Here is a 55,291-nt window from a genome sequence, read left to right as displayed (position 1 = left end):
TTTCTTGTGTTTTTGCTTCCGGCTGGCGTCATAATGCCAGGCCCGCCCTCGCGGCACCGACCAAGGACAGACCATGATTTCCGTACACCGCGCCGCCATGCGTGCGTTCATCCTCGCGGGCAGCTTGCTGAGCGCCGCCGCACACGCGGACACACCGCCAGCGCAGGTCGACGCGAACTGGGCCACCGCGCCCGCGCCTGCCGCAGAGCCAAGGTGGCAAGACAGCCTGCCGCCCGCGCCGCCCGTGGAACCACGCGAAGAAAAGATACTGCCCAAGAGCGAATGGCTGACCGTCGAACCGATGAAGGCGCCTGACCATCGCTGCGATCCCGGCCTCGATGCCCTGTTCCTGCCCAAGGAATGCGGCAAGGAACCCAGCTGGCTGGGCTCGCGCAAGAAGTAAGCGGGCTTGGGCTGAATTAAATGTCCAGGGTGCTGGCACCCTGCGCTTCCACTACCCTGTTGCGGCCCGCCTGCTTGGCCGCCTGCAGCGCCTCGTCGGCGCGCTTGAACAGGCTGACGGTGCTGTCCTCGGCGCGGATGGTCGTCACGCCCAGGCTGGCCGTCAGCTGCAGCACGGCGCGCTCCGTCTTGACGGGCAGCGCTTCGACGGCGGCGCGGATGCGCTCGGCCACCATCAGCGCATCGGCCAGGGTCGTGCGCGGCAGCTGGATGGCGAATTCGGCGCCGCCCAGGCGGCCCATCAGGTCGCTGTCGCGCAACTGCTGGCGGCACGTGTCGACGATGGTTTTCAGCACCGCATCGCCCACCGGATGGCCATAGCTGTCGTTGACTCTTTTAAAGTGGTCGATATTGAGCACCACCAGCGCCGTCGGCAAGCCAGGCCGGCGCGCCAGTGCCATCCATGGCGCCAGCGCCTGGTAAAAGCCGCGCCGGTTCGGCACGCCCGTGGCCGCATCGAGCACTTCCAGGCGCGCCAGCTCGCCGCCCAGTTTTTCACGCGACAGCAGCAGGTAGCCGAAAGCATTCGTCAGCATCATCAGGTACAGGGCGCCAAAACCGGCCAGCTGCAGCAGCTCCGCGTCAAAATCGGGGACGGCGGCGGCCAGCACGCCGCGCGCGGCGATCAGCAGCGACAGCAAGCCCATGCTGACGACGAGGAAACGGCGCAGCATGCTCGCCTCGCGCCACTTGAGGCACAGGGCGGCCACGCCGGCGAGGAAGAAACCGGCCACGATCAGCGAACCGCCGGCGCTGCGCAGCAGCGGCGCCACATCTAACAGGTAACAGGCGGCAAACAGGGTCACCGACAGCCCCAGCGTCGGCAAGACATAACGGCGCCAGCCGCTGCGCCCGGCCGCCTGCCACAGCGCGCCCGCATCGAGCGCCATGCCGGCAAACAGCAGGCTGTTACCGAGCAAGATGGAGAGGAAATCGGGCAGCACGCCGCGGAAGTACAGCAGGCACCAGGCCACGGCCTGGCATTGCTTGGCCACCGCCCAGGTGGACATGCTGAGCGACTTCTTGCGCTCGTACTCGAAGAAGAACAGGGCCGCGCACAGGCTCAGGTTGCCGAGCGCCAGGGCCAGTACCAGGGTCTTGATATCCATGGGCTAGGCTATCGATGCGCAGGCGCGGCGCGCCAGGTCAGATTTCGTGCTCGACATTGGTGCTGCCGTCGCCGACCTTGCTGGCCCACGCCTGCACGAAATACTGCTTCTCCACGTCGCTGGGTGCCTCGTGCCAGAACACGATGAGGGTGCCCTTGTGATCGTGGATCTGCGCCACTTTTTCAATGAAACCGACATTGTCGGCCTGGTCGGCCAGCGCCGCCGCGTAGCCATACACGCGCGTCAGCCGCTCGATGCGGTCAGGCTCCGTAAAACTGTTCGTCGCCGTAATAATGGGGTGATCCAAAAACATGCTTGTCTCCATGGTGCCCGACTGCGCGGCCGTGCCGCCGCGCGCCATATACATCTACATATTGCATCTACATATACGCATGCTCGGCGCGGATTAATCGGGTATGCTCACGGGAGCTTATCAGATTTCTCTGAATGCAACAAAGCATCTCCCCCAGTCCACTCAGCGAAGTCGTCCCATGCCGGAAAACAGAAGCACCACCCCACTTGCCCCGCAGGTGCATACCTGTGGCGACCGGCGCCGCCTGGAATTCCAGCCCGGCATGATCCAGAGCGAAATGCTGCTGTCGCGCCCCGACCATCTGCTGCTGCGCTATGCGCGCGCCATGATGTGCTTTACCCTGTTCGTGCCGCGCCCGCGGCATATCCTGATGGTGGGACTGGGTGGCGGCTCGCTGCTGAAATTCTGCCACCGCCACCTGCCCGACACCCGCATCACCGTGCTGGAATTGCGCGCCGACGTGATCGCCCTGCGCGAGCAGTTCATGCTGCCGCCCGACGACGCGCGCCTGCGCATCATCGAGACGGATGCCGTCAGCTATATCCGCCAGCATCCGGGCTGCGCCGACGTGCTGCTGCTCGACGGCTATGACGAGACGGGCTTGCCGCCGGCACTGGGCAGCGCGCGCTTCTATGCGGACTGCCTGCGCGCGCTGCTGCCCGGCGGCGTGCTGGTGGCCAATCTGTTCAGTTATGACGAGCACTACCCTGCCATGCTGGCGCGCCTGATGCTCACCTTCCGCGGTGCCGTGTGCCACTTCGACGGCATCGCGGGCAATAACCGCATCATCTTCGCCGCCAAGCCGGAGCAAGGCCAAGGCGCCGACGGCCGCGCCGTGCGCGTGGTGCGCCTGGTGCGCTGGCGGCGGATGGCCGGCCTGGCTTTCCTGAACCGCTGGCTGCCGGCCTGGCAGTTGTGGCGTGTGCGCCGCCAGTCAGGCGCGGGCAGCGACTGAAAGTCATCCTCCCCGGCCATAGATATTGTTGCTTATTAGCAGTGATTTGGTGCAAAATCAGCATGATGGATGTGGTTTATGACAAACTACGGCCTGCGTGGGGCCGGCAGGCGCCGCCGAACCCATGTATCCATGAAGTGAGATAGGAAAAACCATGCTGCGTGGCCGCCTGCCATTGTCGATTTCTGCCGCGGCCGCGCTGACCTTTGCCTGCGGCGTCAGCGTGACGGCCGTGCTGTTCGCCGCCATCAGCCAGCTCGAATACGACAAGATGAGCCTGAGCCTGCAGCAGCGCGCCAGCGCCAGGGTGGCCGCCATCGAGCAGGGACTCGACGATGCCGTCGAGGTGCTGACGACGACGAACCAGCTGTTTGCAGCCGTCGTGCCCGTCACACGGGAACAGTTCCACGACTTCACCACGCCGCTGCTGCAGCGCCACCCGTTCATCCAGGCCTTCAATTTCCACCGCATCGTGCCGCATGCGCAGCGCGCGGCATTCGAGGCCGAGCTGCGGCGCATCGTGCCCGACTACGCCATGACGGAAATGCGCGATGGCGTCGTCGTGCCCGCCACGACGCGCGCCAGCTACCTGGTGGTGGACTACCTCGAACCGTTGCAGGGCAACCGCCCCGCCTTCGGCCTGAACGTCAGCCCGAACGGCGTGCTGGCGCGCGCGCTGGAACAGGCGATCGTCAGCGGCCAGACCACCGCCACCGGCCTGCTGGCCCTGGCGCAGGGACCGCAGCAGGGCTTCGTCATCGTGCGCCCCGTGTACCGCCACGGCGTGCCCCTGCAGACGGTACAGCAGCGGCGCGCGGCATTGATCGGCGATACGGCGGTCATCGTGCGCGCCGGGGAACTGGTGCAGAAAATCCTCGCCGGCGCAGACCTGCTGGGCGACTCGCAGCTTGAACTGAGCGTCTACGCCGATGCCGGCGCCGACCCGCGCCAATTGATCTTCCGGCATGGTCAGGCGCCGGACGACGAACCGGGCGGCGCCTGGGAGTCGCTGCCCCGCTGGCTGCACTTTGCCTACCACAGCCATTATGACCGGGCCTTCGCTTCCGCCGGCCGGCCCTGGCACGTGCGCGTGGTGGCTCATCCCCGCCCCTTCCTGGCCGACCATCTGGGCTCCCTGTTTACCCTGATCACGGGTTTGCTGTTCAGCGTATTGACGGCCGCCTTCGTGCAGTCGCTGACGCAGCGTTCGCGCCGCGTGCAACTGCTGGTGGAGCAGCGCACGGCCGACCTCAAACGCAGCAACGAGCTGCTCAGCGCCGACGTGCGGGCGCGCCAGCGCACGGAGCGCGCCTTGCAGGAGAGCGAAAAGCGCTTCCGCCGCCTGCTGGCCCTGTCCTCGGACTGGTACTGGGAACAGGATGCCAACTTCTGCTTCACCCACATCACCAGCGGTTTCACGGACAAGTCGAACATGCCGCTGGAACGCTTCATCGGCCTGACCCGCTGGGACAACAATGCAGAGATGCGCAATTCGCGCTGGGGCAAGCAGCATATCGCCAACCTGGAAGCGCACCTGCCCTTTTCCAACCTCGAATATGCGATGCAGGACCGCGATGGCCAGCTGCGCTGGTTCAGCATCAATGGCGAACCGCTGTTCAACGAGCTGGGCGAATTTCGCGGCTACCGGGGTACGGGTTCGGAAATCACGGAACGCAAGCTGGCCGAGCAGCAAATCCAGCACATCGCCCACCACGACGTGCTGACAGGCTTGCCCAACCGCGCCCTGCTGCGCGACCGCCTGGCGCAGGCGATGGCCCTGTCGCGCCGCAAGAACCGCGCATTATGGGTGCTGTTGATTGACCTCGACCGGTTCAAGTTCGTCAACGACAGCCTGGGTCACAAGGCTGGCGACCTGCTGCTGAAAACCATCGCCACGCGATTGCAGGCCAGCCTGCGCGAAAGCGATACGGTGGCGCGCCTGTCGGGCGACGAATTCGTCGCCATCCTGTGCGAACAGGCCGACGAAGTGCTCAGCGGCGCCATCGTGCAGCGCGTGATGGATGCCGTGGCGCAGCCGGTACTCTTGGATGGCAAGGAATTCTTCGTCACCTGCAGCATCGGCGTGGCCGTCTATGACATGTCGCGCTACGACGCCCCCGGCGACGTGACCCTGAATGGCGAGACGCAGAACCTGATCGAGCAGGCCGACATCGCCATGTACTGCGCCAAGAAACAGGGCCGCAACAACATCAAGTTCTACACGACGGCCATGAACCAGGCCACCCTGGAGCGCCTGCGCATCGAGACGGCGCTGCGCAACGCCCTGGAACGCGAGCAGTTCGTGCTGCATTACCAGCCGCAGGTGGACCTGGCCAGCGGCCGCATCGTCGGCGTGGAAGCGCTGCTGCGCTGGCAGCACCCCGACCTGGGCATGGTGGCGCCGCAGCGCTTCATCGCGCTGGCGGAAGACACGGGCCTGATCGTGCCGATCGGCGCCTGGGTCATGCGCGAAGCGTGCGCGCAGGTAAAACGCTGGCATGCGGCGGGACTGGACACCTTGCGCCTGGCCGTGAATCTGTCGGCGCGCCAGTTCAACGAGCCGAACCTGGTGGCGTCGATCGCCGACGTGCTGCTGGAAACGGGCTTGCCGCCGGCCTGCCTGGAGCTGGAACTGACGGAAAGCCTGTTCATGCACGACGTGGCGCTGGCCGTCAGCCAGCTGCACGACATGAAGGCGCTGGGGGTGAAGCTGTCGATCGACGACTTCGGCACCGGCTATTCCAGCTTCGCCTACCTGCGCACCTTCCCCATCGACGTGCTGAAGATCGACCGCAGCTTCGTCGGCGACGTGGCGCGCGACGCGGACGACGCGGCCATCGTCGTTTCCATCATCGCCCTGGCGCACAATTTAAAACTGCGCGTGGTGGCCGAGGGCGTGGAAACGGCCGAGCAGCTCGACTACCTGCGCCGCCATGGCTGCGACGAGGCGCAAGGTTTTTACTTCAGCCGGCCGCTGCCCGCACACGAAGTGGAAGCGCTGCTGCGGGCGGAAGAAACGCACGTCATGCTGTAGCCGGCGGCGGCACCCTGGCACCAAATTGCAGTTCCTGCCAATCGGGCTCAATGCCCGCTTGCTCGAGAAACGACGCCACGTCGAGCGCGCGGGCCGGATCGATGTCCTGTTGCGGATGCATCCACAGCAAGTCGCATTCCGTGCAAACGATCACCGCCTGCCCCGTCTTCTTGACCGTTGCGTGCAGCAGGTCGCCATATTCGCCGCAGGTGGGACACTCCATGCTCTTCGTCTTCATGCCCTGCCTTACAGCTTCTGTTGCAGGAACTCCAGGAAGCAGCTGATGCGCTGCGCCAGCTGCGTGTTGCGGTAGTAGACGGCGTGGATCTGCTGGCGGTAGCCCGTATAGAACGGCTGCAGCACCTGCACCAGGCGGCCGGCCGCGATGTCGTCCTTCGTCATGAAGTCGGACAGGCAGACGATGCCCTGGTCGTGCAGGGCCAGCTGGCGCAGGGTTTCGCCGCTGGACGCGGCCAGCGCGGGCACGATCTGCAGGCTGTTGCCGGCTTCGTGGCGCAGCGGCCAGCTATTGCCCAGTTCATATTGCGCAAAGCCCAGCAGCGCATGGCCGGACAGCGCTTCCGGCGTGGCCGGTGTGCCGTGGCGCGCCAGGTAGGCGGGCGTGGCCAGCACGTGCAGCGGGCTGGCACTGAGGGGGCGCGCATGCAGGGTCGAATCGACCAGGGCGCCGATGCGGATGGCGATGTCGGTGCGGTGCTCGAGCAGGTCGGCGATCTGGTCGTTGCTGGTCAGCTCCAGGCGGATGTCCGGGTACATGGCGCGAAATTCCGCCACGTGGGGCACCACGCAATGGAGCATGAAGGGCGAGGCCGCATCGACGGACAGGCGCCCGGCCGGCTTCTGGCGGCGGATGCGGATCGATTCTTCCACGTCTTCCATCGACGCGAGGATGGCGCGCGCCTTGTCCAGGAACAGCTGCCCCTCTTCCGTCAGCTCCATGCGCCGCGTGGTGCGCGTCAGCAGCGACGTGGCCAGCTTGTCTTCCAGGCGCGACAGGGCGCGGCTGACGCCCGAGGTGGTTTGTCCCAGGTGCACGGCGGCCGCGCTCAGGGTGCCGCTGTCGATGACGGTGACGAAGATTTTCAGGTCGTCCGAATTGATATCCATTGTTGCCTTATTATTGCCGCATTGTTGCGCTATTTTCACATATCGCGCCATTATAATGGAATCATGGCAACAGTGAAGGCAGCAGCCAACGTCAGGCAACGTAGAACAAAATGGCGATAAAATGACAGCTACTGCCGGCCAGCACGAACAAATGCCAGATGCCATGGCCATGGCGCAGCTTGTGGTCGGTGGCATAGAAAGCGATGCCGCCCGTGTAGCACAGGCCGCCTGCCACCAGCCACAGGAAGCCATTCCACTCGAGCGCCGCCAGCAGCGGCTTGATGCCGATGACGATGAGCCAGCCCATGGCCACGTAAATCACCAGTGACAGGATGCGCGCGCCTTTCGCGTACACATATTCCTGCACGATGCCAAGCAGGGCCAGGCCCCACACGACGCCGAACAGCGACCAGCCCCAGGGCCCGCGCAGGGTCACCAGCATGAATGGCGTGTAGGTCCCCGCGATGAGCAGGTAGATGGCGCAGTGGTCGAGCCGCTGCAGCACGGCCTTGGCCTTGCCGCGCACGCTGTGGTACAGGGTGGAAGTGAGGTACAGGGTGAGCAGCATGGCAGCATACACGCTGCAGCTGACGATTTTCCAGGCATCGCCCGTGCGGGCCGCCACGACGATCAGGATGACGCCGCCGATGGCCGCCAGCGCGGCGCCCACCGTATGGGAAATGCTGTTGAAGCGTTCACCGTAATACATGCATCACCGCCTGCCGCGTTAAAGACAGGCTCATCGTACACGCTTGGGGGCCAGGTGAAGCAACTTCCCCCCAATAGAAAGACCGGGGTCGGACCCTGAGGGTCCGCCCCCGGTACCTGCTTTGGGGGTGTCAATCAAGCTTCTTCCGCCTTCTTGCGCGCAGGACGGCGCGCCGGCGTCTTGCGCGGCGCCTTGGCTGGCTTGTCTTCGGCCACAACGGCCACTTCCACCGGCGCCACTTCAACGACAGGTGCGGCTTCCACCACGACGTCAGCCGCCTTCTTGGCCGGTTTCTTCGCCGCTGCCGCCTTGCGGGCCGGCGTGCGCGGCTTGGCCTTCGGCTTCGCTTCCACTACCGGCTCAGGTACAGGCTCAGGTACAGGCTCCGGCATGGTTTCCACCACCGGCGCCACCTCGACGGCGACAACTTCGGCACGCGCTTCACGCCCGCCATCGCCATTCTTGCGGCCACCGCGGCCATTGCGGCGCGAACCGCGCTTGGCGTTGCCTTCTTCCGTCGCCAGCTCGGTCACCGTTGCGGCGGCGGCTTCGGCCACTTCGTGCTGCACTTCCGGCTGCGGCGCCGGCGCATATTGATCGACGACGACTGTTTCCGCGTCGGCCACCGGCACGAAAGCCTGTGGTGCGGACTCGCCGCGGCGTTGCTCGTTCTGCTTGCGGCCGCCACGGCCATTGCGGCGCGAATCGCGGCGGCTGCCGCCTTCGCGCTGATTGCCCTCTTCCGCCGTCACGCCCGTCTCGCCGGCAACGATGGCCTCGCCGGCGGCGTCCCCGTTCACGGCAACGGGCACGGCCACCAGGCCGCTGCTGCGGTAGACATAGGCGCCCGATTTTTCATCGCGGCCAAATTCCAGCAAGCCGCGCGTCTGCGCTTCTTCCAGCAGGTTGCCGAAAGTACGGAAACCGTAATACGACTCGCTGAAATCGGGCTTGCGGCGCTTGATCGCTTCCTTCAGCATCGAGGCCCAGATCTTGCCGCTGTCGCCCCGTTCGGACACCAGCGCGTCGAAGGTTTCGACAGCCATCTCGATCGCTTCCGTCTTGCGCGACTCGTACTTTTCCTTGCGGCGCACTTCCTCGTCCGGCGAACGCTTGGCGGCAGCAGCCGGGCTTTCGCGCGCGTCGCGCTTGGCGGCCGTGCGGCGGCTCTCGCGCACCAGGTCATCGTAGAAAATAAATTCGTCGCAGTTCGCCACCAGCAGGTCGGAGGTCGACTGCTTGACGCCCACGCCGATCACCTGCTTGGCGTTTTCGCGCAGTTTCGACACGAGCGGCGAAAAATCGGAGTCGCCGCTGATGATGACGAAGGTGTTGACGTGGGCCTTGGTGTAGCACAGGTCCAGCGCATCGACCACCAGGCGGATGTCGGCCGAATTCTTGCCGGACTGGCGCACATGGGGAATTTCGATCAGTTCGAAGTTCGCCTCATGCATGGTGCCCTTGAAACTTTTATAACGGTCCCAGTCGCAATATGCCTTCTTGACAACGATGCTGCCCTTCAGCAGCAAGCGTTCAAGGATGGGCTTGATATCGAATTTTTCGTAATTTGCATCTCGCACGCCAAGCGCGACGTTTTCAAAGTCGCAAAACACGGCCATGCTGAGGTTTTCTGGGGATGACGCCATAAGGGTGAATTCTCGCTGATGATAAGGGCGGACGGGAAGCGCAACGCCTCCCTTTTCGTCTAGTATATTCGCCCATCCCCCGTTTCGGCGACAACTATCGTGCGCAGCCCGCCTATTGCGCGCCGCCGGCGGCGCTCGCGCTGGCGCCGGCGACCGGCCAAACGACGCTTTCATCGACGGAATACAGCTGGCACGGCAGGCTGCTCCGGCGCTGGCACGAGGCCAGCGCGCGCACATCGGGGCTTTCGCCCTCCTCGGCCCAGCCCCAGGCGCCGCTGGCCGACAGGGCAAAGGCGCGCGGCGCGGTTTTCTCCAGGAAGATGCGGTAGGCGGCGCGCCCCTGCTCTTCCAGGTAGGGCACCGCGGCGATATCGTCCTGCGGCGCGAAATGCGTGGCGGGCGGCGACGGCGCCTCGGCCACGCGGTAGACCTGGCGCACCGGCATGCCGATCTTCCGCAGGAAGCGCTCGGTGGCGGGCAACCACACGGCCACGCCGTCGCGGCTGCCCAGGGTCAGGTGCGCGTCGCGCTTGAACGGACCATAGGCGAGCAATTGCGCCCGGCCGCCCGATCCGGTAAAGGAATTGAACAACCGCCGCGCCAGGGCCGGCGAAAAATACGAGTCATTCGCGCCATACAGCCACAGGCTGGGAATGTGGTTGTAAGCGCCCATGGTGGCGAAGGACTTGGCCAGCGCCCCTTGCCAGTCGCAGCCGGGCATGTCGACGCGCAAGCCGCCGGAAAAATTGAGCACGCCGCGCACGCCGGGCAGCACCCGGGTGGCCAGCGCCAGTGCCGCCATGCCGCCATACGACTGCCCCGCGACGACGATGCGTTCCGGGTCGACCCAGCTCTGGCGGCGCGCATACGCGAGCGCGGCCAGCATGTCGCGCGCCTGGCCCTGGGCATTGCCCAGCATGTCGCAGCCGAAATCGCGGTAGGCGCCCGTGGAACGGGCAAAGCCGGCGCGCATGGGCAGCATCACCGCATAGCCGCGGCGCACGAATTCGGTCGCCATATAGATGAAGCGCTCGCGCGCCTGCAGCCGGGCCGGGCCGGCCTGCTTGCCATGATTCATCAGCAGCAGGGGAAACGGGCCGGGGCCGGCTGGACGGAACACCGTCGTTTCCAGCATCTCGCGCAAGCCATCGCCGGCCGGTACCATAATGACCTGCTCGTTCAGGCGCACATCGAGCGGCAGTGACGAATGGGCAAGCTGGGCTTTCAGGGGCAGGTAAGGCAGGCTGAGCAGAAAACCCAGGAAAATAGGACGAAACAGGTGAAAAATGGCGGACTCCGTGGATGACTTCCCTGCCAGTCTAGGCAGCGAAATGCCACAGAACAATATAAAAAAATTACGTGATGCACCTATTTTTTGCGGCAGGCACCCGCGTGAAAAAATGTTGCCTTGCACCAACCACTTTTCCCGCTGGCGGGAGTAAACTGGGCGCATTCTGAAGGAGTTGCCATGTCCATATCCGCCCTCACCACCGGTACCTCGGGGCTGACCGCCAACCAGCGCGCGCTGGATGTGGCCGCCAACAATATCGCCAATGCGAACACGCCGGGCTTCCAGCCGCAACAAGCCGAGTTCCAGGAAGCCAGCCCGGCTGGCACTGGCGTTACCCTGTCTGTCGAAGGACGCAAGCTGGCCGCCAGCGAAAGCGTCAGCGGTGCCAACGCGAATGCGGCCAAGGCGGCGGAAAGCCGGCCGAACGGCGTGGGCCTCGCGTCCGAGCTGACGGATAACCTCGTCTACAAGGCCGGCTTTAATTTATCGGCGAATGTCGTCAAGGCGGCCGACCAGGCCTTGGGCAGCCTGATCGACGTCAAGACCTGAGGCAGCAAACATCCACGGCGACTATCGACACGCTAGTCTGGTTTTTGCATTTCCAGCACCAAAGGCGCCATCGCCGGCGCAATCAGCGCCAGCAGCCGTTCGGCGGGAATGCCGTCGCGCGCCTGCACCGACAGGCCATGCAGCAAGGCCGCATAGTAGTCGCCCAAGGCCTGCACGTCCGCCTCCCCTTTTAATTCTCCCGCCTGCTGCGCCGCGCGCAGGCGTTCGATGACAGCTTGCGTGCGTGCGCGGCGGTGCTGCGCCAGCCAGTCGGCGATGCCCGCGTTTTCCGCGCTCGTATTCGTGGCGGCCGTGACCACCATGCAGCCTTGCGGCTGGCCGCTGCGCGTGTACAGCAGCACCGCTTCTTCCAGCATGCGCGCCACCGCGTCGCGCACATTCAGGCTGGCCGCCAGCGCATGCACGGCAAAAGCGCCTTCTCCCGTTTCATACAATTCCACGGCTTCGCGGAACAACTGCTCCTTCGAGCCGAACGCCGCATAGATGCGCGCCGAGGCGATGCCCAGCGCCGCCACCAGGTCGGCCATCGATACACCCTCGTAGCCGCGCGTCCAGAACGCGTCGCGCGCTTTTGCCAGCGCCAGCGCGCGGTCAAATTCCCTCGGTCTTCCTGCCATCTTGATCCTCTGCTTGCGAAGTGGCGGCCAGTATAACGCCTGGCGCCCACGGCGCGTTCCCGATTTATTTTGCATCACGGGCTTGACCGAAGGGAAAATTTCGCCTATTCTTTGTCGATCGACAAACAATAGGAGCCGATATGAAAACCATCCAAGGACCAAGCCTGCACCTGGCACAATTCGCCGCCGATACGGCGCCCTTCAACACCCTGCCCGCCATCGCCGAGTGGGCGGCCGGCATGGGCTTCAAGGCCCTGCAGATCCCCGCCTGGGATGCGCGCCTGTTCGACGTGGCGCAAGCGGCGCACAGCCAGCAATACTGCGACGACCTGGTCGCCATGCTGGCCAGCCATGGCCTCGTCATCAGCGAACTGACGACGCATATCCTCGGCCAGCTGGTGGCCGTGCACCCGGCCTACGACGCGCTGTGCGACAGCTTTGCGCCGGCACACCTGCACGGCCAGCCGGCGGCGCGCACCGAGTGGGCCATCGAGCAAGTGAAACTGGCGGCCATGGCATCGAAGCGCCTGGGCCTGACCGACATGGGCACGTTCTCCGGTTCGTTCGCCTGGCCATATTTATTCCCGTTCCCGCAGCGCCCGCCCGGCCTGATCGAGGCGGCCTTCGACGAACTGGCGCGCCGCTGGCTGCCCATCCTCGACGTGTGCGAAGAACAGGGCATCAACCTGTGCTACGAAATCCACCCGAGCGAAGACCTGCATGACGGCATCAGCTTCGAGATGTTTTATGAACGCGTGGGCCGCCACCCGCGCTGCAAGATGCTGTTCGATCCGAGCCACTTCGTGCTGCAGCAGCTGAACTACCTGGAATTCATCGACATTTATAAAGACCACATCCGCATGTTCCATGTGAAGGATGCGGAATTCAATCCGACAGGACGGCAAGGCATCTACGGCGGCTACCAGTCGTGGGAAAACCGCGCCGGACGCTTCCGCTCGCTGGGCGATGGCCAGGTCGACTTCAAGGCGATTTTCTCGAAGATGGCGCAAAACGATTACGCGGGCTGGGCCACGCTGGAATGGGAATGCTGCCTGAAGGACCAGGAAGTGGGTGCGCGTGAAGGCGTGGCCTTCATCAATGCCCACATCATTCCCGTGACCGACAAGATCTTCGACGACTTCGCCGGCGCCCCCGTCAGCGCGCAGCAGATCAATACCCTGCTCGGCATCGAGCACAACTAACAAGGAAACACCATGCATCAGAATCAAGACAGCTACACCCACGACTATGTGCGCATCGACGGCCAGCGCCTGCATTGCGTCATCGCCGGCGAAGGCAAACCCGTGCTGCTGATCCCCGGCTGGCCGCAAACCTGGTATGCCTGGCGCCATGTGATGGCGGCCCTGGCCGCCCAGGGCTACCAGGCGATCGCCATCGATCCGCCCGGCAGCGGCCACTCGGAACGCCCGGCCGGCGGCTACGACACGGGCGCCGTTGCCGCGACCCTGCACCGCGCCATGCTGGCCCTGGGCCATGCGCAGTACGATGTCGTCGGCCACGATATCGGCATGTGGGTCGGCTATGCGCTGGCCAGCGATTTCCCGCAGGCCGTGACGAAACTGGCGCTGACGGAAGCCGTCATTCCAGGCCTGGCGCCGGCGCCGCCGATTTTTGTCGCGCCGTCCGACAACATCTTCCTGTGGCACTTCATGTTCAACCAGGTGCTCGATTTGCCGGAGATGCTCACGGCAGGCAAGGAACGCGAATACATCCGCTTCATCCTGGACCGCTGGTCGTACCGCCGCGACAAGGTGGCCGTCGATGTGTATGCGGACGCCTATGCCACGCCGGGCGCCCTGCGCGCCGGTTTCGCCTACTACCGCGCCATTCCGGAAACCATCCGGCAAAACCTGGAGCGGGCGAAAAAGAGCCTGGCCATGCCCGTGCTGGCCATCGGCGCCGACCATGCGACGAATGACGCGCCCCTGCTGACCATGCAGGGCAAGGCCGATATTTTGCAGGGCGCCATCGTCGCCGAATGCGGCCACTTCATCATGGAAGAACAGCCGGAAGCGTTCATCGCCCACCTGCTGCCCTTCCTGGCCGGAGCACCCGCATGAGCCTCGACCCGCTGATCGCCGTCTGGCTGGACGAGGGCAAGGATGCGCCGCAGCCCGCCTCGCTGGCGGACCTGCGCGCCGCCACGGAAACGGGCTTGCGCCAGCTGCACGGACCATTGGAAGACGTCGCGTCGATCAAGGATTACGTGCTGCCAGGCGAGCATGCGCTGACCGTGCGCGCCTATGTGCCGGCCGGCGCGGACACGGGCCAGCCCTTGCCCGCCATCGTCTTCGCGCATGGGGGAGGATGGTGTCTGTGCTCGCTGGACCTGTACGACAATCCGTGCCGCGCGCTGGCCAACGCCACCGGCTGCGTGGTCTTTTCCGTCGACTACCGGCTGGCGCCCGAGCACAAGTTCCCCGTGCCGCTGGAGGACTTTTACTCGGCGCTCTGCTGGGTCGCGGACCATGCCGAAGCGCTGGGCATCGACGTGAAACGGCTGGCCGTGGGCGGCGACAGCGCCGGCGGCAACCTGGCGGCAGCGGCGGCCCTGATGGCGCGCGACCAGGCCGGTCCCGCGCTGGCGCACCAGCTGCTGTTGTACCCGGCGCTCGATTTCGCCTTCGACACGCCGTCCTACCAACGCTATGCGGAAGGCCATTCGCTGACGCGGGAAGCCATGCGCTTTTGCTGGTCGGCGTACCTGAACGAGCCGGCTGACGGCGCGCAGCCCTACGCGGCGCCCCTGCGGGCCGCCTCGCTGAAGGACTTGCCGCCGGCGACCGTGCTGGTGTGCGAGTACGACCCGCTGCATGACGAAGGCGAAGCCTATGCGCGGTATTTGCGCGACGACGGCGTGGCGGCCGAGTGCGTGCAGCTCGACGGCATGATCCATGCGTCGATGCACATGCTGGGCTTGACGCCAGCGGCGCGGGGATTGTTCGACGTGGCGGGCCAAGCCATGCGGCAAGCGCTGGGGGCATAAAAAAACGCGCCGGGGATGGCTCCACGGCGCGTTTTTTCCATCAGTTGCGCGTCATTCCACCAGCTTGCGCACTTCGATACCGTTCAACCACTTCACGTGGCGCGGACCCGTGCGGATATCCCTGGCCGAGATCAGGGATATCTCGCCATCGCTCTCGTCAAGCGCCTTGCCGTTCTTCTCGTAGTAGACGATCACGCCCTCGCCGGCCGGCGCGTTATACAGCTCGCCCCAGGAAAACACCACCGCATAACCATCGGTGGCCGTGGCGATGATGGCAAGTTTCTTGACATCGTTATGGCCCGGCGCATCGAGCGCCGCCTTGTCGAGGATATCGCGCAGGCGCACGCCCTTGTAACTGGTAATGGTCTCGGCCTTGTCGCCGTTGTGGCGCGTGACGGCAAGCTCGCCGCCATTCGCCGGCGGCAGCTGGCGCAGGTCGGCCACTGTCAGGGTCAACGGCGTTGCCACCTTGCCCGTCACGGTCAGCGCATGGCTCATATGCTCGCTCGCCGGCGCCGGGCCGGCCCATGCGGGCGCCGTCGCCAGCAGGGCGGCCGAAGCAAAACCAAGGAATATTTTCTTCAACATGCTGTGTCCTTTCATGGAACAATCAAAAAATCAGAACTGGTATTGCGCATTGGTCAGCCAGGTGCGCCCCGCGCTGGGGAAACCGTCTGCCAGTGCATAGTTGCGGTCAGCCAGGTTGCTCACGCCCGCTTCCAGGGTCAAGGCCGGCAAGGGCCGGTACACGGCCTTCAGGTTGACGGTGGCAAAGCCGCCCAGTTCCAGGGTGTTCGAGACCCAGCGCCCGCTGTTCGCTTCCGCGATGGCCACGACATCGAGCTGGCGCGCCGCGTGCAGCACGGCGTGCGCCGTCAGCTTGTGGCGCGGCACGTCCGTCAGGCGGATGGCGCGGTCGCTGACGTTCTTCATTTCCGTGTACGTGTAGTTGCCGCCGAAGTCCAGCCACGCGCCGGCGCTGCCGCGCAAGCCCAGTTCCACGCCGCTGATGTGCGCCCTGCCCGCGTTGCGCATCTGCGCGCGCACGCCCGCCACATTCGCCACGCTCTGTATCTTGTCCTTCACGTCGCTGTAGAACAGGGCGGCATCGAGCGCCAGCCCGCGCACGCTTGCCTGGTAGCCCACTTCATAATTGAGCGCCTCCTCGGCGCGCAGGTTCGGGTTTTCAATATAGGTGCCCAGGCGCTGCGAATAGCGGTCCTTCAGGGTCGGCAGGCGCGATTTGCGCGCCACCGTGGCGTACACCCTCGCATCAGTACCGATCTTGTGGAACAGGCCCGCCTGCAGGTCGGTGGCCGATTGATTCTCCGGCAAGGTATACGCATTGCCGGCGCTGTAGACGGTATCCGGGCGCAGTGCATTGCGCGAGGCGCCCAGCGACAGTTCCGTCGCCGCATTGAGGGCAATGCTGTCTTCCGCGCCCAGGGTCCACAGGGCATCCTTGTACCAGGTGGTGCGCACGCCCTTGGCATCGAGTTCCTGATGCTCGTCGGCCTTGTAGCTGGCGACAAAGCGCAGGCTGTGCGCGGCAAGGCGGAACGATTCGAGCTCCACCGCGCCGCCGTTCGTGCGGTCGTTATAGATGCTGCGCCCGCCGCTGACGCTGCCCTGGCCGCTGGTTTTCAGGGCCGCGTAGCTGCCGTTCGTGTAGGAGGTGATTTCATTGTCGTAGCTGTCGTGGTACAGGCGCAGTTTCAGGCGCTCGGCGTCGCCCAGGCGCGTCTGCGAGACGAAGTACACGCTTTCCTTGTTCCAGTACGGCCATTGCCAGTAGCGCGCGCCGACGGGATTCGTCGATGGCGGCTGGCCCTTCTCGCCATGCTGCTTGTAGTAGCTGAGTGCATATTCGTCGCCGCCCACGGGCGTGTAGCCCACCTTGAACGACAGTTTATGATCCTTGCGGTAGGCGTTGTTGCGCGTGCCGCCGTCTTCCGTGGCCGTCGGGCGGAAATCGGACGACAGGGGAAAGCCGTCGCTGTCGATGTACGACACGCCCGCCTGCAGATACCACAGGCCCTGGTTCGTGCCCACGTTGGCCGACACCTGGCGCTCGCTGCCCGAGCCGAAACCGATGGACGTATCGCCTTCCATCCGCGCGGACGGCTTGCGCGACACCAGGTTGATGGCGCCGCCCAGAGTATTGGCCCCATAGGCCACGGAACTGTAGCCCTTGGCCACCTGGATGGCGGCCAGGTCGGCCGTCGTGAAGCGGTTGAAATCGACATAGCCGTCATACGGCACGTAGACGGGAATGCCGTCGATGTACAGCGGCACTTGGCGAGAGTCGAAGCCGCGGATCGCGACGGTTTTCTCGTTGCGCGCATTGGTCGACAGCGACACGCCGGACAGCAAATTCAGAGCATCGCCCACGTTGTCGCGGTTAAAGCGGCGCATCTCGGCGCGGCTCACTTGCGACCCCACCTGCTGTTCCATCTGCCCTGCCTGCTCGCGCTGGCCGATCACCGTCACCGTGCCCAGCACGAACGGCGCCGCCTCGTCCTTGTCGGCGGTTTGCTGCGCCCGCGCCGTCTGTGCCATGTGCGCCAGCGCCAGCATCACGGCACCTGCCAATACCTGTTTCAACATCGTTTCGATCTTTCCACTGTCGTTATATAGAGTCTCATATAGCGATACTCAAAAAAGCGGCCACTCTTGCGGCGGCCGTCACCCAACAGCGCAATATACAGACGTATATAACGAGGCTCAAGCGACAAGCGCCAAAACGCCTGCGCAGGTCAATTTTCCGAGAAAAATTCATGCAGCGCAGCATTTCGCTGTGCGAACGAATGTTTCACAAAATGGTTGACACGTCGATTTTGGCTAGGCAAACTGATTTCCAGGGAGCCTGAAAATGAATGCAAATATGACAAATATTCAGACCACAGCAGATCCGGAAATCATCGTCTTCAGCGATGACGAGGAAGGCAAGGACCGCCAGTTCGTCAACGCGCTGGCGCGCGGGCTGGAAGTACTGCGCTGCTTTCGCCCCGGCGAAGTATTCCTGTCGAATGCGGACATGGCCAGGCGCACGGGCATTCCGAAACCGACGATTTCGCGCCTCACCTATACCCTCACCAAACTCGGCTACCTGAATTATTCGGACAGCCTGGGCAAGTACCAGCTGGGCGCCGGCGTGCTGGCTCTCGGTTACCGCATGCTGTCGAACCTCGATGTACGCAAGATGGCGCGCCCGCTGATGGAAGAACTGGCCGAGCATGCGCAGGCCTCCGTTTCGCTGGGCACGCGCGACCGCCTCAGCATGGTGTACGTGGAAACGTGCCGCAGCAGCGCCAACGTCACCCTGCGCCTCGACGTCGGTTCGCGCATCCCCCTGATGACGACCGCCATGGGCAAGGCCCTGCTGTGCATCCTGCCGCAGGCCGAACGCGACTACCTGATGGACCATGCGCGCGTGCACGAGACGGAACGCTGGCCGCGCATCAAGGCCGGTATCGAACAAGGCTTCAAGGATTACCAGGACCGGGGCTTTTGCATCTCGGCCGGCGAATGGCAGAACGACGTGCATGCCGTGGGCGTGCCCATGCTGGGTGCCGATGGTGAACAGGTGATGGCCTTCAATTGCGGCGGTCCCGCCTTCCTGCTGTCGCGCGAAAAACTCGAATCGGACCTGGGACCGCGCCTGGTCGCCCTGGTCAAGACAGTGGAAAAAAACCTGGGCCGCGGTTAGACTGCGCGCCCCCTCTCAACGACAGTTCAAATCAAAGCGCCGAGGAAACCGATGATACGCGACGAAGAAACCCTGAACATCCTGCTCGACAGCATCGCCCGTTTCGTGCGCGAAGTACTGGTGCCGAACGAGGCGCTGGTAGCCGAAACGGACACCATCCCGCCCGCCATCGTGGCGCAGATGCGCGAACTGGGCCTGTTCGGCCTGTCGATCCCGGAAGCCTACGGCGGCCTGGAACTGAGCATGGAAGAGGAAGTCAGAGTCGCTTTCGAAATCGCCCGCACCTCGCCCGCCTTCCGCTCGCTGATCGGCACGAACAACGGCATCGGTTCGCAAGGCATCGTTATCGACGGTACGGAAGCGCAAAAACAATACTATCTGCCCAAGCTGGCGGCGGGCGAGATCATCGGCTCGTTCGCCCTGACGGAAGCGGGATCGGGCTCCGACGCGGCGTCCCTGCGCACGACGGCCGTGCGCGACGGCGACTTCTATATCCTCAACGGCAGCAAACGCTATATCACCAACGCGCCCGAAGCGAGCATTTTTACCGTCATGGCCCGCACGGATCCCGTCAAGCGGGGCGCCTCGGCGATTTCCGCCTTCATCGTGGAAAAGGACACGCCCGGCCTCTCGCTGGGCAAGATTGATAAGAAAATGGGCCAGCAAGGCGCACATACCTGCGACGTCATCTTTGAAAATTGCCGTGTGCCGGCCGCGAACATCATCGGCGGCAAGGAAGGCGTGGGCTTCAAGACGGCCATGAAGGTGCTCGACAAGGGCCGCCTGCACATCGCCGCCGTCTGCGTGGGCGCGGCCGAGCGCATGCTGGCCGACGCCCTCGCGTATGCGATGGAGCGCCAGCAGTTCGGCCAGCCCATCGCGGAATTCCAGCTGATCCAGGCCATGCTGGCCGACAGCAAGGCGGAGATTTACGCGGCGCGCAGCATGGTGCTCGACGCGGCGCGCCGGCGCGACAACAAGGAAGACATTTCGACGGAAGCATCGTGCTGCAAACTGTTCGCCTCCGAAATGTGCGGCAGGGTCGCTGACCGCTCCGTGCAGATCCACGGCGGCGCCGGCTACATCAGCGAATACGCGGCCGAGCGTTTCTACCGCGATGTGCGCCTGTTCCGCATCTATGAAGGCACGACGCAGATCCAGCAGATCGTCATCGCCCGCAACATGATCAAGGCAGCGCAAAAGTGAAGGAGGCCGCGATGGACATCCCAACCCTGCTGGCCGGCTTGCCGGCGCGCCTGTCGGCCATCCCTGTCTACTGGGCGGCGCGCGCGCCGGACGCGCCGGCGCTGCATGAAGGTGGCCGCAGCTGGACCTACGCGCAGCTGCAGCACAGTGTGGAAAGTGCAGCGCAGCTGCTGCGCAACCTCGACGTGCGCGCCGGCGACCGCCTGATGGTGGTGGGAGAAAATGGCGCGCTGCAGGTGGCGCTGATCTTCGCGGCCGCCGGCATCGATGCGTGGATCGTCAACGTCAATGCCCGCCTGTCGGCGCGCGAGATCGATACCATCGCCGCGCACAGTTCCGCGCGGCGTGTGCTGTTCCTGGCAGGCGCCTCGCCGGAAGCGGCCGTGCATGCGGCGCGGCGCGGCGCCCGCCCTGTCACCGTCGATGGCATGGGCGAGCTGCTGGCCGGCGAATTGAACGACGCCGCCATCGCGGAAGACACGCTCCCCGGCAACGAACAGGTGGCCGCGCTGATCTACACGACGGGGACGACAGGCCAGTCAAAAGGCGTGATGCTCACGCACCGCAACCTGCTGTTCATCGCCGCAGTCTCCAGCACATTGCGGGGCCTGACGCGCAGCGACCGCGCGTATGGCGTGCTGCCGATTTCGCACGTGTACGGCCTGGCCTCGGTAGCACTGGGCACCCTGTATGCGGGCGCCGCGCTGTATCTGGTGCCGCGCTTTTCCGTCGATGGCCTCCTCTCGGCCCTGAAGGACGACGGCTTGACTATCGTGCAGGGCGTGCCCGCCATGTACGCCAAGCTGCTGCAAACCCTGGGTGGCGCCGATACGCCGCTGCCCACGCGGCTGCGCTTTGCGTATGCGGGCGGCTCGCCGCTGGCGCCATCGCTCAAGCGCGACGTGGAAAAGCTGCTGGGTACCGCGCTGCACAATGGCTACGGCATGACGGAAAGCGCGCCCACCATCAGCCAGACGCGCCTGGAAGCGCCGCGCTGCGACGATTCCGTCGGCATGCCGATCCCGGGCGTGGAAGTGCGCGTGGTGGACCTGGCCGGTACGGATGTGACGCCGGGCGAGCCGGGAGAATTGTGGATACGCGGACCGAACATCATGGCCGGCTATTACCGCGAACCGGCCATGACGGCGGCCACCATGCGCGACGGCGGCTGGCTCAATACGGGCGACATGGCGCGCCAGGAAGCGGACGGCGCGCTGTTCATTGTCGGACGCACCAAGGAATTGATCATCCGCTCCGGCTTCAATGTGTATCCGCTGGAAGTGGAAACGGCGCTGAACGCCCACCCTTCCGTGGTGCAGTCGGCCGTAGTGGGACGCACTGTGGCCGATGGCAACGAGGACGTCATCGCCTACGTGGAACTGGACCCGCGCCAGCCCGCCAGCGTGGCAGAATTGCAGGCATGGCTGGCACAGACCCTGTCGCCGTACAAGTGCCCATCCGCCATCATCGTCATGGAAGCGCTGCCAGCGGCCGCCACGGGCAAGATTTTAAAGGGGCAGCTGCGGCAAATGGCGCAGAATGCACGATAAGTTGACCATGCTGTACCAGACCCGACAATAAAACCAAGCCACATCACAGGAGGAGACACGATGAAACGCACCTATACACGCATCGCCATGGCAGCGCTGCTTGCCAGCGCCTGGATGGCACAGGCCAGCGCCGACGAATTTCTGGTCGGCGCGGAAATCCCGCTGACGGGCAATCTGGCGCGGGTCGGCGCCGGCATGCAGGAAGGGATCATGGTCGCGGCCGAAGTCTTCAACAAGACCAACGGCAAGCACACCATCAAGATCATCACCGTCGACGACGAATCGGCGCCCGCCAAGGCCATCGCCGCCGTGGAAAAGCTGGCCAGCCAGGGCGTGGTGGCCATCACGGGCGGCTATGGCTCGAACAATATCTCGCCCGCCTCGGACACGGCGAATAAACTGGGCCTCGTCTACATCACCTCGGGCGGCGTGGACGACAGCCTGGTGTCCAGCGGGCGCAAGAATTTTTTCCGCATCAATAACACGGCCGGCTACGAAAAAGCCATGCTGGGCCTGCTGCAGGATGTGGGCGCCAAGTCCGTCTCCATCGTGTATTCGACCAAGGACGCCACCACGGGCCTGGCGAAAGACGTGGAAAAGGCCCTGGCCGCCAAAGGCGTGAAAGTGACGACGCACTCGTTCGACCCGGCCATTACCGACTTCAAGCCCATCATCAACAAGATCAAGCTGCAGGATAAATCGGAAGTGGTGGCCATGGTCGGCTACGAAAACGATTACGTGGGCATCATCCGCGCCGCCCGCGTCCTGAAGCCGAAGATCAAGGCCATGGTGGGCGTGTGGTCGCTGGCCACGCCGAAAATGGCGGCCGACTTCCCCGACCTGATGCCGAACGTGTTCGGCACGGCCCTGCTGCCCTTCCCCACGGAATTCAAGACGGCCGACGGCAAGGCCTTCAGCGACGCCTACAAGCAGCTGTACAAGAAGGAGCCCGACTACCTGGGCCAGTTCGGCTATGTGCAATCGATGCTGCTGTTCGAAGCCATCGCGCGCGCGGCCGACAAGGGCACGCTCAAGAAAGGCGGCGTGGCCGAGGAAATGCGCAAGACGGACCGTGAAACCCTGATCGGCCGGGTGCAGTTCGCCGCCAATGGCGACAACCAGAATTTCGTGCACCGCATGGCGCAGCACCAGGACAAGAAAGTGGTGATCGTCTGGCCGAAGGAACACGCCACGGGCAAGCTGGCCTATCCAGCCCTGCCCTGGTAGGCAGCCTCCCGCTGCACACGCGCACGCCTGCCGGGCGTGCACCGATGAACGGCGGTCCTGGTGCATCTTCGCGATGCGCCAGGAAAGCCTGACGGGATGACGACATGACAGAATTAATCTTGCAAGCCTTGTATTCTGGCTTGCTGCAGGGCGGCTCCTACGCCCTGATCGCACTGGGACTGGCGCTGGTCTTCGGCACCATGAAAGTGATCAACCTGGCGCACGGCGAGCTGGTGCTGCTGGCCGCCTACATCGCCTACAGCGTGGAATCCGGCCTGGGCCTGGGACCCATGTTCGCCATTCCCATCGCGCTGGTGATCGTCAGCCTCACATCCGTGGGCGTGTACCTGATCGTCAGCCGCATCAAGAAAGACCGCGAAATCAATTCGCTGATCCTCACCTATGGCATCGGCGTCATCCTCACCAATTTCATCCTGCTCGTATGGAAGGCGGACATCCGCTCGACCTCGTCGAGCTGGCTGCAGGAAGGCATCGAGATCGGTCCGTTTTTCAGCATGCGCAGCGAAGTGATCTTCTTTGGCGTCAGCCTGGTGCTGATGGCGGCCCTGTGGCGCTGGCTGTCCACCAGCTGGTATGGCCGCGCCGTGCGCGCCGTCTCCAGCAACCGCGACGCGGCCAAGCTGATGGGCATCGACCCGGGCCGCACGGAACTGGTTTCCTTTTTAGTCGCCGGCATCCTGGCCGCGTTTGCCGGCGTCGCCCTGTTCAGCTATGGCGTGATCCAGCCCGCCTACGGCGGCGCGCTGACGGTGAAAGCCTTCATCATTACGGTCCTCGCCGGCATCGGCTCGATACCCGGCGTGCTGATCGCCGCCGTGCTGCTGGGCGTGGCCGAAGCGCTGACCGTCACCCTGGCCAGCTCCGCGTTGCAGGAATTGTCCGGCATGGTGCTGTTCCTGCTAGTGCTGTTCATCATGCCGAACGGCCTGTTCGGCGCACAACGGAGGCGCGGATGAGCCGTACTTCACTGATGTCCACGGCGGGCCTGCTGCTGGCCGCCTATATCGCCGTGCCGCTGGCCCTGGGCGGCAACCAGTATGTGATGAGCATGGTGGTGGCGGCCCTGATCATCGGCGGCGTGGCCATGTCCTGGGCCCTGCTGGGTAACCTGGGCGGCATGGTCAGCTTCGGCCATGCGGCCTTCTTCGGCGTGGGCGCGTATGTCTCCGCCCTCGCTACCGTGAAACTGGGCGTGCCCGTGTTTGCCGCCATGCTGCTGGGCGGCGCGGGGGCGGCCATCGCCGCCGTCATCATGCTGCCCGTGCTGCGCCTGCGCGGGCCGTATTTTGCGCTGGCCATCCTCGCCTACGCCCACATCTTCCGCATCCTGGCCACGGAATGGAGTTCCGTGACGGGCGGCGCCGGCGGCATCAACAACATCCCGACCTTGCCCACCGTCTTCGGCTTCGATTTGGCCAGCAAGACGGGCGCCTACCTGGTGGTACTGACCCTGGTGGTGTGCTGCGCGTTTGCCTACAGCCGCATCCGCGCCAGCCACTACGGCATCGCCCTGCGCGCCATGCACGACAGCGAAGACGCCACGCGCGTCGTCGGCGTCAACAGCACCTTGCTGAAAGGCGCCATGCTGCTCGTGTCGGCCTTCATGGCAGGCCTGTTCGGCGCCTTCAACGCCCACTACATCAACTTCCTGGAGCCGGACTACGCCTTCAACAGCCTGTGGGTGACGTTGCCGATCGTGGCGGCCATCTTCGGCGGCTACCGCACCATCCTCGGCCCCGTGCTGGGCGCCGTGGTGGTCTACCTGGTCGACCAGCTGATTTTCAAATCGCTGATTCCCACGGGCCACCAGCTGGTGCTGGGCGTGCTGCTGGTGGCGATGATCGTCTTCAGTCCGAACGGCCTGCTGCCGCTGCTACGCAAGGCGTTCAAAGCGAAGGAGAAAGCACATGCTTGAACTCGATAATGTCTGCGTGCGCTTCGGCGGCCTGACGGCCGTCGATTCCGTCACCCTGAACGTGGGCAGCCACGACGTGATCGGCCTGGTGGGCGCGAATGGCGCCGGCAAGACCACCCTGTTCAACGCGATCTCCGGCCTGGTACGCCCCACCAGCGGCAGCATCCGCTTCGAGGGGCGCGACATCATGGCCACGCCCATGTACCAGCGCGCCCGCCTGGGACTGGGCCGCACCTTCCAGATTCCGCAACCGATGCATGAATTGACGGTGCGCGAAAACCTCATCGTGGCGCAGCGCTTCGGCACCGGCAAGGTGGACATGCGCAAGATCGATGAAATCCTCGACTTCACCAGCCTGGCGGACAAGGCCGGGCGCGACGCGGCCAGCGAACTGGCGCTGACGGAACTCAAGGCGCTGGAAGTGGCCAAGGCGCTGGCCACCAATCCAAAGCTGCTGCTGCTCGACGAAGTGCTGGCCGGCCTGGAAACGAACGGCAAGCGCCGCTTCATGGGCATGCTGAAGGACTTGCACGCGGCCTTTGGCGTGGGCATCGTCATGATCGAGCACGACATCGAAACCATCAGCAATCTGTGCCAGCGCGTGGCCGTGCTCAATTTTGGCCAGCTGATCGCCGACGGCACGCCCGATGCCGTGTTCCGCGATCCGGCCGTCATCGAAAGCTACACGGGAGCCGCGCATGCTTAACATAGAGAATCTGCGCGCCGGCTATGGCGCCATCAATGTGCTGTGGGATGTGTCGCTGTCGATCCAGAAGGGCAAGCTGACCACCATCATCGGCCCGAATGGGGCCGGCAAGACCACCCTGCTGCGCGCCATCATGGGTTTGCTGCCCGTGGGCGCGGGAAGCATCGCGCTCGATGGCGTGGCCATCAACGGCACGCCCACGTGGAAGATGAGCGACGCGAGGGTCACCATGATCCCCGAGGGGCGCATGACATTTCGCGACATGAGCGTGGAAGAAAACCTGATCATGGGCGCGTTTCCGAAAGAGCACCGCAGCCACATGCCGGCGCGCCTGGCCGAAGCCTACGCCATGTTCCCGCGCCTGCACGAGCGGCGCAAGCAGCTGGCCGGTTCATTATCCGGCGGCGAGGCGCAGATGCTGGCGATGGCGCGGGGCTTGATGTCGGATCCGTCGCTATTGATCATCGACGAACCGTCGCTGGGCCTGGCGCCGCTGGTGGTCAACGAGCTGTTCGAGATCCTCGCGCGCCTGAACGACGGCCGGCGCACCATCATCCTCGTCGAGCAGAACACGGCGCGCGCCGTGGGCGTGGCCGATCACGTCTACCTGATGCAAAGCGGCAAAGTAGCGCTGTCGCAGGCGGCTTCCGAGGTCGACCTCGATCACCTGCACGAACTCTATTTTGCGCGCTGAGCGATATCCGCCGCATGCCCATCGTGACGGCCTGCGGCCGTCACTCCTCGTCGTCCTCGTCGGCCAGCTTGTCGAACACCTGCAGCTCGGCCTTGCTCAATCCCGTCATCACGAAGGGATCGTCGGCAGGAAAGCGGCCAGTATCGACCAGCATGCGCAGCTTGCTCAAGCGATCTCCCAGCGCCAGCGCTCGCGCCTGCGGATCGGCATCGGCATCGACGCCGGCATGCCCGATCGCGCGGGTCACGGACTCGGGAAACTCCCATAACTCGGCGATCCGTACCGACAGGATGCGCGCTTGCGCAAACACCTGGGCAATGAAGGCATCCGATTGCGGAAAGGCATCGGGCGCATGCATCTGGTCGATCAGCCGGAACGCCACCACCAGGCCGACATTGGCCATCAGTCCCGCCAGATAGGCGTCGAAGGCGTTGGCCTGCATGGCGGGCGCGACCAGGTTGGCCGCCAGCGCGCATTTCTCGGACTGGCGCCAGATCAGCGGCGCCGTGCGTATGGTCAGGCCGCCGCTCTGCATGCTGACGATGGGACGGAAGGCGACGCGGGCGAGCAGCATGCGCATGCCGTTTTGCCCCAGCAGCATGATGGCGCCTTCCATGTTGTTGATCGACGGGCTGGCGTTGTAGCGCGAATGGTAGCGGGGCCGGTTCGCTTCGCGGTAGACCTCGGCGACCAGCAGCACGTCCTGGGCCAGTTGGCGCGACAGCTCGGCCGCGCTCATGTTTTCATTTTGCAAGGTACGCATCAACTGCGGAATGATGGCCGGAATGCGCGGCACCAGCGCGGCGCCGGCGACCGGTTCACTGGCCAGGCGCGTCAATTCATCCAGCATCTGCTGTTCGGCCTGCTTTGTCGCCTGCGTCGCACCCGCGGCCGCCAGCCAGCGGTAGTAGATGGCATCGATTTCGGTGATGGTGGCTGGCTGCCGTGCCATCTCGGGTGCCGCCCCTGCCGTGGCTGGCGCGAGCTTGTTTTTTCCGTCGCCGCCGTTCAGTAATTTTCCTATCCAACCCATTGCTATTCCAGCCTTATATGCATCACTATCGCGACATCCGCTGCGCGATTTTACTTGATGACAGCCGTGCCAGTGCGGCGGGCGTGGCCGGCTTGGTCCACCTGCCGCAAAGTGCTACAGTGGCGCTCGCGCAGGTCCCCCTCTTTGCAAGGTACATCATGAACAATCTGCTGGCCCAGTACGTCACCAGCCAGGCGTACAACAACGCCTGGGCCAACCACCGCCTGCTGAAAGCCTGCGGCGAACTGAGCCAGGCCGAATTCCAGGCCACGCGCGTCAGCTTTTTCCCCACCATCCAGTCCACCCTGAACCACATTCTCACGTGCGACTGGTTTTACCTCGATGCGCTCGAACGCGAGCTGCGCGGCGAAGCGCCCCATCCCGACTGCTATGTCTTCTTTGAAAAGGATGAGCCATTTACCGACTGCGCCACGCTGCAGGCGGCACAGCATGCATCCGACGCGCGCCTGATCGCCCATTGCCGCAGGCTGTGCGACGCGGACCTGGCGCGGCCCGTGACAATCCTGCGCGACACGCCGCAAGTCGACACGCGCCAGCGCATGCTGGCGCATCTGTTCCAGCACCAGATCCACCACCGCGGGCAAGTGCACGCCATGCTGGCCGGCACGCGCATCGCGCCGCCGCAGCTCGACGAATTCTATTGCGCCGGCGAAGCGGACGAGCGGGCGCAGGATTTTGCGGAGCTGGGCTGGACAGAGGAAGATATCTGGGGCCAGCGCTGAACTATTCCTCGGTGTGGCAGCAGACGCACAGCTTGTTGCCGTCGAGGTCGAGGAAGTAGGCGCCATAGTAATGGGCGTGGTAATGGGGCCGCAAGCCGGGCGGCCCTTCGCACGCGGCGCCCAGCGCCAGCACGGCCTGGTGGCAGCGGTCCACCTGGGCGCGGCTGGCCGCCAGAAGGGCCGTCATCTGTCCATTGCCGGGCGCGGCCGGCAAGCCGTCATGCGGCGCCGTCAGCACGAACAAGGGACGCGGCGCATCGTGCGCCATCCAGCCTGCCCATGGCTTGACCGGGTCATGAAATTTCTCGATCAAACCGAGTTCTCCCAGCAGCGCCGTGTAGAAGGCGTAGGCGCGGGGAAAGTCGTTGGTTCCCAGGCAGATATGGGACAGCATGCTGCTCCTTCATGAATTCAGATGTGCGGCGAAATGCGCCAGCTGATTATAATGGCGCATCGCTTTCCGACACGCTCCCATGCCAGACCTCGACCGCCTTCAGCTACACCCGCCGGCCAGCAGCGACCTTCCCGCTTTGCTGGCCTTCGAACTGGAAAACCGCGCGTATTTTGAAAACTGGGTCACGGCGCGCGCGCCATCCTACTACCACCCGGAAGCCATCGCCGCCGCCATCGAGCAGGCGCAGCGCGAGCGCCAGCAAGACCTCGCTTACCAGTACCTGGCAAAACTGGACGGGCAAATCATCGGCCGGGTCAACCTGACGGCCGTCACGCGCCCCTATTTCAACAAGGCAACGCTCGGCTACCGCATCGGCGAACGGTTCGGCGGACGCGGCTACGCCACGCGCGTGGTCGCCCTGCTGCTGGAGGAAGCGTTCGGCACACTGGAACTGTGGCGCCTGGAAGCGACGGCGCGGCCGCAAAACCTGGGCTCGGTCGCCGTCATGCAGCGTAACGGCTTTCACCAGTATGGCCGCTCGGAAAAAGCCATGCGCTTCCAGGGTGTCTGGTCGGACCTGCTGTATTTTGAACGGCGCAACACGCAAACCATGGATGACGGCGCTCGGTGAGCTGTGGGATGGCATGCACGACAAGTGCCGGCATCGCGGAAGCCGGCGTAGTGATGCGTGCACGCAACAGCGGTACGCCATCCCCGCCATTCACCTGCGCATTGGTGCCCGCATTGGCGCCATTTAAGACTGGCTTCAGCCTCGCCGTGCATCGTGAATAGGTCGCCAGCAGCAATGGCGCCTCCCTTCACCATCACGGGCACAGCCCAGCGAAAGAGCCGACATGAGCACATGGATGCGCGCAAACAAAGGTTTTTTGATGTTCCTCCTGCTGTTCGGCGTGTTCCGCACGGCCGTGGCGGACTGGAATCCGATACCGTCGGCGTCCATGCGCCCCAACCTGCTCGAAGGCGACGTGGTCTTCGTCAACCGCCTGGCCTTCAACCTGAAAGTGCCGCTCACCGATATCGTGCTGCAGCGCCTGGGCGAACCGCAGCGGGGCGACATCGTCACCTTTTCTTCGCCGAAAGACGGCACGCGCCTGATCAAGCGCATCATCGCCCTGCCCGGCGACACGGTGGAAATGCGCAATGAGCAGCTGGTCATCAATGGCCTGCCTGCCCAGTACACGGCGCTCGACACGGCGCCTGAAACCATCGCCCACGTGGGCCAGCTGACGGCCCAGCGCATCAGCGAACGCAACCAAACCGAGCAGCACCGCATCCAGGTCTTGCCGCAAATCGCTGGCGCGCGGCGCAGCTTTGCCCCCGTGACGGTGCCGGCCGACCATTTCCTCATGCTGGGCGATAACCGCGACAACAGCGCCGACTCGCGCTATTTCGGCTTCGTGCCCCGTGCATTGCTGATCGGCAAGGCCGAGCGCATCCTCGTCTCGGCCAATATCGAGGAACATTGGCAGCCGCGGCTGCAGCGTTTCGGCATGAAACTGGAGTAAGTATCGCCCTTGCAACGGCATCCTGCTTTTCGGTTAGCATGGCGCATCATGCAAAATTTTTCCTTCGCCAGCCGGCAGCCAGCCAGCAGCCGCCACGCCCTCGATCAGCTGGCGCAGTTCCTGCAACGCCATCCCGACGTGCTGCTGCTGACGGGCGCCGGCATCAGCACGGCGTCCGGCATTCCCGACTACCGCGACACGGAGGGCGTGCGGCGCGGCAACGCGCCCGTGCAAGGTCCCGATTTTCGCCGCCAGGAAGCCGTGCGCCGCCGCTACTGGGCGCGCAGCATGGTGGGCTGGCCAACCCTGGCGCGGGCCGTGCCGAATCCCGGTCACCTGGCCATCGCGCAACTGGCGCAGCGCCGGAGAATAGGCGGCCTGGTCACGCAAAACGTGGATGGCCTGCATCAGCAAGCGGGCAGCGCGGCCGTCACGGAGTTGCACGGCAGCATACATGGCGTCGTGTGCCTCGATTGCCATACCCGCCACACGCGCCGCCTGATCCAGGATCAGCTCGAACGCGACAATCCGCACCTGCTGGGCGCCACGGCCACGCCGGCGCCCGATGGCGATGCCTTGCTGGAACCAATGCAGCTGGCCACCTTCCACGTGCCCGCCTGCCCCCGCTGCGGCGGCACCCTGCAGCCTGACGTGGTGTTTTTCGGCGATGGCGTGCCTGCCGCCTGCGCGGCCGAAGCCGAGCGCAAGATGATGGAAGCTGGCGCCCTGCTGGTGGTAGGTTCATCCGTCATGGTGTATTCGAGCTTTCGCCTGTGCCGCATGGCGGCCGAAACGGGCAAGCCCGTGGCCGCCATCAACCTGGGCAAGACGCGCGCCGACCATTTACTGGCATTCAAGACCGAAGCGCCGGCACAGGACATCCTGCCGCTGGTCGCGGCCATGCTCGATTGATGCCGCCCCCGCCGCAGCCACGGGAATCGGTACGCATGCTGGCCGGTGCCGGCATCGCCGTGCTGCTGCATGTGCTGCTATGGCAAGTGCTGCGTTCAAACCACCTGCCGGCACCACCGTTGCGGCCACAGCGCAGCACCCAACTGCTGTTGCTGGCCCCCGTATCGCCGCCTGCGCAGCCCCTATTGCCAGCAATCTCAAAAAACCAGGCGCGGCCTCCGCATACGGTAGCCATCACGCCCGTGCCGGTGCCCGCAGCAATGCCTGCACCTGCTGCCGCTGCCGACGTGGCAGCCGCATTGGCGCCTCCCGCTGCGCTCGACCTTGACGCCTTGAAACGCCAGGCCAGGGAAGCGGCGCGTCAGACTGGCCCATCCATCGCCGGGCCAGCACTGACGTCCAGCGACAGGACGGCGCAAGCCATCGCCAGCGCCGCGCGGCCCAAGTGCGACAACGATTACAAGCCGCGGCTAGGCAATGTGGAATTCGCCGGCCTGGCCAAGCTGCCCTTCCTGCTGAAAGGCGCGACGGGCGACAGCAGCTGCAAGTGGTGACGCGTGCTTGCCGCTCTGCTATTCCAGCCGCCTGCCACTCTGGCTATACTGTGAGATTAACGAGGAGAATTCATGCTGGAACTGTTGAGTGAACACGCCTGTTTTGGCGGCGTACAACGCTTTTATCGCCACGACGCGCAAGCCATCGGCTTGCCCATGCGTTTCTCGGCCTTCATTCCCGACACGGCGCCAGGCGCCACGGTCAGCACCAAGCGCCCCGCCCTGTTTTACCTGGCCGGCCTGACCTGCACGGAAGAAACCTTCATGATCAAGGGCGGCGCGCAGCGCGTGGCGGCAGAAGAAGGACTGATCCTGATCGCGCCCGATACCAGCCCCCGTGGCGCGAACATCGCGGGCGAGAACGCATCCTGGGATTTCGGCGTGGGCGCGGGCTTTTACGTGGACGCCACCGAGGCGCCGTGGAGCAGCCACTACCGCATGTACAGCTACATCCTGGAATTGCGCGCCCTGCTGGAGCAGGAACTGGCGATCGATGCGCAACGCACGGGCATCTTCGGCCATTCGATGGGCGGCCATGGCGCGCTGGTGCTGGCCTTGCGCAACCCGGAACTGTTCCGCTCCGTCTCCGCCTTCGCCCCCATCGCCGCACCGAGTCAATGTCCGTGGGGCAAGAAAGCGTTTACGGGCTACCTGGGCAGCGATGCAGCCAGCTGGCAGCAGTACGACGCCAGCGCGCTGATGCGCGGCCGGCAGGGCCAGCCAGCATCATTTCCCGAAGGCATCTTGATCGACCAGGGCCTGGCCGACAAATTCCTGCCCGAGCAACTGTACCCCGACGTCTTCGAAGCGGCGTGCCGCGACGCCGGCCAGCCTGTGCAGCTGCGCCGCCATGCCGGCTATGACCACGGCTATTACTTCATCGCCAGCTTCATGGAAGAGCATGTGCGCTTCCATGCGAAGAACTTGCGCGCCGCCTGATCTGCCGCGCTACTGCGACGTGCTGGTATGCCCGTTGAAATGGCGCGTGTACCAGTCCGTGGCCAGCAAGGCCGCCTGGTGGCGCGTGTCGGGGCCGCCGGGTGCGGCAATCTGTTCCAGTTGTTTGTCGCAGCGCAAAGTGGCGAACGCCATGCGGTTCAGGCCAGCCACGTCGGGATCGCGCCCGCCCACGATCAGCAGCGATGGCACGCGCACATTTTCCAGCGCCGCCTTGCCCGCCATTTCCACCTGGCCATCGCACACGGCCAGCGCGGCGATTTCCGGGCTGCGCCAGGCCGCCAGTTGCATCACGACGGCCGCGCTGGTGCCATAGCCATACAAGCCGCAGGGCAAGCGCCGCGTGGACGCGTCCATCTGCAGCCAGCCCAGGGCTTTTTCCAGCTGGCGCGCCAGCAGCACGATATCGCTGCGCACGAAATAGGCGTGGCCATTGCTGCCGCCGCCAGGCCCGACGCCGCCCTGGTCGAAGCGCAGGGTGGCGATGCCCGCTCGCAAGAAATCCTGGGAAGTGGCGTGGCTGGAGGCGCCCAGATAGTCGCTGTCGGCGCCTGCGCCGTGGGCAAACAGGACGATGCCGACCGGCCGCTCGGGCATTTCAAGCACGCCATCCAGTTGAAGTTCATCGGCCGTAATGCTGACAAATTGTTCTTGCATGGTTGCCTCCGCAATCGAGCTGGGATCAAGCTAAAGCTGAAGTCGAGCTGTGCGCTGATTTTACGCTGATCTTGCCGGGACGGGCACAGCCTGCATACCCGGGGCGGCTAACCTCAGTGTAGCAGCCCGCAGCCATTCCTGCGCAGCCGTTCGCGCACCGCCGCCAGGAAAGCAGGATGGCAGGACTACACGGCGCCGTGCCGGTCCAGCCCCTTCAGCACGGCTTCCGGGCGGATCGGCAAATGCCGCACGCGCGAGGCCACGGCGGCAAAGATGGCGTTGCCAATGGCGGGCGCCACGGCCGTCGTGGGCGGTTCGCCCATGCCCGTCGAAGTTGCCGTGCTGGCAACAAATTCAATGTCGAGCTCGGGCACGTCGGCCATGCGCAGGGGCGTATAGGTATTCAGGTTGGTGTCCTTCACTTCGCCATTCAGGAAGGCCGTGCCTTCATGCAAGGCCATGCTCACGCCCCACAGGGCGCCCCCTTCCGCCTGCGCCAGCGCGCCATCGGGGTCGACGATGCTGCCCGCGTCAATCACCATGAACAATTTTTCGACTTTCACCATGCAAGTGCTGCGGTCCACCTTGACCCGCGCGACGCAGGCCGTCCAGGTGGGCATGTCGCGTTCCTGGCCGAACGTGGCGGCGATGCCCAGGCCCGTGTCGGGAGGCATGGCCTTGCCCCAGCCGGCCTTGTCCGCCACCCGCTGCAGCACGTGGGCCAGGCGCGCGGCGCCGCCGACGGCGTTCGGCGCGCTGCCCGCGTTGCGCCCCGTGCCCTGCAGCAAGGACAAACGGAATGCCAGCGGATCGACCTTGGCCGCCTGCGCGGCCTCATCCATGAAACTTTCCACGGCCCAATTCGTCCAGCCGGGCCCCACGGAGCGCAGCCAGCCGGGGCGGAAACTGCTGTTGGCCAGATCGTTCGACACAGCCCGCACGCGCTGCGCACCGACCGTGTACCAGTGGTCGGCGCCGGCGATGGCGAACGGGTCATACGGATGGCCCTGCTTATCCTTGGCCAGGAAGGCGGGAATCATGGCTTGCGTGGGCCAGCCCGCGCTCGCTTCGTGCACCATCGCCGACACCTTGCCGGCGTCGTCGAAGGCCATGCGTACATGCTGCACGGATGGTGAACGGGGCGAATCGAAACGGGCATCGTCGGCCCGCGTGCAAATCATCTTGACAGGGCGCCCCACGGCCTGCGCGGCCAGCGCGGCCGGCACGCAATAATCGCCATTCAGGCGCCGCCCGAAGCCGCCACCAAGCAGATAGGTGTGCAGCATGACATTGCTCTCGGGCACCTTCAACGCTTGCGCCAGCACGGGCAGGATCAGGGATTGCCACTGGTTGCCCGCATGAATGTGCCAGACGCCGTCGATTTCCTGCGCCACGGCATTCACGGGTTCCAGCTGAAAATGCAGCACGGTGCTGGTCGTGTAGTGGCGTTCCAGCTGCAGGCTGGCATCGTTGAACGCTTGCTCCACGCCATCATCATCGACCACGCGGGCGCCCAGACTGGCATCGGCCAGCTGCTTGGTCCCATAGTTGAGGATATCCTGCTCCGCCACGTGGGCTGCCGCGCCGGCCCGCCATTTCACTTGCACGAGCTCGGCCGCGCGCATGGCGGCCGCATACGTTTCAGCCACCACCATGACCCAGCCGGGCACCGTGCCGCTGGGATCCTGCAAGGCAAACGAACGCAGGTAGCCCTTGACCTTTTTCGCGGCCGTATCATCGATGGACACCACTTTCGAGCCATAGCGCGTGGGCGGGATCTTCGGGCGCGCAAACAGCATGCCCTCGACTTCCGCATCGATGCCGTACACGGCCGTGCCATTGATCTTCGCGGGGATGTCCAGCGCCTGCACCTGCTGGCCGATCAGGCTGCGCTGCGGCGGCGTTTTCAGCACGATGGCCTTCAGTTGCTCGGGCGTATACTGGCGCGCCAGCTTGCCACGGCGCACGATGTCGCCATAGCTGATCGAGCGCCCCCGGCCATGCACGACGCCCAGTCTGGCGTGGCAGGCGGACACGGGCACGCGCAGCAGGCGCGCGCCTTCCTCGACGAGCGCGAGGCGCCCGGCCGCGCCGGCACGGCTGAGCGGGTCGAAATTCTGCCAGACGGACCAGCTGCCGCCCGTCACCATCAAACCCCACTTCGGGTCCGTATCCACGTAATGCAGGCGCACCTTGCTCCAATCCGCTTCCAGCTCCTCGGCCACGATGCGCGCCAGGGCCGTGCCGATGTGCTGGCCCATTTCCGCCTTGGCGATGTTGACGGTGACGATGCCGTCGCGGCCGATCTGGAACCAGATGCTGGGATCGAACGCGGGCGCGGCGGTTTGTTTTGGCAGCACGGGTGCCGCCTTGCCGGCGGCCAAGGAGCTGTCGGCGCGCAAGAAGGCCAGGGTAAAACCCGTGCCGGCGGCGGCGATCAGGAAACCGCGCCGGCTCAGCGGGCTGGGACGGGCACTGGTAGTTTCTTTTGGCAACTTAAACACCGGGCGCCTCCTGCATGCCGGCCGCCAGCTTGATGGCCTTGCGGATGCGCACATATGCCATGCAGCGGCACAGGTTACCGCTCATGACGGCATCGATATTCGCATCCGTCGGCTGCGGATAGTCTTTCAACAGGGTGGCTGCCTGCATGATCTGGCCCGACTGGCAATAGCCGCACTGGGGCGCCTGCGTGGCGAGCCACGCCCGCTGGAGCGGGTGCGTGCCGTCTGGCGAGAGGCCTTCGATGGTGGTGATGGCGCAGCCGGCCACGGCGGCAATCGGCGTGATGCAGGAGCGCATGGCGCGGCCATCCACGTGCACGGTGCAGGCGCCGCACATGCCGATGCCGCAGCCAAACTTCGTGCCTTTTAAGCGGGCTTCGTCGCGCAGCACCCACAGCAGGGGCGTCTCGGCGTCGGCCTCGGTGCCGAAGGGTTGGCCATTCACGGTAATGTTATACATAAATATTTAAGAAACTTTCAAGAATTACTTGCCGGCGCGCGCGCCCCCCACGGCCGCTTCCAGGTTCGTCCAGGCCGGCTGATGGCTGCGGCTGCGGCGCAGATAGGCGGCCAGCTGGGCCACGTCGTTGTCCGTCAGCGAGGCGGCAAAACCGGGCATCAGCACGCCGGGCATGGCGTCATCCTTGCTGATGCCGTGCAAAATCACCTGGATCAGGTTGGCGGGATCGGGCGCGCTGACGGCGCTGTTCAGGCTCAGTTCCGGGCGCAAGGCTGCGGGCTGTCCATCGCTGTTCGAGTGGCACGACGCGCAGGCGGCCACGTACAGGCTGGCGCCACGGTCATTGTCGACCAGGCTGACCCTCTGCGAGCGGGCGATGCCGGCCTTTACCACGGTATCGGTATCCACCTGGCGTTGCTCTGCCCCGGCCACGCCGGCAAAATACGTTGCCAGCGCGCGGATATCGCTGTCGGGCGAGGCGCCCATGCCTTCATGCACGACGGCCGACATGGGCCCTGCCGCCACGCCGTGCAGGGCCGTCGCCCCCGTGCGCAGGAAGGCGTACAGCTCGTCCTGCGTCCATGGCAAGGGGGCCGTGTTGGCGCTGGTCAAGGCCGGCGCATACCAGTGGTCGATGGGCGCGCCCAGATAGGACGAACCGGCAAGCTCCGCGCCCAGCGCATTGCGCGGCGTGTGGCAGGCGGCGCAATGGGCCAGGCCTTCGGCCAGATAGCGGCCCCGGTTCCAGTCCAGTCCTTGTGCAGGATCAAGCTGGAAAGTCGCTGGCTTGAAAAACAGCAGCTTCCAGCCCGCCTGCAAGGGGCGCAGGTTCAGGGGAAACGGCACGCTGTTGGCGGGCGCCACCGCATACACGGGCGGGCGCGTCATGACATACGCGTACAAGGCCGTCAGGTCCGTATCCGAGACGAGGTTGAAATGGGTGTACGGAAAGACAGGATACAAATGCGCGCCATCGCGGCCCACGCCTTCGCGCATGGCCCGCTGGAAGGCGGCCAGCGACCAGCGGCCGATGCCCGTTTGCCTGTCGGGCGTGATATTCGTCGCGTAGATCGTGCCGAACGGCGTGGCCAGGCCGTGGCCGCCCGCGTAATCGGCGCCGCCCTTGGCCGTATGGCAGGCGGCGCAATTGCCCATGCCGGCCAGGATGCGGCCCCGTTCCACCACTTGCGGGGAAAATGCCGTGGCGGCAGGCGGATCGATGGGCGCCAGCGCAGGGCGCCAGTAATACAGATACGCGGCCAGGGCCGCCACGATGAGCAATGCCAGCGACAGCAGCAGTCCGGTGAAGATTTTCTTGAGCAAAACAGGAACCAGTGAAAAGTAAAGGCCAGGGTAAAAGCAAAGATATCAAGCAAGGCGGCCAGCCGCCGGCCAACGGCGGCGGCAGCAGGGCCACAGTGACAATCTTACCGCGATTGTGACTTGTTGTATGTACGCAATGACACGCAGGCGGTGCCTACAGACGGGCCGCGCCTTATAATCAGCGTTTCAGCACGCCGCCGCTCCTTCATGCATACCGTTACCATCATCCTCATCCTCGTTCTGACCGTCGTCCTGTGCGGCTTTCTCGCCCGCTCGCGCTGGGTCAAGCTGCCGCTGCCCTTGATCCAGATCGCCGGCGGCACGGGATTGGCCGTGTTTGGCGTGCAAGTGCCGCTCGATCCCGACATTTTCTTCCTGCTCTTCATCCCGCCACTGCTGTTTCTCGATGGCTGGCGCATCCCCAAGGGCGCCTTCTTTTCCGACGCCCGTTCGATCCTGATGCTGGCCATCGGCCTGGTGCTGTTTACCGTGCTGGGCATGGGCTTTTTCATCGACTGGCTGATCCCCAGCGTGCCGCTGGCCGTCGCCTTCGCGCTGGGCGCCATCCTCTCGCCGACGGACCCCGTGGCCGTGTCGGCGATCGCCGCCGGCAACCCGATCCCGCCGCGCCTGATGCACATCCTGGAAGGCGAATCCCTGCTCAACGACGCGTCGGGCCTCGTCTGCTTCACGTTTGCCGTAGGCGCCATGATGACGGGCGGCTTTTCCATCGGTGCCGCCTCGCTGAGTTTCCTGCAGGAAGCGGGCGGCGGCATCATCATCGGCCTGGCCATCTCGTGGGGCGTGGGACTGGCGAATAAATGGCTGGTGAGCAAGGTCGGCGAAGAGCCGGGCCTGCAAATCCTCATCAGCATCCTGATCCCGTTCGCCGCCTACCTGGGCGCCGAGCAAATCCACGGTTCCGGCATCCTGGCCGCCGCCACGGCGGGCGTGTCCATGCATTACGCCGACCTGATCGGCCGCCCACTGGCCGCCACGCGCACCCAACGCAAGGCCGTGTGGGATACCGTGCAACTGGTCTTGAATGGCGTGATCTTCGTCATGCTGGGCGCGCAGCTGCCCACCACCGTTGCCGGCTTGCCGGCCGCCTCCGCCGAAATCGGCGCCGGCAGCGCCTGGAAGCTGCCCCTGTTCGTCATCGCCATCACGGTGGGACTGACCTTCATGCGCTTCCTCTGGGTCTTCATTTCCATGAAACTGACCCTGTTCAAGCACCACAAGAAAATGGCAGGCGAACCGAAGGACGCGGCGCTGCTGGCGCGCCCCAGCCTGCGCCTGCTGCTGGTGGCGTCGTTCGCGGGCGTGCGCGGCGCGCTGACCCTGGCCGGCATTCTGACCCTGCCCTTGTTCTTGCCCGACGGCACGCGCTTTCCCGCGCGCGACCTCGTCATCTTCCTGGCCATGGGCGTGATTTTATTGTCGCTGCTGCTGGCCAGCGTCACCTTGCCCCTGCTGACCAAGGGCCTCGTGTTCGCGCCGCCCGCGCGCCGTTCGACGGAAGAGCGCAATGCGCGCGCCGCTGCCGCCGAAGCGGCCATCGCGCGGCTGGAAAAAGTGTGCGAAGGCATCGACAAAAATGACAAGCAGCAAGTCGTCACGGAAGCGGCCAACCGCCTGATCGAAGCCTACCGGCGCCGCCTCGCATATGGCGAAAGCAGCAACGACGAAGCGATGCGGTTGCAGGAACTGGCCAAGGCCGAACGGGCGCTGCGCCTGGAAGCGCTGAATGCGGAGCGGGATGAACTGTTCCGCCGCCGCATCTCGGGCGAACTGGACGACACCATCCATTTGCGCCTGCTGCGCGAAATCGACTTGCTGGAAGCGACACTGGAAGAATAGCAACACTTTGGCACGCCACGGCAGTGTTGACAAGTAATTCTCATGGTAAAGAATGCAAGTTTTCACATTCGTGTTTATAATGCAAGGTTTATGGCGTAGCGCCGTGATTTACTTTCAACAGGGACTTCCGTAGAGTCTGTGTTGCTGAGTAACTAGTTGAATAGCAACCCGACCTGCATAAAGACACCGACGCCGTGCCCTCCTTCCCTCGCCACCGGCAGCGCTCCGCGCCGCCCGCCCTGCTCGTCGTGCTGCTGGCCGCGCTGCTGGCATCATTGCTGGCCTGCACGGCGCTGGCCCCGTGCGCTTGGGCGCAAACGGGCGCGGCGGCGGACGCCAGGCGTCCCGCCGAGGTGGCCCAGGTCCTGTTTGGCATCATCAGTTATGTGCGCTGGCCCGTGGCGCGCCAGGAAGTGCGCGTCTGCATGCTCGGTGCGCCCCGTTACGGCGCGGCCATCGTCGACACGCCCGCTTCCAGCCTGGGCCAGCGCATCCGCGTGAAAATTCCGGCGGCAGCCGCCGCTGTCAGCGAATGCGACGTCGTCTACCTGGGCAGCCTGCCCGAGGGCGAACGCGAGCATCTGCTGGCGCAGATCATCGGCAAGCCGATTTTATCGGTGGCCGAACCCGGCACGTCCTGCGCCGTGGGCACCATGTTCTGCCTGCGCCTCGCCGAGGCGCAGATCGGTTTTGACGTCAACCTCGACGCCATCGCCCGCAGCGGCCTGCGCGTGCATCCGAACGCCTTGCAAATTGCACGTCGCAAGGGACCGCCGCCATGAGCGCCCGGATGAGCAACAAGCCTGCCCGCCGGCCCCGCCCGACGCTCGACAGCGTGCTGCGGCGCGCCCACCTGAGCGTGTCGCTGATCGCCGTGCTGGCGGCTGGCCTGACCCTGACAGCCGTGGCGCTGCTGGCCCTGCGCGTGTATTCGGACCAGAACCTGCGCCTGGTGGCCCGCTCGATGAGCTACACGGTGGAAGGGGCCGTTGTCTTTGGCGATTCCATGGCCGCCAAGGAAGCGCTGGCCTTGATCGGCGTCAATGAAGACATCGACCAGGCGCAGGTGAGCGACACGGCCGGCAACGTGCTGGCCCGCTGGGAACGGGGCGAACACGGCACGCGCTACTACATCGAACGCGCGCTGACGGGCTGGATGCTGCCCGATTCGCTGACCTTCCCCATCACGCGCAACGAACAGGCCATCGGCAGCATCAAGCTGGTGCCGCACAGCCGCAGCCTGCTGCCCTTCCTGCTCAGCGGCCTGACCTGCCTGCTCGCCTGCCTGGTGCTCAGCCTCGTCGTCGCCGTGCGCCTGTCGCGCAGCATGGAAACGGAGATCACGTCGCCCCTGCGCCACCTGGCGGAAACGGCCCACCGCGTGCGGCGCGACCGCTCGTTCGAACTGCGCGTGCCGCCGGCCAATATTGCCGAGTTGAACCAGATCAATGACGACTTCAACGCCCTGCTCGACGAACTGGAAGCATGGCAAAGCCATCTGCAAAAGGAAAACGCCTCGCTGTCGCACCGCGCCAATCACGACAGCCTGACGGGCCTGTCTAACCGCGCCTTCATGGAAGCGGAGCTGGAACGCGCCATCCTCGAAGCGCGGGTCGGCAATGGCAAGGTGGCCGTGCTGTTCCTCGACAGCGACCGTTTCAAATATATCAACGACACCTTCGGCCATGCCTCGGGCGACCGCGTGCTGGTGACGATCGCCGCGCGCATCAAGCAGCAATTGCGCGAGGGCGATCTGGTGGCGCGCCTGGGCGGCGACGAATTCGCCATCCTGCTCAAGCCGCTGCGCAACAGCAGCGACGCCATGCACATCGCCGACAACATCATCGCCGCCATGGCGCAAGCCATTGAGCTGCCCACCGGCAATAGCATCGTCAGCTCGCTGACCATCGGCGTGGCCGTCTTCCCCGATCACGCCATCGACGCCGTTTCGCTGGTCGGCGCGGCGGACGAAGCCATGTACCGCGCCAAGCAGGCGCAGCGCGGCACGCGCCAGGTGGCGCGCCTGCCGCAACCCCATACCCACCCCTGAATCAAGGAGCAATACCATGCAATCCATCTACAAACAATTACGCCGCGTCTTCCTCGGCTTGTTCATGCTGGGCCTGCTGGCCGCCTGCCAGAGCACACCAGAGAAAAAACCGCTGTTCAATGCCGAGCAAGTGGCCACCTTGAAGGAGCAAGGCTTCAACCAAACCGAAGAAGGCTGGGAGCTGAGCTTTACCGACAAGCTGCTGTTCGATTTCGGCGCTTCCAGCCTGACGGCGCCGAGCCGGGCCGCCATCCAGAAAATCAGCGCCGCCCTGCTGAAAGTGGGCATCACGCACATGCGCGTGGAAGGCCATACGGACAACGAAGGTGCCGAAGTGCTGAACAACAAACTGTCGCTGGCGCGCGCCAACGTGGTGGCCGATGCGATGGGCGTGGCCGGCATTCCACGCGGCAATATCACCGTCAAGGGCCTGGGCATGAGCAAACCGGTCGCCTCGAACGCCAGCAAGGCCGGCAAGGCGGAAAACCGCCGCGTCACCGTTATCGTCTCGGCCCCATGAGGACAGGCGCGCCCGCCCGCTGGGTCGTGATGGGCGTGTCCGGCTGCGGCAAGAGCGCCGTCGGCAGCCTGCTGGCCAGCGCACTGGGCGTGCCGTATGTGGAAGGCGACGACGTGCATTCCCCGGAAAACGTGGCCAAGATGGCGGCCGGTATCCCGCTCGACGACGCCGACCGTGCCGGCTGGCTGGCCGCCCTGCGCGAGCGCATCGCCACGGCCAGCGCGCAAGGCGACGGCCTCGTCGTTTCCTGCTCGGCCCTGAAGCGCGCCTACCGCGACGTGCTGCGCGAGGGCGACCCAGCCCTGCGCTTTGTCCACCTGGACGGCCCGCGCGCCGTGCTGGAAAGCCGTTTGCAGCGCCCCGGCCATTTCATGCCGGCCAGCCTGCTCGACAGCCAGCTGGCCACGCTGCAACCGCTGCAAGCGGACGAGGCCGGCATCGTGCTCGACATCCGCCAGCCGCTGGCCGTGCTGGTCGGACAGATCCTGCAAACGCCCTGACTGGCGGCCGCGCGGCTGGACAGTCCGCGGCCCCCTGTGTAGACTGGCGCGCACTTTCATGAGGGATTTTTATGAGCACACCAACCACCAAACCAGCACCGGGCCCAGAATTCTGGGAACGCGCCGACCAGGTCATCGCCCTGGCCAATGAACAATGCATGCACAGCGGCGGCAATGAAGTCGCCACCTCGCTGCTGTACGCGGCCGCCCGCTTCAACGCCTTCCTCGTCGCCAGCAAGAGCAACGACGTGGCCAAGATGCAGGAAGAGAAGGAAGGCGCCGTGGCATTCTTCACGGAACAGTACAAGCGCATGCTGACCGACAACTTCAACGACTACATCACCAACTTCGACAAGTACACGCAACCGTCGTCAGCCCCCAAGGGTTGATGTCCGCAGCCAGCCTGGCCAGCCACCGCGCCCGCGCCACCTACGCCGACAGCGTGCTGAAAGGTTCAGTACGCTTTGCGCCTTTGCAAGTGCTGTGGCTGATAGCCATGCTGGCCGGCGCCGTGACGGGCGCCCTGCTCTGCTTCAGCTGGACCGGCTTGCTGCTGTTTGTGAGCGGCACGGCCATCGTCCTGCTGTTCGGCCATTCGCTGGGCAGCCACCGCAAGCTGATCCACGACAGCTTTGAATGCCCGCAATGGCTGGCATATGTACTCGTGTATCTGGGCGTGCTGGTGGGCCTCAGCGGCCCGCTGGGCCTGCTGCGCCAGCACGAACTGCGCGACTATGCGCAGCGCCTGCACGATTGCCACCCGTATCTGCGCCACGGCGCCGGCTTCTGGAACGATGCCTGGTGGCAATTATTCTGCCGCCTTGACCTCGACCAGCCGCCGCACATCGCCATCGAGCCGCGCATCGCGCACGACCGCTTCTATCGTTTTCTGGAAAGAACCTGGATGCTGCAGCAACTGCCGTGGGCCGTGCTGTTCTACGCCTGGGGCGGCTGGGGCCTGGTCTGCTGGGGCGTCTGCGCGCGGGTCAGCGCCGGCGTGCTCGGTCACTGGCTGATCGGCTACTTCGCCCACAACCATGGCCAGATGCACTTTCATGTCGACGGCGCCGCCGTGCAGGGCCGGAATATCCGCCTGACATCGCTGCTGACCATGGGCGAATGCTGGCACAACAACCATCACGCGTACCCGGGCTCGGCCAGGCTTGGACTGCTGCCGGGCGAATGGGACCCGGGCTGGTGGGTACTGCTGCTCTTGCGGCGCCTGGGCCTCGTGTCCAGCTTGCGCCTGCCGCAAGACCTGGCGCCGCGGCCGGAACTGCGCCGCATTGATACCGCTAGCGCTCAGGCGCCGTCGCCACCGGCCAGGTAATTGTTTTTGACGCGCACGTAATGCTCGGCCGAATAGCGCAGGTAGGCGATCTCGGCTTCGGTGAGCGCGCGCACCTTGGCAGCGGGCCGGCCCACGTACAGATGGCCGCTTTCCAGCACCTTGCCCGGCGATACCAGGCTGCCCGCACCCAGCATCACGTGCTTTTCCACCACCACGTCATCCATGACGATGCTGCCCATGCCGATCAGGCACTCGTCGCCGATGGTGCAGCCGTGCAAGATCACGGAGTGGCCGATGGTCACGTAGTTGCCGATGGTCAGCGGTGAACCATCGGGCTTGGCCGCATTCCTGTGCGACACGTGGCCCATGGAAAAGTCCTGGATATTGCTGCCTTCGCCGATGACGATGCGGTTGACGTCGCCGCGCAGCACGCTGTTGCACCAGATGGAGCAGTCGTCGCCGATCTGCACATCGCCGATCACTTGCGCCGTGTCATGCAGGTAGACGCGCTCGCCCACGACGGGGCGGGTATTCAGGTAGGAACTGACAGGCATCGCTTTCTCACTCTTCATAAATAGTAAACATTCACACCCAGCCGGCGGCCAGCGCAAAAATCGCCAGCCCATGCGCCAGGGACGCGCCCAGCAGGCCGGCACGGCAATATACCAGCCCCGCCACCACGCCTTCGATCACGGTAAACACGAGGATGGGCGCGCCCACCTGCGTGACGGTGGTGGCGAGGAAGGCGTGGCACAGGCCGAACAGCAGGCCCGACACCAGCGCCGCGCGCCAGGCCGGCAGCCAGGCGCGCAATTGCTGCTGCAGCAAGCCGCGAAACAGCAATTCCTCATAACAATTGGCCGCCAGCGCAAAACCCAGCAGCAAGGGCAGCGCGGATGGCGCGACGGGCGCCAGCGAGGGCAAGTTAAACACGGCTTTCAAGCCCGTCGCCAGCGCGATGATCAGGGCGGCGCCCGCCACGCCCAGCAGCACGGACAGGGCTGGCCGCATGCCGAACCAGTGGATCTGGCGGCGCGCCTCGCTTTCCAGCCAGCATGTGCTGGCCACCAGCCCCAGCGACATGGCGCCCAGCGCCAGCAAGCCCAGCGGCGGCGCCGTGAAACGCAAGCCGCCCGCCGCCACCTGCCAATAGCCGTGTGCCGTCATCGCATCGCGCGCCAGCACGAAAAATAAAATGTGCACGAGCACGCGCAGCAGCGGCACCGAGCGTGGCACAGTACGTGGCAACACCAGCAGCAAGGCGCCGCAAACGAGGAAGGCGGGCGTGATCGCCAGCAGATACTGCGCCAGGGAAATGATCTCGGGCATCGTTCGGGTCAAGTCGGATTACGGTGCCAACGGGCACGGGCGCAGCAATTGTATGCGCCGGCTGGCAAAACGGGCAACCTATCTTGCTATGCCGCCTTGCGCCATCCATGCATCAGGCCATGCGCCGCCAGTCCGGCAGCCAGCCCCCACAGGGCGCCGCCCACGCCCAGCAGTGTCACATTCGCGGCCGTCGCCAGGAAAGTAATCAAGGCCGTTTCGCGCATGCGCACGTCCGCCATCGCCTGCGCCAGGCTGTTGCCGATGGCGCCCAGCAGGGCCAGGCCCGCCAGCGCCGTGATGAAGCTGCGCGGCAAGACCATGAACAGGCTGGCCAGGGTGACGCCGAAGATGCCCACCAGAATGTACAGCACGCCGCAAGCGAGCCCCGCGACATAGCGCTTCGACGGATCCGCATGCGCATCCTTGCCCGTGCAGATGGCGGCCGTGATGGCGGCCACGTTGAAGGCGTGCGCGCCGAATGGCGCCATGAGCAGCGAACCGAACCCCGTCACCGTCAGGATGGGATTGGCGCTGACCTGGTAGCCGTCATTGCGCAGCACCAGCATGCCGGGCATGTACTGCCCCGTCAGGGTGATCAGGAACAGGGGTAGCGCCACGCCCAGCAGGGACGCCACGGAAAAACGCGGCATCTCGAACACGGGCGCGGCCAGGGCCAGTGCTATGCCTTGCGCATCGATGCGTCCCTGTGCCAGCAGCAGGACCAGGCCGATCAGCATGATGCCGACGACGGCAAAGCGTGCCGTGAAACGGCGCAGCACGGCATACGACAGCAGCAATACCACCACCAGCAGCGGGTCGGCGCTGGCGCCGCCAAACGCATTCACGCCAAACTGCAGCAGGATACCGGCCAGCAAGCCGGCAGCGATGCCGCCAGGAATCAAGCGCACCAGGCGCTCGAAGGCGCCGGACATGCCCAGCACAATGAAGGCGATGGCGGAGATCATGTAGGCGCCGATCACCTCGGCATACGGCGTGTGCGGCATGACGGTGGCCAGGAAGGCCACGCCGGGCGTGGACCAGGCCGTGATGATGGGCGCGCGGTAGCGGTAGCTGAGCCAGATGCCCGTCACGCCCACGCCGATGCTCAGCGACCAGACCCAGGATGCCGTCTGCGCCGCGCTCAGCTGGGCCAGCTGGGCTGCCTGGAACACCAGCACGAAGGTGCCGCCATAGTTGACGAGGACGGAAATGAAGGCGGCCATGGCGGGGGACGCCAGGTCGCGCCAGCGCGCCTGGCGCCTGTTGCCGGTTGCGGCCGATGATGTGGAGCTTGTGTGCATGCGTGTGCCCTTGCCTGATGTTCAAAAGGGGCATCTTAGCGTTTGCATGGACTGCTCAAACAGGCCACTTCATGCATACATAACAGACCACTTGAAGACTTACCCCAGCGCGCGGGCCAGGCGGACGATGCCGCTGTCGATCTCGTGCGGCGTGAGTGCGGCAAAGCCCAGCAGCCAGCCGCCCCGCGCGGGCGGCGTTGCATACAGCCGGCTCAGGCCCGGCAGCACGATGCCCGCCTGCGCCGCCAGGCGTATCGTCTCCAGCTCGTCCCTGCCCTCGTGCAGCAGACACGGCATCTGCAAACCGCCCGGCGGCAGCTGCGCCGCGACCACGTGCGGCAAGTGCCGCTGCACGGCCTGCGCCATCGCATCGCGGCGCACGGCGTAGACCTTGCGCATGGCGCGTACATGTGCCGCGAAATGGCCATCGGCGATGAAACGGGCCAGTGTCAGCTGGTCCAGCTGCGGCGTGTGGCCATCGAGAATGCTGCGCGCATGGGTCATCGGCTTGACCAGCGCGGGCGGCAGCACCATGTAGCCGATGCGCAGGCCCGGATACAGCGACTTGGCGAAGGTACCCAGGTAAATCGTGCGCTGCTGCGTGTCCAGCCCCTGTACGCACGCCGTCGGCAAGCCCGCGTAGTGAAACTGGCTGTCGTAATCATCCTCGATGATCCAGCCCCGGCGTTCCGCAGCCCAGGCAGTCAGGGCCAGCCGGCGCTCGAGCGCCAGGGTGGCGCCCGTCGGGTATTGATGCGATGGCGTGACGTAAATCGTGTTGGCGCCGCTGCGGTCCGCGCGCAGGTGGTCGATGGACAAGCCATGCGTATCGACGGGTACTGGAATCACCTGCAATTGCGCCATCTCGAACGCCTTGCGCGCGCCGAAATAACCGGGGTCTTCCATCAGGATGGGACCGTGCGCGTCGGCCAGCACCTGCGCGCACAGGTACAGGGCCTGGCGCGTGCTGCTCAGCACCAGCACCTGGCTGGCCGTGGCCCGCGCGCCCCGCTCCAGGTTCACATAGTCGGCGATGGCCTGGCGCAAAGGCCCGGCCCCTTGCGGGTCGCCGTGCAGCAGCATGCCGGCCTGGTGTTCGCCTGCCGCCTGGCGCCGCAAGCGCTCCCACACGTCGAGCGGAAAGGCCCGCGTTTCCGGCAAGCCCGTGGCGAATGCCTTCACGCTCTGCTGGTCGGCCACGCCGCCACTGGCGAGAATCTGCGCACCGCGCGCGCTGAGGGCCACCGGCTGCGCGGACAAGGGCGGCAGCGTCATCGCAGGCTTGCCCAGCAAGCTCGCGCCTATCGTCGGCGAGACAAAACTGCCCGATCCCGCCTGCCGCCGCAGATAGCCATCGAGGCGCAGCTGCGCATACGCCATTTCCACCGTATCGCGCGACACCCCCAGCGATTGCGCCAGCGCGCGCGTGGCCGGCAGGCGCAGGCCGGGCGCCAGCACGCCGTCGAGTATCAGCTGGCGCAGCGCGCGCTGCACCCGCACGCGCAAATCGAGCGCCGCCAGTTCGGGCGCGGCGATGCGGATTTTCAGGGTGTCGAGTTCAAACTGCGGCGTCATATGGCCTTGGCGCGGGCCGCATCCACGGCAGCCATGCTGCTGGCCAGCGAAAAACCGTGCTGCTGCAGCACCGCCACCAGCTGTTCGCCTGCGCAGCCCAAACGCAGGTTTTCCGCCACCCAGTCTTGCCAGGCGGCGCCGATCTCCGGCATGGGCTCATCTTCCAGCGTGAGACCGAGTATGCATGCGGCCAGCAAGCCGTTGATGCGCTTCGTGTCGATCAGGTGCTGCACCACCGCGTGGCCCGACTGCGGGAACGGGTGCAGGGTGCAGCGGCCGAACGCGGCCAGGCGCTGCGCATGCATGGCGTCGAGATTCACCGATTCGCTGGCGCTGGCGCCGGCACTGGCCGCGTCAGGCCGGGCCACGTCAGGCCGCGTGCCGAACACCAGGTGCAGCTGCGTATCGTTCGTCGCCCTGGCGCGGCACAGGGCCGCCAGGTCGTAGTAGCCAGACGGCGGCGGGTCTTGCGCCAGCGATTCCATCACGGGCAGCCAGCGCAGCTCATGGTACAAGCGCGCCTGCTGCACGTCGAGGAAGGACAGCGGCCCGAAGGCGACGATCTGCTGCGCGTCCAGCAGCAAACCATACATGACGGCCGCGTACGCGCCCATGGATTGGCCGACGGTGGTGACTTGACTGGGCGCGATGCGGCGCACGAGTTCGCGCAGGGCCTGCGCCGTTTCATCCACATGGCTGCCCAGGCCCGCGATGCGGCGGTGGTACCAGGCATTGCCCGAATCGCGCACGAGGATCTTGTTCAGATGCTGGCCGCTGGCCTGCTCCAGCTTGCGCAGGCGCCCGTAAAAATCGAAGGCGGGACGCGTGGTCCACGAAACGAAGCCAAAGGCGATCACCAGCGGCGCGCCGGGCACGATGCGGTCGACCAGCACATCGTCGGCACTGGTGGCGACCAGTCGATTATCCAGCGCTTGCGCTTGCAGCATCGGCCCGGCTCCCCGATCAAGGTTAAAACAATAGAAAGCATGAGTTTAATGCCAGGACTGGCAAAATGGAAACAATCGCCGTTGCCGTGCGCTGAGCAGCGCGCAAAACCTGCTAGTCTGCACGTATTCCCCCTCACAGGAGCATCCCATGCTGCATCGCCTGACGCATCATCTTAAATACCTGCCCCTTGCCGCCGCCATCGCCATGGCCGGCGGCTGCGCCACCACGCCCGACAGCGCCAAGCCGGACACCGGTCTGACACCGATGTACAGCCTGACGAATACCTACTGGAAGCTGACGCAGCTCGATGGCGCCGACGTGACGATGGCGCCGCAGCAGGAGCGCGAAGTGCGCATCACCCTCACCGACGATGGCAAGGTCCATGGTTTCACGGGCTGCAACCGCGTGATGGGCGGCTATACCTTGAGCGGCAACGTCCTGCGCTTCACGCAACTGGCCGGCACGCGCATGGCCTGCCCGCCGCCCCTGATGCGGCTGGAAAGCGCGGTATTGGCCAATTTGAACAGCGTGACGGGCTACCGCTTCGAAGGCGAGTACCTGATCCTGCTCAAGGATGGCGCGCCTGTGGCCCGGTTTGAATCGGTCTACCTGTGAAATAAAAATCGACTGCCGTTACAATGGCTTCCAGCCCATCATCCGGAAGGAAGCCATGTCCGCACTGCCCTCGCCGTCTTCATCCCCGACACCATCGGCCGCCGGCCGCTACCGGGCTTTTCTATTCGACATGGACGGCACCGTCATCAATTCCATCGCCGCCGCCGAACGCATCTGGGGCACCTGGGCGCAGCGCCAGGGTCTCGACGTGGCGGCCTTCCTGCCCACCATCCACGGCGCGCGCTCGGTCGACACCATCGCCAAGCTGCGCTTGCCCGGCGTCGACGCGCAGCGCGAGTCGCAGGGCATCACGGATGCGGAAATCATCGATGTGGAAGGAATTATTGAAATCGCCGGCGCGCTGCGCTTCTTGCAGTCGCTGCCGCCCGCGCAATGGGCCCTCGTCACCTCGGCGCCGAGGGCACTGGCCACGGCGCGCCTGAAGGCGGCCGGCATGCCCATCCCCGCCATCATGGTGACGGCGGAAGACGTCAAGGCGGGCAAACCCCGGCCCGATTGCTATTTGCTGGCGGCGGAAAAACTGGGCGTGGCACCCTCCGATTGCCTGGTATTCGAGGATGCCTCGGTCGGCATCGAGGCGGGCGAAGCGGCCGGCGCGAAGGTCATCGTCGTCACTGCCACGCATGCACATCCGCTGGCCACGCGCCACCCGGCCATCGACAGCTACGAGCGCATCGTGGCAACCGTCGATGGTGACGGCTTTATTGTCCTGGCGGAGATGGCTGCAACACCCGCGACAAGATAGCCTGCTCCAGCGCGGCGAAAGCCGCATGGCCGCGCTGTCGCGGGCGCGGCAAATCCACCTGCACGTCCATGGTGATCTGCCCATCCTCGATCAGCAGCACGCGGTCGGCCAGGGCCACGGCCTCGGCCACGTCATGCGTCACCAGCACGGCCGTGAAGCCGCGCGCCAGCCACAGCGACTCGATCAGCTGCTGCATCTCGATGCGCGTCAGGGCGTCGAGCGCGCCCAAGGGCTCGTCGAGCAGCAGCAGTTGCGGCTCGTGCACAAGGGCGCGGGCCAGCGCAACCCGCTGTTTCTGCCCGCCCGACAGGGCCGACGGCCAGTCGTCCGCCCGCTCGGCCAGGCCCACCGTCCACAGCGAAGCGGCCGCCGCACCGACGGAACGGGGCAGGCCCAGGGCCACGTTGTCGAGCACTGTCTTCCACGGCAGCAAACGCGATTCCTGAAACATGATGCGGATGTCGGGCGCGCCGATGCCGCTGCCGATGGCGATTCTGCCGTCATCGACGCTTTCCAGGCCCGCGATCGAGCGCAGCAAGGTACTCTTGCCGCAGCCGCTGCGCCCCACGATGGCGACAAATTCGCCCGCTTCCAGCTGCAGGTCGACGTTTTTCAGCACGGAGCAGCTAGTGTAGGATTTGCTCAGGTTCGTCAGCTCCAAGGGTACGCCACGCCGTTGCAAGGGAGCCTGTGGGGCTATCTTCGCCTGCGGCGGCGCACTGGCCGGGTCGTACTGCACGAAGTGCGACAGGAAATCCGTTTCGATCTGGATGGGGGCAAGCAGCATGGTGTCTTCTTTCGTCATTAGCGGTAAGCGGGATTCCAGCGCAGGCAGTGGCGCTCCAGCCGGCGCGAGAACAAATCGGCCAGCTTGCCCAGCAAGGCATACAGCAGTATCCCCACCAGCACCACGTCCGTTTGCAAAAATTCGCGCGCATTCATGGTCATGTAGCCGATGCCGGCCTGCGCCGAGATGGTTTCGGCGACGATCAGCAGCACCCACACGAGGCCCAGCGAAAAGCGCACGCCCACCAGAATGGAAGGCATGGCGGCCGGCAGGATCACGTCGCGGTACAAGGGCCAGCCGGACAAGCCATAGCTTTTCGCCATTTCGATCAAGCCCTGGTCGGCCGAGCGGATGCCGTGGAAGGTATTCAGGTAGACGGGAAAGAACACGCCGACGGCCAGCAGAAACAGCTTGGCCGTCTCGTCGATGCCGAACCACAGGATCACCAGCGGAATCAGGGCCAGCGCGGGGATGTTGCGCACCATTTGCAGGGTCGTGTCGAGCAGCGTTTCCGCATGGCGGAAGCTGCCCGTCAATAACCCCAGCAGCAAACCCAGTCCCGCGCCGATGGCGAAACCGACCGTCGCGCGCCACAAGCTCGTTTTCAGGTGCAGCCACAGTTCGCCCGACACGGCCAGGTGCCAGAAGGCTTTCGCCACGGCCCACGGCTCGGGCAGGATGCGGCTCGACAGCCAGCCCCACTGCGCCGCCAGTTGCCAGGCCAGCAGCAGCGCCACAGGCAAGGCCCATGGCGCCAAGGCATTACGCCACGGCGCGGCGCCTGCCCGTTGTATGGAGCCGGCCGCCATCTCAGGCCGCCTTTTTCTGCGGCGCGGCCGGCACGATATTGCTGGCCATGACTTCGCCGAAGGGCCCCGTCAGTGACTGCTCACCCAAGGCCTTGCCCTTGCCCAGCAGCGGAAATACCAGTTCGGCGAAGCGGTACGACTCTTCCAGGTGCGGATAACCGGAGAAAATGAAGGTATCGATGCCCAGGTCCGCGTATTCCTGCATGCGCGCCACCACGGTCGGGCCGTCGCCGACCAGGGCCGTGCCCGCGCCGCCGCGCACCAGGCCCACGCCGGCCCAGAGATTCGGCGACACTTCGAGCTTGTCGCGCCGCCCGCCATGCAAGGCCGCCATGCGCTGCTGGCCCACGGAATCCATCTTGCCGAAGGCCGCCTGCGCCTTGGCGATGATGTCATCGTCCAGGTGACTGATCAGTTCATCGGCCGCGCGCCAGGCCGCCTCGTTGGTTTCGCGCACGATCACGTGCAATCGGATGCCAAACCGGACTGTGCGGCCTTTTTTCGCGGCGCGCGCGCGGATGTCGGCGATTTTCTCGGCCACGGCGGCCGGCGGCTCGCCCCACGTCAGGTACACGTCCATCTGCTCGGCCGCCAGTTCATGCGCCGGCTCGGACGAGCCGCCGAAATACAGGGGCGGATACGGTTTCTGCACGGGCGGGTACAGGGTTTTCGCGCCCTTTACCTGGATATGCTTGCCCTCGAAATCGTAGCCGGCCGCGCCGCCCTCGCCCGCCAGGGTGGCGCGCCACACCTTGATGAATTCATCGGAAATTTCATAGCGCTTGGCGTGGTCGGCAAACAGGCCGTCCGCTTCCAGCTCGCCCTGGTCGCCGCCCGTGACGACATTGATCAAGAGGCGCCCGTTCGACAGGCGGTCAAAGGTGGACGCCATGCGCACGGCCAGGCCGGGCGTGGACAGGCCGGGGCGGATGGCCACGAGGAATTTGAGCTTTTGCGTCACGCTGATCAGCGACGACGCCACCACCCACGCGTCCTCGCAGGAGCGGCCCGTGGGCAGCAGCACGCCGTCGTAGCCAAGCGTGTCGGCGGCCACCGCCACCTGACGCAAATAATCGGCATCGACGGGGCGCGCGCCCTGCGACGTGCCCAGGTAGCGGCTGTCGCCGTGGGTAGGGATGAACCAGAAGACATTCAATGACATGGCGTGCTTTCCTTTGCTTGTTTCTTTGCTTGTTTATTTTGTGCTGGTGGCCAGCTGGCGCGCCGGCAGCAGCGCGTCCTTGACGACGATCGGTTTCGGAATCAGCTTCAGGCTGGAAAACGCGTCCGCCACCCTTTGCTGCGAAGCGATGACATCGACCGACACGGGTTTGACGCCATACGCATAGCGCGAAGCGGCCAGCGCCACGACATCCTTGCTCAAGCCCGTCTGCGCGGCGAGGATCGTCGCCACTTCTTCCGGATTGTTGCGGCCCCAGTCATCGACCTTGGCCACTTCATCGAGCACGATGCGCAGGATCTCGGGATTTTTTTCCGCATACGTGCGCGAGGCCAGGTAGAACTGGTAGTTCGCCACCAGGCCCTTGCCATCGGCCAGGACGCGGGCACCCAGCTGCTTTTCGGCGGCCGCCAGGAACGGATCCCAGATGGCCCACGCGTCCACGCTGCCCCGCTCGAAGGCGGCGCGCGCATCGGCCGGCGGCAGGAACACGGGCTGGATGTCGGCGTACGCGACACCGGCCTTTTCCAGCGCCTTCAATAACAGGTAATGCACGTTCGAGCCCTTGTTCAGGGCGATTTTCTTGCCCTTCAAGTCGGCCAAGGTGCGCAGGCCGGAACCCTTGGGCACGACGATGGCTTCGCTGGCCGGCGACGCCGGCTCATTGCCGACATACACCAGATTCGCGCCGGCCGCCTGGGCAAAGATCGGCGGCGCCTCGCCCACGGTGCCGAAGTCGATGCTGCCCACGTTGAGGCCTTCCAGCAGCACGGGACCGGCCGGGAACTCCGTCCATTTCACGCCCACGCCCTGCTCTGCCAGGCGTTTTTCCAGCGTGCCGCGCCCTTTGAGCAGGGTCAACGTGCCGTATTTCTGGTAACCGATGCGGACCTCCCCCTTGGCCTGCGCCTGCGCCGCGGCCGGCATGCCGGCCGCCATCACGCCCGCGGCGGCGGCAAACAGCAGGCCCAGGGTGGTACGGCGCGAGAGTCGTTGTGCGTGGCGGTGTGTCATGGCAGTTCCTTGGTCGGTGAATAATCAGGCGGCTTGATACTGGGGCGCGTAAGGCTGGTCTTGCAGCGAACGCACGGGCAACGGGATATCGGCCGGCGCGGACGGGCGCTGTCCCTGCAGCACGAACAGGCCGGTGGAGAGTTCCTCGATGCCGGCCTGCACGCGTTCGGCAATCGGCGCATCCAGGCTCAGGCCCCGCTCTTCATGCCACGCCAGCTGCTGCGCATTGGCATAGATGCTGGTGAAGACTTGCTTGGCGCCCAGCGCATGCAGCACGGGACGCAGCGCATAGTCGAGCGCCAGGGTGTGGGCATGGCCGCCGCCCGTGGCCAGCGGCAGCACCAGCTTGCCGGCCAGGCCATCTTGCGGCAACAGGTCGAGGAAGGCTTTCAGCAAGCCGGTATATGAAGCCTTGTAGATGGGCGTGGCGATCACGATGGCGTCCGCGTCAGCCACGTCGCGCACGGCGCGGGCAATCGCCGCGTCGTCGTAGTCGGCCAGCAGCAAGGCTTGTGCCGGCAAGTCGCGCACATGCAGCTTGGCGTAGCTATGGCCCTGCAGCGCCAGCTGTTCGCCGATATGCAGCAGCAGACGGCTGGAACTCGATGGGAGTTGCGGGCTACCGCCCAATAACAAGATGCTCATGTGATGCCCGTCCCTGTACGTTGTCGGATTGGAGTTACTCGGATGCTTGCAGCCTATCGCCATCAGCAGCCGTGTAAAACGAATGCTTTCGCGCTTCGATATGCGTTTTTTGACTATCCAGGCCTGACGCCCCGCAAGCGAAGTCGCCGCTCCTTGCGCGGCTTTTTTCGCATATCCATGCGCGGTTTTCTTCGTGTACGGCGCGTGCCTGGCGGTGCAATATCGGCGTCATCGTCTTTCTGGAATGTCACCCATGTCTAGCGTTTTTCTCCATGCCGCCCGTCCCCAGCCACCTGTGCCGGAACCCCTGCAGGACGCCATCAGCATCGCCACGTCGCTGGCCGCGCGCCTGGCTGAAACGGCCAATGCCCGCGACCAGGCCGGCGGGCACGCTGCGCAGGAACGCGAATGGCTGCGCGAGTCGGGTTTGCTCACCTTGTCGATCCCCGTGGAATTCGGCGGCCAGGGCGCGTCGTGGCCCCTCGTGTACCAGGTGATCCGCATCCTGGCGCGGGCCGACAGCGCACTGGCGCATGTCTTCGGCTTCCACCACCTGCAGCTGGCCGGCCTGCAGCTGTATGGCAGCGCGCAGCAGCAGCGCCGCCTGCTCGCCTTGACGGTCGACGAGCGCCTGTTCTGGGGCAATGCCTTGAATCCCCTCGACAAACGGGTCACCGCGGCCGACAGTGACGACGGTTTCACCCTCGACGGCATCAAGAGCTTTTCTTCCGGTTCCGTGGGGTCGGACTGGCTGACCGTCTCCGCCTGGCATGCGCCCACGCAAACGGCGCTGATCGCCGCCCTGCCCACGCGCCAGGATGGCGTCACCGTGCAGGCGGACTGGGATGCCTTCGGCCAGCGCCAGACGGACAGCGGCAATGTGCATTTCCACGGCGTCGCCCTGCCGCGCGAACTGGTGCTGCAAGCGCCCGCGCAGGCCGCCACGCCGCAAGCCACCGTGCGCTCGCAGATCGCGCAACTGATCATGGCCAACCTCTATCTGGGCATCGCCGAAGGCGCGTTCGAGGCGGCGCGCCGGTACACGGACGAGCAGGCGAAAGCCTGGTTTGCCTCGGGCGTGGCCAAGGCAACGGACGACCCATTGGTGCAGCACCGCTACGGCCAGCTGTGGCTCTTGCTGCGTCCCGCGCAAGTGCTGGCCGACGCGG

Annotated in this window: 57 protein-coding genes (1 of these 57 cut by a window edge); 31 read left to right on the top strand and 26 right to left on the bottom strand. The window is 65.1% G+C overall.

The genetic code is table 11. From position 1 onward, the window contains the following. The first annotated feature begins 73 nt into the window (after positions 1-73). Positions 74-403: a hypothetical protein gene (locus U0004_RS12005; RefSeq protein WP_070259034.1), complete on the top strand. Its 330-nt coding sequence runs from the start codon at positions 74-76 to the stop codon at positions 401-403. A gap of 16 nt (positions 404-419) precedes the next feature. Here U0004_RS12005 and U0004_RS12000 read toward each other — a convergent pair whose 3' ends face one another. After that, the gene (locus U0004_RS12000; RefSeq protein WP_070259036.1) at positions 420-1,571 is read right to left on the bottom strand and encodes a GGDEF domain-containing protein; all 1,152 of its coding nucleotides are present in this window, start codon (positions 1,569-1,571) and stop codon (positions 420-422) included. Between the two features lie 37 nt (positions 1,572-1,608). Continuing rightward, complete coding sequence (locus tag U0004_RS11995; RefSeq protein WP_034782903.1) at positions 1,609-1,884, bottom strand: hypothetical protein; 276 nt, start codon at positions 1,882-1,884, stop codon at positions 1,609-1,611. A 178-nt stretch (positions 1,885-2,062) separates the two neighbouring features. Between U0004_RS11995 and U0004_RS11990 the strand changes: the two genes are divergently transcribed. Continuing rightward, a complete protein-coding gene (locus U0004_RS11990; RefSeq protein WP_070259038.1) occupies positions 2,063-2,839 on the top strand; it encodes a spermine/spermidine synthase domain-containing protein in 777 nt (258 codons plus the stop codon). A 154-nt stretch (positions 2,840-2,993) separates the two neighbouring features. Next, complete coding sequence (locus U0004_RS11985; protein ID WP_070259040.1) at positions 2,994-5,873, top strand: bifunctional diguanylate cyclase/phosphodiesterase; 2,880 nt, start codon at positions 2,994-2,996, stop codon at positions 5,871-5,873. Here U0004_RS11985 and U0004_RS11980 read toward each other — a convergent pair. The 5 genes from U0004_RS11980 to U0004_RS11960 form a co-directional block, all read right to left on the bottom strand. Next, a complete protein-coding gene (locus U0004_RS11980) occupies positions 5,863-6,111 on the bottom strand; it encodes a hypothetical protein (protein WP_070259042.1) in 249 nt (82 codons plus the stop codon). The two genes, U0004_RS11985 and U0004_RS11980, sit on opposite strands and share 11 nt — an antisense overlap. A gap of 8 nt (positions 6,112-6,119) precedes the next feature. After that, complete coding sequence (locus U0004_RS11975; protein WP_034782846.1) at positions 6,120-7,001, bottom strand: LysR family transcriptional regulator; 882 nt, start codon at positions 6,999-7,001, stop codon at positions 6,120-6,122. A gap of 91 nt (positions 7,002-7,092) precedes the next feature. Beyond that, a complete protein-coding gene (gene trhA / locus U0004_RS11970) occupies positions 7,093-7,710 on the bottom strand; it encodes a PAQR family membrane homeostasis protein TrhA (protein WP_034782847.1) in 618 nt (205 codons plus the stop codon). 134 nt (positions 7,711-7,844) lie between these two features. After that, a complete protein-coding gene (locus U0004_RS11965; protein ID WP_081345830.1) occupies positions 7,845-9,356 on the bottom strand; it encodes an NYN domain-containing protein in 1,512 nt (503 codons plus the stop codon). A 112-nt stretch (positions 9,357-9,468) separates the two neighbouring features. Beyond that, a complete protein-coding gene (locus U0004_RS11960) occupies positions 9,469-10,521 on the bottom strand; it encodes a dienelactone hydrolase family protein (protein ID WP_081345842.1) in 1,053 nt (350 codons plus the stop codon). 303 nt (positions 10,522-10,824) lie between these two features. On the opposite strand from U0004_RS11960, the gene U0004_RS11955 reads away from it, so the two are divergent. Beyond that, positions 10,825-11,196, top strand: coding sequence for a flagellar basal body protein (locus U0004_RS11955; RefSeq protein WP_034782850.1), 372 nt, complete (start codon positions 10,825-10,827; stop codon positions 11,194-11,196). Between the two features lie 32 nt (positions 11,197-11,228). On the opposite strand, the gene U0004_RS11950 is transcribed toward U0004_RS11955, so the two are convergent. Continuing rightward, positions 11,229-11,834, bottom strand: coding sequence for a TetR/AcrR family transcriptional regulator (locus U0004_RS11950; RefSeq protein WP_070259047.1), 606 nt, complete (start codon positions 11,832-11,834; stop codon positions 11,229-11,231). Between the two features lie 140 nt (positions 11,835-11,974). Between U0004_RS11950 and U0004_RS11945 the strand changes: the two genes are divergently transcribed. The 3 genes from U0004_RS11945 to U0004_RS11935 are packed head-to-tail and all read left to right on the top strand — an operon-like array spanning position 11,975 to position 14,841. Beyond that, a complete protein-coding gene (locus U0004_RS11945) occupies positions 11,975-13,036 on the top strand; it encodes a sugar phosphate isomerase/epimerase family protein (RefSeq protein ID WP_070259049.1) in 1,062 nt (353 codons plus the stop codon). A 12-nt stretch (positions 13,037-13,048) separates the two neighbouring features. Then, positions 13,049-13,915: an alpha/beta fold hydrolase gene (locus U0004_RS11940; RefSeq protein ID WP_070259051.1), complete on the top strand. Its 867-nt coding sequence runs from the start codon at positions 13,049-13,051 to the stop codon at positions 13,913-13,915. Further along, positions 13,912-14,841: an alpha/beta hydrolase gene (locus U0004_RS11935; protein WP_070259053.1), complete on the top strand. Its 930-nt coding sequence runs from the start codon at positions 13,912-13,914 to the stop codon at positions 14,839-14,841. Before U0004_RS11940 ends, U0004_RS11935 begins: the two co-directional genes overlap by 4 nt. 51 nt (positions 14,842-14,892) lie before the next feature. Here the strand turns inward: U0004_RS11935 and U0004_RS11930 are convergent, their stop codons facing one another. Both U0004_RS11930 and U0004_RS11925 read right to left on the bottom strand, forming a co-directional pair. Beyond that, positions 14,893-15,429, bottom strand: a complete 537-nt coding sequence (locus U0004_RS11930; RefSeq protein ID WP_167468650.1) for a molybdopterin-dependent oxidoreductase — start codon at positions 15,427-15,429, stop codon at positions 14,893-14,895. A gap of 30 nt (positions 15,430-15,459) precedes the next feature. Continuing rightward, positions 15,460-17,448 carry a TonB-dependent receptor plug domain-containing protein gene (locus U0004_RS11925; protein ID WP_070259057.1) on the bottom strand — a complete coding sequence of 663 codons (1,989 nt, stop codon included), beginning with the start codon at positions 17,446-17,448 and terminating at the stop codon, positions 15,460-15,462. A gap of 277 nt (positions 17,449-17,725) precedes the next feature. Here U0004_RS11925 and U0004_RS11920 point away from each other — a divergent pair, with 277 nt between their 5' ends. The 8 genes from U0004_RS11920 (at position 17,726) to U0004_RS11885 (ending at position 25,869) form a co-directional block, all read left to right on the top strand. Then, complete coding sequence (locus U0004_RS11920; RefSeq protein ID WP_070259059.1) at positions 17,726-18,550, top strand: IclR family transcriptional regulator; 825 nt, start codon at positions 17,726-17,728, stop codon at positions 18,548-18,550. A 51-nt stretch (positions 18,551-18,601) separates the two neighbouring features. After that, positions 18,602-19,756: an acyl-CoA dehydrogenase family protein gene (locus tag U0004_RS11915; RefSeq protein ID WP_034782861.1), complete on the top strand. Its 1,155-nt coding sequence runs from the start codon at positions 18,602-18,604 to the stop codon at positions 19,754-19,756. An 11-nt stretch (positions 19,757-19,767) separates the two neighbouring features. After that, positions 19,768-21,306 carry a class I adenylate-forming enzyme family protein gene (locus U0004_RS11910; protein WP_070259061.1) on the top strand — a complete coding sequence of 513 codons (1,539 nt, stop codon included), beginning with the start codon at positions 19,768-19,770 and terminating at the stop codon, positions 21,304-21,306. Between the two features lie 60 nt (positions 21,307-21,366). After that, complete coding sequence (locus U0004_RS11905; RefSeq protein ID WP_070259063.1) at positions 21,367-22,533, top strand: ABC transporter substrate-binding protein; 1,167 nt, start codon at positions 21,367-21,369, stop codon at positions 22,531-22,533. A gap of 104 nt (positions 22,534-22,637) precedes the next feature. Beyond that, positions 22,638-23,510, top strand: coding sequence for a branched-chain amino acid ABC transporter permease (locus U0004_RS11900; RefSeq protein ID WP_034782865.1), 873 nt, complete (start codon positions 22,638-22,640; stop codon positions 23,508-23,510). Beyond that, positions 23,507-24,469, top strand: coding sequence for a branched-chain amino acid ABC transporter permease (locus U0004_RS11895; RefSeq protein WP_070259066.1), 963 nt, complete (start codon positions 23,507-23,509; stop codon positions 24,467-24,469). Before U0004_RS11900 ends, U0004_RS11895 begins: the two co-directional genes overlap by 4 nt. Next, a complete protein-coding gene (locus U0004_RS11890; RefSeq protein ID WP_070259068.1) occupies positions 24,462-25,175 on the top strand; it encodes an ABC transporter ATP-binding protein in 714 nt (237 codons plus the stop codon). Before U0004_RS11895 ends, U0004_RS11890 begins: the two co-directional genes overlap by 8 nt. Further along, a complete protein-coding gene (locus tag U0004_RS11885) occupies positions 25,168-25,869 on the top strand; it encodes an ABC transporter ATP-binding protein (RefSeq protein ID WP_070259070.1) in 702 nt (233 codons plus the stop codon). The genes U0004_RS11890 and U0004_RS11885 overlap by 8 nt, the downstream gene beginning before the upstream one ends. Before the next feature lie 40 nt (positions 25,870-25,909). Here U0004_RS11885 and U0004_RS11880 read toward each other — a convergent pair whose 3' ends face one another. Continuing rightward, positions 25,910-26,821, bottom strand: coding sequence for an HDOD domain-containing protein (locus U0004_RS11880; RefSeq protein ID WP_167468649.1), 912 nt, complete (start codon positions 26,819-26,821; stop codon positions 25,910-25,912). Positions 26,822-27,060: 239 nt separating this feature from the next. On the opposite strand from U0004_RS11880, the gene U0004_RS11875 reads away from it, so the two are divergent. Further along, positions 27,061-27,645: a DinB family protein gene (locus U0004_RS11875; protein WP_070259074.1), complete on the top strand. Its 585-nt coding sequence runs from the start codon at positions 27,061-27,063 to the stop codon at positions 27,643-27,645. Position 27,646: 1 nt separating this feature from the next. On the opposite strand, the gene U0004_RS11870 is transcribed toward U0004_RS11875, so the two are convergent. Further along, entirely contained in the window at positions 27,647-28,039 is a 393-nt protein-coding gene (locus U0004_RS11870; protein ID WP_070259076.1) for a VOC family protein, read from the bottom strand. A gap of 79 nt (positions 28,040-28,118) precedes the next feature. Between U0004_RS11870 and U0004_RS11865 the strand changes: the two genes are divergently transcribed. From U0004_RS11865 to fghA, 5 genes are all read left to right on the top strand, one after another. Beyond that, a complete protein-coding gene (locus tag U0004_RS11865; RefSeq protein ID WP_070259078.1) occupies positions 28,119-28,670 on the top strand; it encodes a GNAT family N-acetyltransferase in 552 nt (183 codons plus the stop codon). Between the two features lie 223 nt (positions 28,671-28,893). Beyond that, positions 28,894-29,565, top strand: coding sequence for a signal peptidase I (lepB, locus tag U0004_RS11860; protein WP_070259080.1), 672 nt, complete (start codon positions 28,894-28,896; stop codon positions 29,563-29,565). Between the two features lie 48 nt (positions 29,566-29,613). Then, positions 29,614-30,477 (top strand): NAD-dependent protein deacetylase, encoded by an 864-nt coding sequence (locus U0004_RS11855; RefSeq protein WP_070259082.1) that lies wholly within the window; start codon positions 29,614-29,616, stop codon positions 30,475-30,477. Further along, entirely contained in the window at positions 30,477-31,031 is a 555-nt protein-coding gene (locus U0004_RS11850; RefSeq protein WP_115057458.1) for a hypothetical protein, read from the top strand. Before U0004_RS11855 ends, U0004_RS11850 begins: the two co-directional genes overlap by 1 nt. 72 nt (positions 31,032-31,103) lie before the next feature. Next, positions 31,104-31,970 carry an S-formylglutathione hydrolase gene (gene fghA / locus U0004_RS11845; protein ID WP_269462327.1) on the top strand — a complete coding sequence of 289 codons (867 nt, stop codon included), beginning with the start codon at positions 31,104-31,106 and terminating at the stop codon, positions 31,968-31,970. Positions 31,971-31,979: 9 nt separating this feature from the next. Here fghA and U0004_RS11840 read toward each other — a convergent pair whose 3' ends face one another. The 4 genes from U0004_RS11840 to U0004_RS11825 all read right to left on the bottom strand — a co-directional run bounded on the left by U0004_RS11840 (position 31,980) and on the right by U0004_RS11825 (position 36,932). Further along, positions 31,980-32,645 carry a dienelactone hydrolase family protein gene (locus tag U0004_RS11840; RefSeq protein WP_070259087.1) on the bottom strand — a complete coding sequence of 222 codons (666 nt, stop codon included), beginning with the start codon at positions 32,643-32,645 and terminating at the stop codon, positions 31,980-31,982. 185 nt (positions 32,646-32,830) lie between these two features. After that, positions 32,831-35,149 (bottom strand): xanthine dehydrogenase family protein molybdopterin-binding subunit, encoded by a 2,319-nt coding sequence (locus tag U0004_RS11835; protein ID WP_070259089.1) that lies wholly within the window; start codon positions 35,147-35,149, stop codon positions 32,831-32,833. Then, positions 35,142-35,609 carry a (2Fe-2S)-binding protein gene (locus U0004_RS11830; protein WP_070259091.1) on the bottom strand — a complete coding sequence of 156 codons (468 nt, stop codon included), beginning with the start codon at positions 35,607-35,609 and terminating at the stop codon, positions 35,142-35,144. The genes U0004_RS11835 and U0004_RS11830 overlap by 8 nt, the downstream gene beginning before the upstream one ends. A gap of 24 nt (positions 35,610-35,633) precedes the next feature. Further along, positions 35,634-36,932, bottom strand: a complete 1,299-nt coding sequence (locus U0004_RS11825) for a cytochrome c (protein ID WP_070259093.1) — start codon at positions 36,930-36,932, stop codon at positions 35,634-35,636. Between the two features lie 207 nt (positions 36,933-37,139). On the opposite strand from U0004_RS11825, the gene U0004_RS11820 reads away from it, so the two are divergent. From U0004_RS11820 to U0004_RS11790, 7 genes are all read left to right on the top strand, one after another. Next, on the top strand, positions 37,140-38,792 hold the full coding sequence (locus tag U0004_RS11820) for a Na+/H+ antiporter (protein ID WP_034782883.1): 1,653 nt from the start codon (positions 37,140-37,142) through the stop codon (positions 38,790-38,792). Positions 38,793-38,986: 194 nt separating this feature from the next. Continuing rightward, positions 38,987-39,574, top strand: coding sequence for a YfiR family protein (locus U0004_RS11815; protein ID WP_231958571.1), 588 nt, complete (start codon positions 38,987-38,989; stop codon positions 39,572-39,574). Beyond that, entirely contained in the window at positions 39,571-40,842 is a 1,272-nt protein-coding gene (locus U0004_RS11810; protein ID WP_034782885.1) for a diguanylate cyclase domain-containing protein, read from the top strand. Before U0004_RS11815 ends, U0004_RS11810 begins: the two co-directional genes overlap by 4 nt. A gap of 16 nt (positions 40,843-40,858) precedes the next feature. Further along, a complete protein-coding gene (locus U0004_RS11805; RefSeq protein WP_034782886.1) occupies positions 40,859-41,362 on the top strand; it encodes an OmpA family protein in 504 nt (167 codons plus the stop codon). Then, positions 41,359-41,862 carry a gluconokinase gene (locus U0004_RS11800; protein ID WP_231958573.1) on the top strand — a complete coding sequence of 168 codons (504 nt, stop codon included), beginning with the start codon at positions 41,359-41,361 and terminating at the stop codon, positions 41,860-41,862. Before U0004_RS11805 ends, U0004_RS11800 begins: the two co-directional genes overlap by 4 nt. A gap of 71 nt (positions 41,863-41,933) precedes the next feature. Continuing rightward, on the top strand, positions 41,934-42,251 hold the full coding sequence (locus U0004_RS11795) for a DUF3144 domain-containing protein (RefSeq protein ID WP_034782889.1): 318 nt from the start codon (positions 41,934-41,936) through the stop codon (positions 42,249-42,251). Beyond that, positions 42,251-43,192: an acyl-CoA desaturase gene (locus U0004_RS11790; protein ID WP_070259098.1), complete on the top strand. Its 942-nt coding sequence runs from the start codon at positions 42,251-42,253 to the stop codon at positions 43,190-43,192. The genes U0004_RS11795 and U0004_RS11790 overlap by 1 nt, the downstream gene beginning before the upstream one ends. Here the strand turns inward: U0004_RS11790 and U0004_RS11785 are convergent. From U0004_RS11785 to U0004_RS11765, 5 genes are all read right to left on the bottom strand, one after another. Then, positions 43,165-43,707, bottom strand: coding sequence for a gamma carbonic anhydrase family protein (locus U0004_RS11785; RefSeq protein WP_070259099.1), 543 nt, complete (start codon positions 43,705-43,707; stop codon positions 43,165-43,167). The two genes, U0004_RS11790 and U0004_RS11785, sit on opposite strands and share 28 nt — an antisense overlap. Before the next feature lie 31 nt (positions 43,708-43,738). Then, a complete protein-coding gene (locus U0004_RS11780; RefSeq protein ID WP_147284979.1) occupies positions 43,739-44,494 on the bottom strand; it encodes a CPBP family intramembrane glutamic endopeptidase in 756 nt (251 codons plus the stop codon). A 74-nt stretch (positions 44,495-44,568) separates the two neighbouring features. After that, a complete protein-coding gene (locus U0004_RS11775) occupies positions 44,569-45,705 on the bottom strand; it encodes a benzoate/H(+) symporter BenE family transporter (protein WP_070259289.1) in 1,137 nt (378 codons plus the stop codon). Positions 45,706-45,882: 177 nt separating this feature from the next. Next, on the bottom strand, positions 45,883-47,358 hold the full coding sequence (gene pdxR, locus U0004_RS11770; RefSeq protein ID WP_070259101.1) for a MocR-like pyridoxine biosynthesis transcription factor PdxR: 1,476 nt from the start codon (positions 47,356-47,358) through the stop codon (positions 45,883-45,885). Next, positions 47,355-48,305, bottom strand: coding sequence for a hypothetical protein (locus tag U0004_RS11765; RefSeq protein WP_070259102.1), 951 nt, complete (start codon positions 48,303-48,305; stop codon positions 47,355-47,357). The genes pdxR and U0004_RS11765 overlap by 4 nt, the downstream gene beginning before the upstream one ends. A 148-nt stretch (positions 48,306-48,453) precedes the next feature. Between U0004_RS11765 and U0004_RS11760 the strand changes: the two genes are divergently transcribed. Both U0004_RS11760 and U0004_RS11755 read left to right on the top strand, forming a co-directional pair. Next, on the top strand, positions 48,454-48,921 hold the full coding sequence (locus U0004_RS11760; RefSeq protein ID WP_070259103.1) for an META domain-containing protein: 468 nt from the start codon (positions 48,454-48,456) through the stop codon (positions 48,919-48,921). A gap of 55 nt (positions 48,922-48,976) precedes the next feature. After that, complete coding sequence (locus U0004_RS11755) at positions 48,977-49,687, top strand: HAD-IA family hydrolase (protein WP_070259105.1); 711 nt, start codon at positions 48,977-48,979, stop codon at positions 49,685-49,687. On the opposite strand, the gene U0004_RS11750 is transcribed toward U0004_RS11755, so the two are convergent. Genes U0004_RS11750 through ssuE form a run of 5 tightly spaced genes read right to left on the bottom strand, consistent with a single transcriptional unit; the run spans position 49,644 to position 54,122 of the window. Beyond that, on the bottom strand, positions 49,644-50,474 hold the full coding sequence (locus U0004_RS11750; RefSeq protein WP_070259291.1) for an ATP-binding cassette domain-containing protein: 831 nt from the start codon (positions 50,472-50,474) through the stop codon (positions 49,644-49,646). The two genes, U0004_RS11755 and U0004_RS11750, sit on opposite strands and share 44 nt — an antisense overlap. Positions 50,475-50,491: 17 nt before the next feature. Continuing rightward, a complete protein-coding gene (ssuC, locus tag U0004_RS11745; RefSeq protein WP_070259107.1) occupies positions 50,492-51,283 on the bottom strand; it encodes an aliphatic sulfonate ABC transporter permease SsuC in 792 nt (263 codons plus the stop codon). Position 51,284: 1 nt separating this feature from the next. Continuing rightward, positions 51,285-52,445: an FMNH2-dependent alkanesulfonate monooxygenase gene (gene ssuD / locus U0004_RS11740; protein WP_070259109.1), complete on the bottom strand. Its 1,161-nt coding sequence runs from the start codon at positions 52,443-52,445 to the stop codon at positions 51,285-51,287. A gap of 33 nt (positions 52,446-52,478) precedes the next feature. Beyond that, positions 52,479-53,477 carry a sulfonate ABC transporter substrate-binding protein gene (locus U0004_RS11735; RefSeq protein WP_070259111.1) on the bottom strand — a complete coding sequence of 333 codons (999 nt, stop codon included), beginning with the start codon at positions 53,475-53,477 and terminating at the stop codon, positions 52,479-52,481. Between the two features lie 24 nt (positions 53,478-53,501). Next, a complete protein-coding gene (gene ssuE / locus U0004_RS11730) occupies positions 53,502-54,122 on the bottom strand; it encodes an NADPH-dependent FMN reductase (RefSeq protein WP_070259113.1) in 621 nt (206 codons plus the stop codon). Positions 54,123-54,375: 253 nt separating this feature from the next. Between ssuE and U0004_RS11725 the strand changes: the two genes are divergently transcribed. After that, positions 54,376-55,291 carry the 5' portion of an acyl-CoA dehydrogenase family protein gene (locus U0004_RS11725; protein WP_070259115.1) on the top strand. The gene runs 299 nt beyond the window's last position, so the window shows 916 of its 1,215 coding nt (coding positions 1-916); it begins with the start codon at positions 54,376-54,378; the stop codon falls past the right edge of the window.

It is taken from the genome of Janthinobacterium lividum (assembly GCF_034424625.1).
Taxonomy (GTDB): domain Bacteria; phylum Pseudomonadota; class Gammaproteobacteria; order Burkholderiales; family Burkholderiaceae_D; genus Janthinobacterium; species Janthinobacterium lividum.
This window is presented reverse-complemented; position numbering and strand designations above follow the sequence as displayed.

What these genes read in the sequence shown, in the direction of transcription:
- U0004_RS11980 (WP_070259042.1), bottom strand. Translation starts at nt 6,111, where the DNA reads ATGAAGACGAAGAGCATGGAGTGTCCCACCTGCGGCGAATATGGCGAC.
- ssuC (WP_070259107.1), bottom strand. Translation starts at nt 51,283, where the DNA reads ATGGCGGCCGGCTCCATACAACGGGCAGGCGCCGCGCCGTGGCGTAAT.
- U0004_RS11855 (WP_070259082.1), top strand. Translation starts at nt 29,614, where the DNA reads ATGCAAAATTTTTCCTTCGCCAGCCGGCAGCCAGCCAGCAGCCGCCAC.
- U0004_RS11840 (WP_070259087.1), bottom strand. Translation starts at nt 32,645, where the DNA reads ATGCAAGAACAATTTGTCAGCATTACGGCCGATGAACTTCAACTGGAT.
- U0004_RS11940 (WP_070259051.1), top strand. Translation starts at nt 13,049, where the DNA reads ATGCATCAGAATCAAGACAGCTACACCCACGACTATGTGCGCATCGAC.
- U0004_RS11805 (WP_034782886.1), top strand. Translation starts at nt 40,859, where the DNA reads ATGCAATCCATCTACAAACAATTACGCCGCGTCTTCCTCGGCTTGTTC.
- U0004_RS11950 (WP_070259047.1), bottom strand. Translation starts at nt 11,834, where the DNA reads ATGGCAGGAAGACCGAGGGAATTTGACCGCGCGCTGGCGCTGGCAAAA.
- U0004_RS11905 (WP_070259063.1), top strand. Translation starts at nt 21,367, where the DNA reads ATGAAACGCACCTATACACGCATCGCCATGGCAGCGCTGCTTGCCAGC.
- U0004_RS11935 (WP_070259053.1), top strand. Translation starts at nt 13,912, where the DNA reads ATGAGCCTCGACCCGCTGATCGCCGTCTGGCTGGACGAGGGCAAGGAT.
- U0004_RS11900 (WP_034782865.1), top strand. Translation starts at nt 22,638, where the DNA reads ATGACAGAATTAATCTTGCAAGCCTTGTATTCTGGCTTGCTGCAGGGC.
- trhA (WP_034782847.1), bottom strand. Translation starts at nt 7,710, where the DNA reads ATGTATTACGGTGAACGCTTCAACAGCATTTCCCATACGGTGGGCGCC.
- U0004_RS11800 (WP_231958573.1), top strand. Translation starts at nt 41,359, where the DNA reads ATGAGGACAGGCGCGCCCGCCCGCTGGGTCGTGATGGGCGTGTCCGGC.
- U0004_RS11995 (WP_034782903.1), bottom strand. Translation starts at nt 1,884, where the DNA reads ATGTTTTTGGATCACCCCATTATTACGGCGACGAACAGTTTTACGGAG.
- U0004_RS11965 (WP_081345830.1), bottom strand. Translation starts at nt 9,356, where the DNA reads ATGGCGTCATCCCCAGAAAACCTCAGCATGGCCGTGTTTTGCGACTTT.
- pdxR (WP_070259101.1), bottom strand. Translation starts at nt 47,358, where the DNA reads ATGACGCCGCAGTTTGAACTCGACACCCTGAAAATCCGCATCGCCGCG.
- U0004_RS11830 (WP_070259091.1), bottom strand. Translation starts at nt 35,609, where the DNA reads ATGTATAACATTACCGTGAATGGCCAACCCTTCGGCACCGAGGCCGAC.
- U0004_RS11875 (WP_070259074.1), top strand. Translation starts at nt 27,061, where the DNA reads ATGAACAATCTGCTGGCCCAGTACGTCACCAGCCAGGCGTACAACAAC.
- U0004_RS11985 (WP_070259040.1), top strand. Translation starts at nt 2,994, where the DNA reads ATGCTGCGTGGCCGCCTGCCATTGTCGATTTCTGCCGCGGCCGCGCTG.
- U0004_RS11785 (WP_070259099.1), bottom strand. Translation starts at nt 43,707, where the DNA reads ATGCCTGTCAGTTCCTACCTGAATACCCGCCCCGTCGTGGGCGAGCGC.
- U0004_RS11750 (WP_070259291.1), bottom strand. Translation starts at nt 50,474, where the DNA reads ATGCTGCTTGCCCCCATCCAGATCGAAACGGATTTCCTGTCGCACTTC.
- U0004_RS11735 (WP_070259111.1), bottom strand. Translation starts at nt 53,477, where the DNA reads ATGACACACCGCCACGCACAACGACTCTCGCGCCGTACCACCCTGGGC.
- U0004_RS11820 (WP_034782883.1), top strand. Translation starts at nt 37,140, where the DNA reads ATGCATACCGTTACCATCATCCTCATCCTCGTTCTGACCGTCGTCCTG.
- U0004_RS11765 (WP_070259102.1), bottom strand. Translation starts at nt 48,305, where the DNA reads ATGCTGCAAGCGCAAGCGCTGGATAATCGACTGGTCGCCACCAGTGCC.
- U0004_RS11880 (WP_167468649.1), bottom strand. Translation starts at nt 26,821, where the DNA reads ATGGCACGGCAGCCAGCCACCATCACCGAAATCGATGCCATCTACTAC.
- U0004_RS11850 (WP_115057458.1), top strand. Translation starts at nt 30,477, where the DNA reads ATGCCGCCCCCGCCGCAGCCACGGGAATCGGTACGCATGCTGGCCGGT.
- U0004_RS11945 (WP_070259049.1), top strand. Translation starts at nt 11,975, where the DNA reads ATGAAAACCATCCAAGGACCAAGCCTGCACCTGGCACAATTCGCCGCC.
- U0004_RS11930 (WP_167468650.1), bottom strand. Translation starts at nt 15,429, where the DNA reads ATGTTGAAGAAAATATTCCTTGGTTTTGCTTCGGCCGCCCTGCTGGCG.
- U0004_RS11955 (WP_034782850.1), top strand. Translation starts at nt 10,825, where the DNA reads ATGTCCATATCCGCCCTCACCACCGGTACCTCGGGGCTGACCGCCAAC.
- U0004_RS11895 (WP_070259066.1), top strand. Translation starts at nt 23,507, where the DNA reads ATGAGCCGTACTTCACTGATGTCCACGGCGGGCCTGCTGCTGGCCGCC.
- U0004_RS11810 (WP_034782885.1), top strand. Translation starts at nt 39,571, where the DNA reads ATGAGCGCCCGGATGAGCAACAAGCCTGCCCGCCGGCCCCGCCCGACG.
- U0004_RS11760 (WP_070259103.1), top strand. Translation starts at nt 48,454, where the DNA reads ATGCTGCATCGCCTGACGCATCATCTTAAATACCTGCCCCTTGCCGCC.
- U0004_RS11775 (WP_070259289.1), bottom strand. Translation starts at nt 45,705, where the DNA reads ATGGCCGCCTTCATTTCCGTCCTCGTCAACTATGGCGGCACCTTCGTG.
- U0004_RS11920 (WP_070259059.1), top strand. Translation starts at nt 17,726, where the DNA reads ATGACAAATATTCAGACCACAGCAGATCCGGAAATCATCGTCTTCAGC.
- U0004_RS11790 (WP_070259098.1), top strand. Translation starts at nt 42,251, where the DNA reads ATGTCCGCAGCCAGCCTGGCCAGCCACCGCGCCCGCGCCACCTACGCC.
- U0004_RS11910 (WP_070259061.1), top strand. Translation starts at nt 19,768, where the DNA reads ATGGACATCCCAACCCTGCTGGCCGGCTTGCCGGCGCGCCTGTCGGCC.
- ssuE (WP_070259113.1), bottom strand. Translation starts at nt 54,122, where the DNA reads ATGAGCATCTTGTTATTGGGCGGTAGCCCGCAACTCCCATCGAGTTCC.
- U0004_RS11975 (WP_034782846.1), bottom strand. Translation starts at nt 7,001, where the DNA reads ATGGATATCAATTCGGACGACCTGAAAATCTTCGTCACCGTCATCGAC.
- U0004_RS11865 (WP_070259078.1), top strand. Translation starts at nt 28,119, where the DNA reads ATGCCAGACCTCGACCGCCTTCAGCTACACCCGCCGGCCAGCAGCGAC.
- U0004_RS11990 (WP_070259038.1), top strand. Translation starts at nt 2,063, where the DNA reads ATGCCGGAAAACAGAAGCACCACCCCACTTGCCCCGCAGGTGCATACC.
- ssuD (WP_070259109.1), bottom strand. Translation starts at nt 52,445, where the DNA reads ATGTCATTGAATGTCTTCTGGTTCATCCCTACCCACGGCGACAGCCGC.
- U0004_RS11870 (WP_070259076.1), bottom strand. Translation starts at nt 28,039, where the DNA reads ATGCTGTCCCATATCTGCCTGGGAACCAACGACTTTCCCCGCGCCTAC.
- U0004_RS11915 (WP_034782861.1), top strand. Translation starts at nt 18,602, where the DNA reads ATGATACGCGACGAAGAAACCCTGAACATCCTGCTCGACAGCATCGCC.
- fghA (WP_269462327.1), top strand. Translation starts at nt 31,104, where the DNA reads ATGCTGGAACTGTTGAGTGAACACGCCTGTTTTGGCGGCGTACAACGC.
- U0004_RS12005 (WP_070259034.1), top strand. Translation starts at nt 74, where the DNA reads ATGATTTCCGTACACCGCGCCGCCATGCGTGCGTTCATCCTCGCGGGC.
- U0004_RS11795 (WP_034782889.1), top strand. Translation starts at nt 41,934, where the DNA reads ATGAGCACACCAACCACCAAACCAGCACCGGGCCCAGAATTCTGGGAA.
- U0004_RS11885 (WP_070259070.1), top strand. Translation starts at nt 25,168, where the DNA reads ATGCTTAACATAGAGAATCTGCGCGCCGGCTATGGCGCCATCAATGTG.
- U0004_RS12000 (WP_070259036.1), bottom strand. Translation starts at nt 1,571, where the DNA reads ATGGATATCAAGACCCTGGTACTGGCCCTGGCGCTCGGCAACCTGAGC.
- U0004_RS11755 (WP_070259105.1), top strand. Translation starts at nt 48,977, where the DNA reads ATGTCCGCACTGCCCTCGCCGTCTTCATCCCCGACACCATCGGCCGCC.
- lepB (WP_070259080.1), top strand. Translation starts at nt 28,894, where the DNA reads ATGAGCACATGGATGCGCGCAAACAAAGGTTTTTTGATGTTCCTCCTG.
- U0004_RS11890 (WP_070259068.1), top strand. Translation starts at nt 24,462, where the DNA reads ATGCTTGAACTCGATAATGTCTGCGTGCGCTTCGGCGGCCTGACGGCC.
- U0004_RS11960 (WP_081345842.1), bottom strand. Translation starts at nt 10,521, where the DNA reads ATGGTACCGGCCGGCGATGGCTTGCGCGAGATGCTGGAAACGACGGTG.
- U0004_RS11925 (WP_070259057.1), bottom strand. Translation starts at nt 17,448, where the DNA reads ATGTTGAAACAGGTATTGGCAGGTGCCGTGATGCTGGCGCTGGCGCAC.